We start from the raw sequence: 54877 nt of genomic DNA on the forward strand, positions 1-54877 counted from the left end.
GTCGCGCCCTACGAGAGTCGACACGGGGCGCTGACGTCGTATTTACAGCGGCTGTTCCGCAGTGAGAGCGACATCGTCGTCCATCGGTCACGGAGCGACCGGACCCGCTGGAAGCAGGTCATCGTCCCCGTGCGGTCTGTCAGCGACGTGGCCCACAATATGGTCGACTTCGCCACGCGACTAGCCGGCCGGAGCGGGCGGGTCGCCGTCGCGACCTGTATCGGCTCCCGCGGGGACCGCCGCCGGGCCGAAGAGATGCTCGCGGACCTCATCGAACCGTACGAGGGGGCGTTCGAGACGCGAGTCCCGCGGACGGACATCCAGACGTTCCTGACCGATACCGCCCCACAATACGACCTGGTCATGATCGGGGCGAGCCGCGACCGGAGCAAGGCGTCGCGGTTCATCTCGCCGCCGACGTTCGAACGGTTGGAGGACGTGGAGACGGACGTCGCTATCGTCGACCGCGGCCGGGCCTAGATATCTGCGTCGTCCTCGTCGTTCACGTCGAGCAGGTGGTCGGCGATGTTCTCCATCCCCTCGCGACCCAGTGCAGACTGGACGATGAGGTGCCCGCCCAGCACCGCCGGGCTGATGACTGTGTCCGCGCCCGCCCGGCGGAGCTTCTCGATGTTTTCGCGGTCGGTCGCCCCGGCGACGATGTTGACCTCCGGATTGAGCGTCTGTGCCGTCAGTATCGCCAGCGCGTCCTGTGCGTCGTCGTTCGTCGCCGCGACGACCGCCGCGGCCTCCTCGATACCGGCCCGTTGCATCGGCTCTTCGTCGCTCGGGTCCGCGGTCAGAACGGGGATGTCCTGTTGTTGGAGCCGCGTGGCCGTCTCCGTGTCCGGCGTGATGACCACGAAATCGATTGCGCCGGTCAGTTCCTCGATGATCGGTTCCGTCAGGTCGCCGTGGCCGAGCACCAGTACGTGGTTCTCGAGCAAGTCCAGTTGTGCGTCAGTCATGTTTCCGAGTGCCTCCGAAAGCCGCTTCTCGATTGCCGGGCCCAGCAGCGACCCCAGCGCGATGGCGAAACTGGCCGTCCCGAGGACGACCACCGACATACCGAACAGTATCGCCTGCTGGCTCTGTGGGGTCATGTCGCCGTACCCGACGGTACTGGCCGTGACCAGCGTGTAGTAGAACGCGTCGGTCGCCGTCGAAAGATTGGTGAACTCGTCCCGGAGCGCGTACGATCCCGCCGTCCCGTACATGAGCGAACCGAGGAGTGCCGCGCCCGCGGCCAGTTGCGCTGTCGAGAGGTCGACCGACCGGTCGAACCGCCGCCGGTTCAGCAATATTACTGGGAGCGAGAGCAGCGAGAGCGCGACGAGCGGTATCGACACCGCCGAACTCGGCACTGGGCCGATAAACGGGAGCGGCACCTCCGAGTTCTGCACCAGCCCTTGAACCGCCGCGACGGGAAGTAAGACGACGGTCGCGTACCACGCGACCCGCAGGCGGCGACGGAGTCCGACGACGCTAACGAGTAGCGTGAATCCCGTGAGCGCACCGGTGAACCCGGCGGTGCGCTGGATGCTTCGCGGAATGAGGTCTCCGAGCGGCCCGCTGATCGACACGGCACTGATGTTGACCACACCAGTGACGAACGACAGCACTGCCACCAGGACCGGCAAGAGTATCGTTGCGCGCGCTCCCAACCAGTTCCGCGGCCTGTCCATACCCATCCAGATTACAGCGGTGGGTGTAAATGTACTGTCCGCGGGCCGGAAGCGATTTACTACCGGCCACGCAGGATGTGGACATGGCTTCGCTCCCGGTCGAGGTGTTGATGGGGATCTATCTGGGGTTGTTGGTGGGAGTGATACCGGCGCTCGTGTCGTGGGCGCTGGGGTTCAGTTTCAAGTACTTTACCGGCATTACCGTGCCGGGGTTCGGTGTTGTCGTGCTGGCAATCGCACTTGCCGGCGTCAGCGGGGGTCTCATGGCACTGGCAGACAAGTCGATTACGCAGGCCCCCAACGCCGAGCGAATCATTACTGCAATCGTTCTCGTCGGGATGGTGTCGCTGTACGCTCACAGCAAGGGCGACCAGCTCGGGGCGGAGTTCCCGAAGCGGCTCTCTTTCCAGGGGCTCCGCGAGAAGAAACTCTCCGCCGATGTGGTCGAATTTGTCGGCGGCCGCGACGAAGTCCGTATTCGCATCGTCGGCGACGTGGCCGACATGGAAGGGTATCCTGCGCTTGCGGAGCCGCTCCGGGCCGAAATCCGCAGCGAGGAGTGGCGGTTCCCGGCCGACCTCCGCATCGGCGAACTCGAACGCCGGATGGAGGAGCGGCTGAAATCGGAGTTCGACCTCGGCGACGCCGCCGTCTCCATCGACGAGCAGGGGCGAGCGACGGTTGTCGCCGCGCCGCCGTTTTCGGGCCTGTCGAAGCGTGTGGGCGACAACCGTCACGCCGTTTCGGTGGACGCGCTGTTGCCGACCGGGCTGGCCCGAAACGATGAGGTGACAGTGCTGACTGAGGACGCACAAGTTCGGGGAACCGTCGTCAGTGCCCGGTCGACGCCGTCGGCCGACGAGACACCAGCCGAGACCCCGACGGAACCGGAAATCGCTGACTCCGAGACGCCCCCAACGCCGGTACAGGCACCGACGACTGACGGCGGCGAGGGCCGGCTCACGGTCGCCGTGACCCGGACGGACGTGCAACCACTCCTGCGGTCGGCTCAGCCAAAGGTCGTGGTCGAACCCCGCGGAACCCATCGGGAGTACGAACTTGTCTCCCTGCTCCGTCGGGCCGGAAGCCGGTTTCGCCGTCTCACAGTTCGCGCCGACGGCCCGCTGGATAGGACGACGCTCCGGGACGCCAAAGTTCGGGAGGTCTACGACGTTGCCATCGTCGCTATCCGGACGGCGGACGGTTGGCAGGTCGCGCCACGCGGCGACGCGGCTGTCGAGGCCGGCGACGAACTGTACGCGATTGGCCGCCGCGCCGACCTCGACGCCTTCGCGGAGGCGGTCGCATGACGCCGCTCGGCCTGACACTGCTCGCACAGGTCGGTGCGAACCTGCAACTGGGGACGGTGTCGCGGGCGCTGGTCGAGGGCGTTGTCTGGCTCCTCGTCATCACGCTGCTCGCCGCGACGCCGGCGGGCGCTATCGCCGTCTTCTATCGCTGGTACGTCCGCGAACGCATTCAGACCGGGCTGGCGGTCCTGTTCGGCCTGACCGCGGTCGTCCTCGTTATCGGCGCGACGACGGCGCTCAGCGAGGTCATCGCCCAGCGCGAGGACGTGCTGGCGGCCGGTGCAGTCCTGTTGAACCTCGCTGCGTTCCTCGCCGGCGGCGTCGGGGCCTACGGCGGGATGCGTATCGGGGACCGACTGGGCGTCGACCTCTTCGCCGCGACCGGCGGCCGGAACATCGACGCTGACGTGAGCGAAATCGTCCAGACCGTCGGCCGCGTCACGTCCGTTCGCCTGCCCGAGGATATCGACGACATCATCGGTTACGACCCGATGCCAGACGAGACCAAAGAGACGCTCGCGAACCGGCGCTTTCTCTTCCCGCGGCGGCTGACGAAAGACGAACTCCGGGACCGCCTGGTCGTCCGCCTCAAGACCGATTACGGCGTCGGCCACGTAGACGTCGAACTGGCCGACGACGGCAACGTCGACTACCTCGCCGTTGGCTCACGGGCGGCCGGCATCGGCCCGACGCTGCCGCCCTCGACGAACGCCGTCGCCATCCAGGCCGATCCGGCCCACGCCGCGAGCGCCGGCGATCTGGTTCAGGTCTGGGAGCAAGCGCCGGCGAAGCGCGTGCTCACCGGCGAACTCCGGGGCGTCGCTGACGACGTGGTGACAGTCGCTATCGACGCCGCCGACACGCCGAAACTCGACCCGCAAACGCAGTACAAGCTCGTCACGCTCCCGGTGCAGGACCGCTCCGACCGGGAGTTCGCCTCGCTGCTTCGTGCGGCCGACGAGACGATGGGAACCGCCACTGTTGAACCGGGGAGCACGCTCGACGGTGCGGCGGTCGGCAGTCTGGCAGTCACTGTGGTCGCGATTACCCGAGACGACCAGCAACCGGAGACGATTCCGTCTCGCGGGCGTGTGCTGGCGGCCGGCGACACTATCTACGCAATCGCCACGCCGGACGCGTTGCGGCGGCTGGAGCAAGCCACGGAAGGGACCACGACAGCGACTGTGACGGACGAGTCGGAAGACGATACTGCTGACGAGGACGGCCAGTCAGGCGCGTCTGACCCGGCTGCTGGAACTGAGCAGACTGACGGGGCGGCTGAACCAGCGGCCGACACGACTGATGCCGATGCCCACGACAGCGCGGGGGATGTCGACGCGGCCGAGACCGATGCCGAGGATACGACCGACACCGACGCTGAGATAAACAGAGCTGACACCGACACTGCCGGTGAACCGGCTGACACCGCCGCTGAGGATGGGGCGGCTGATACTGCTGCTGACGCTGGCCTGGCTGATATCGGCGCTGACGACGGGACAACCGAGACCGGAGACGAACCCACGGACGACGACCCGCTGGCGGCGCTTCGGAACGCCGATGTGGAGGACGCAGACGACGAGCTGACTGCGGACGAGGCGTTCGAGGACTTGCCGGCAGACGACGGCGACGATACCGTCGAAGTGTGGGACCCGGAAGAGCGAATCGACGGGGCGGACGACGAGCTGACTGCGGACGAGGTCGACGACAGCGACTCGGCGGACTCCGAAGCGCCCGCCGAGGACGGAGACGGCGTCGACGACGAATCGGGCGCTGGTGACGACTCGGAGAAGTCAAACTGAGAGGCGGGCCTCCCTATTGCTGGATGCACGCCGTCGCCGGCTGCCCTTCCCCGGTCCACCTGAACGGGCCGGACACACCTCGGTCCGGAACCCTCTTTTGCCGGACGCCCGGAGTACGGCTATGGAGTGGAAACTGTTCGCACACCTCCGGGACGCGGCCGACGGCCAGTCGGTCAGCGTCGATATCGAGGGCGAGGCCACGGTCGAGACGGCGCTCGATGCGCTGCTCGCGTCGCGACCGGCGCTCGCCGAGGAGGTGCTCGACGAGAACGAGGAGTTGGCCGACCACGTCCGGGTGCTCGTCGACGGCGAGGACCCGTTCGCCGCCGGTGAGGGGCTGGCGACGGCAGTCGACGAGGAGACGGAACTGGCGTTGTTCCCGCCGGTCAGCGGCGGTTGATACGGCTCGTCGGAGCGGTTTTCGGGTATGTGTCGACTTTGGAGCCGGCACTCTCCCGAAACAATCTTCGACAATCCGTATAGCACGACCTGTCGTCTGTGTCAGCTTTCCAGCGCGCCCGCCACCGTCACGTTCGCGATGACGATTCGCACGCCGTCCTGATACTCAGTATCGAGCGTCACGTCCCAGCCGTGGGTCCGGGCGAGCATCCGCAGGTTCGGGAGCGTCATCCCGGCTTCGGCGTCCGGCATCGCACCGCCGTACTCGAAAAAGGCCTCCGCCGCTGTTTCGCCCGCCGGGGTTCCGTCGTCGGTGATGACGATCTCGTCGGCCTCTCGCTCGACGGTGACCGTCGACGCGTCGTTGTGGGCCGCGAACGTGAACCCACTCTCGAAGAGGTCCCGCAATCGAGTCGGGTCGGCGATTATCTGTCCCTCCACGTCGGCCGCCATCATGAGGCCGTTCGTGTCGGCACGGTCCCAGGCTCCGTCGATGACCGGCTGGAGGTCGACAGCTGTCGTTTCGTCGATTGTCTGCCCGTGTCGGGCCAGCGTCGCGAGTCCGTCCACGATTTCGGACATCCGCTCGGCTGTCTCGGACGTCGACTGGAGGGATTCTTTCGCCAGACCGACCTTGCCGCGGTCTAGAGCGTCTCCGGCGACGGAGACGCGGCCGGTGATTATCTGGAGCGTGTTCAGAAGCTCGTGTCTGATCGCGGTTGCGAACCCCTCCAACTGCTCGTTCTGTCGGTCGAGTTCGCGGCGACGTCGCTCGCTTTCGGTCACGTCGGTGAACACGAGCATCCGACCGATGTCGACCTGCCCCAGCGAAAACGAGGTGTCGCTGACGAGGTAGTACTCCGTCCCGCCGTTCCGGTTCCGTTCGAGAATCTGCTCGTCCGTTTGCAGTATCTCAGTGACGGCCGGCAACACTGTGTCGAGCTGCTGCCCGCGGCTCCCGGCCAGCGCCGGGAAGAGCCGCTGTGCCTCGCCGTTAGACTCCTTGATGTAGCGGTCATCGTCGAGATATACGACAGCATCGTCGACGCCATCGGTCAGTTGCACGGCGAGAAACGCCTCGTCGTACACGTAGAGGACACCGAACGCGAACAGTGCGACGCCGAGCGGCTCGTGATTGATGTCGAGCAGGATGTCGGTGACGAACCCGACGATGTCGAACACTACCGGAATCGCCGTGACACCGACGAGAACGCCCAGCGGACGGGTGTCGTAGTCCGCTTCGAGGAACAGTTCGAACAGCATGAAGAAGCCGACGGTGACGAGCGCGTAGGAGAGTCCCGTCACCACCCAGTGAAACACGCCGTGTGTGATTGCCAGATGCGGGAACGGCTCAGAGACGAACTGCGTGGCGAAATAGAGCCCGTGAAGCGGATTGGTCAGCTTCACCGTGACGATACCGAGGTACACGCTCACGGCGACCACACGGTATAGTCGGTTCCGGTGGAACGCCCGCCCGGTGTACGCCGAACAGAAGTACAACCACGCACCGACCGTCGCGAGACCGACGATGAGGCTGCCGAGGTAGAACGCGTATCCAAGCGTCCCGGGCGTGATCAGGAACCCGAGTTGCAGCGCCGCCCAGCCGCCGCTACAGAGAAGGAGTCCGACCATCCCGCGGCGGGTATCGGGATCTTCCATGCGAGTCGCTCTGTAGAGCCCGACGCCGCAGCCGACCGCCGCGAGGCCGTACGCCGCGACGTATACGAGAAATGCCGGCGAACTCCCAACAAGATCCATCTATCGGTGACTGGGCGTGTATCTGAATGAGTGTTGCGTCCGCGTTATCGGTTATGATAACTCTCCGAGGCCGTCTATCTCGAACACGAAGTCCGGGCGGCCGTCGATGTTCCCGCTGGCGTACGCGGCCTGGGCCACATGGCGCGGTGTCTCGGGGATGAGGACCCGCGTCCCGTCAACGCCGAGCGTAGCTGCGTCGGCGGCTATCGCAGTGAACAACGCCCGCGCAGCGTCGACGTCGCTCCACACCCCGACAGCGTACTCCGCGAGCCGTTCGCCGTCAGCTTCGGTCGTCCGGACGCGACACGCCAGGCCTCGTGGCTTATCCCCGACGGTCAGGACCGCCTGATCAGTCGCCAGCCGGTCGAGCGTGTCCCGCGTCAGCGTCGAGAGCGCCCAGCTCTCCCCGCTGTCGAGCGCGAGCCCGGACAGGACGTCTCGTCCGTCGCTCTCCTGCCAGTAGCGCCACGCTGTCGCGGGGTCGTTTCCGACAGTCATCCCGGGCGTCTCGTCCCGTGGCTCGGGGTGTACCCAGCGGAACGACGTGACCGCCTCGAAGCCAGCAGCCAGCGACTGCCCGAGTCCGGCCTCGTTCCAGGAAAACACCATGCTTCGGCCGACTGACGCGCCGGCATCGGCCGCCCATTCTATGAGGTGGTCGGTCAGCAGCGACCCCAATCCCTGCCCTCTGTAGTCCGAGTCTATACGCATGCCCTGAAACCACGCCTCGGTCTCAGTGAGCATGACGGCCTGCGCGAGGCCGACGGCGTGACCGTCAACATCGACGACGAGGGTTTTCCGGTCCGCGCCGTCGTCGTCGACCCAGTCGCGGAACACGTCGGGGATGTAATCGGCCATCGCGCGGTCGGCCCAGACATCGCTTGTCAGTTCGACAATATCGTCGTAGTCGTCGTGACGAGCCGTCCGAACAGTCGGCGACATACGGGCAGACTCTCCCGCGACGGTGAAAAAAGGGTCGCGTCGATTCGCCAGCCGGGAACGGCCCGTCCCGCCGAGGCTACCACACCGTGTTCGGTGCTACAGCCACGGCGTCGAGCGCTGCTGAATCTCGCCGGCAAGGGGTTCCTGCATGGCGTCGGCAACGTCGTCGCTGTTTGCCAGCGCCCACATGAGCTTGACCTTCGCTGTGCCGGGGAGCATGTCCTCGCCCTCGATGACGCCGGCGTCGAGCAAGTCCCGGCCGGTGTCGTAGACGCGGTCACAGACCCGCCCTTCGAGGCACTGGCTGGTCATGACAAGCGGGATGTCGAGCTCCTCGATGGTCCCGATCCAGTCGGTGTTGACGTGGCCGAGCCCGGTTCCCTCGATGACGACGCCCTCGCTGTCCTCGGCGGCGGCTTCTAGCAGCGACGGGTCCATTCCGGGGGAGAACTTCAGGAGTTCCACGTCTGTCTCGATGTCGTCGTGCAGCGCCAGGTCGACGGCGTCCCGTTCGGCGTATTCGCGGTGGAACGTAACTGTGCTCTCACCGTCGATGTCGTAATCGACCTCGCCGAGCGGCTTCGCGCCGACCGTCTCGAAGGCGTCCCGGCGCGAGGTGTGGTTCTTCCGGACGCGAGTGCCGCGATGGAGCGCACAGCGGTCGTCGGACTCGTCGGCGTGCATGCAGACCAGCACTTCTGCGCAGTCGCTCGTGGCGGCCTCGACGGCGGAGACGGCGTTCATCACGTTGTCCGAGGACGGTCGGTCCGCCGAGCGCTGGCTGCCCGTAAAGACTATCGGGACCGGCGTGTCGAGCATGAACGACAGCGCCGACGCGGAGTACTGCATCGTGTCGGTGCCGTGCATGACGACGATACCGTCCGCGCCGGCCTCGATCTCCTCGTGGACCGCCTGCGCGAGGTCCTGCCAGACCGCCGGGGTCATGTTCTCCGAGAGGATGTTGGCGACGACGCGGCCGCGATAGTTCGCCATCCCTGCCAGGTCCGGGACCGCCCGCAGCACGTCCTCGGCGTCGAACTGGGCCGTCACCGCGCCGGTGCGGTAGTCGACCGTCGAGGCAATCGTGCCGCCGGTGGAAATCAGCGAGACCGTCGGGAGATCGTCGTCGAACTCGATTGCCGACTGGCTCTGTTCGTCCTGTGCGCTTTCGACGTCGTACACGTCCGATTCCAGCACGTCGACGGACGCGTCCTCGCGGTCGATGCCGACGTTGTACCCGCCGTCGAGTTTGACGACGAGGTGGTCGGGCGTACTCGACGGGAGCACCACGCCCTCGTAGGTCTGGGCCGCGCGCTCGACGCGGACCCGGTCGCCTGCGTTCATGCGCGGCACTTTCCGCCGGTGGGACTTGAACCCACTCGTTTCGGCGAGCGCTCTCGGCCACGCGCCGGACCTGGCGACCGGCCGGCGGTTGGGGCGCTCGCCGCGGCTCTGGTCCGGGATATCTACGTCCGTTACTGCGAGTTACAAACGCTATCAGACCACAATGTTATCCCACTAGACATTCTCCTAACAAGTATGGCAGACAACAAGAACGGCCGTGAAGCCCAGGCCCAAAACGAGGAGCGCCGCCAGCGGGAGCGCGCTATCACTGAGGAACTTGAGCGGGCGGACGAACCCGAGCCGCCGGTCGATCCGACGGAACTCGCGTACTTCGAGACAGAACTCGAATCGCTCGAATTCCCGGCGACAGCGGCTGACGTGGTCGCTACGGTCGGCGATCACGAAATCGAGTCGGCCGACGGGACGTACACTGTCGCGGACCTCTTGCCCGATGCGGAGGTCGAGTCCTTCGAATCGCCGGCCGAGGTCCGGACGCGGGTCCAGCGGCCGACGGTAGCCGGGGCGATGAAACGCGTCGTCGAGGCCGCCGACGAACACCAGAGCGCGTCCTTTGGCGCCTCACAGCGCGACGGCTACGAGCGGACGTTCCGGGAGCTGCGGGCTATCGACGCGGATGACGACGACGAGGGTATCCGGGCCATCGCCGACTGGATTATCGAGCGCATCCACGAGAAAGAGACGCTTCCCGGGTCCCGCGACGTCCGCCGACAGGCGGCGAAGTTCTGCCGGTCGAACGGCTACTCGGTTCGCAACGACGAGTGGCTCGGTATCTGAGCGACACACCACCGTATCCCTGACTGCCGGCGGCCCCCACAAGGACCATACTGCTCGCGGTCACACACTCTATATGGCCGAACGAACCGAGGAGCGGACCCGCGACGCGGACGCAAAATCGGGCAGTGACCTCGGCGTCGATGTCGGCGTGACGGAGTCAGCGGAGACGGACGTCGCTGTCGGGGAATCGCGCGATGCGGAGTCTTCTGTCAGCGACTCCACCACCAAAGACAGTGGGAGCTACTTTTCGCTCCGAGCGCTGTTGTTCGCCTTCGGTGCGGTCGGCGGTGGGATGGTGCTCGGCGGGCTGATACCGCTCGTCCCGTTCACCGAACTGGTCGGCATCCTGCTTGGCGGATTCGTCTACGGACTGCTCGCCAGCGAGCGCCGATACGCCGAACTGGGTCTGGCGGGCGCTGTCAGCGGCGGCGCAACGGCTGTTCTGTCCCTCCTCCCACAGCTCGCCGCGGGACTGAACGGCACCAGACTGTTCGCTATCGCTGGCGGGGTCGGCCTCGTGCTCGCGCTTGTCGGGCACTACTTCGGCCGCGACCTGCGGAGCGGGCTGACGAAAGACATAGAGTGAGCTAGCTGCCACCGCTCCAACAGCAGTCACTTGTCGTGTTAGACGATTTCCCAGCCGTCGTCGGTCCGTTCGACCACGTCGTCCTCTGCAAGCCGAGTGAGCGCTTCCTCGACGATTTCCGGCGGGGCCTCGATCTCTCGGGCCAGCGCCGGAACGGTATCGATACCGTTTGCGAGCCCGCTGACCAGTTCTGCGTACAGTCGTCCGTCGCCGTTCGCGAAGCCGGAGTCGATGCGGTCCCGTACGTCGGTCATGCGGGCCTGCACCCATCGCTGGGCCAGCGACAGTTCGTTCTCTAGCTGCTGGAGATGCTCCAGTTCCCGCGCCAAGTCGTGAAAATCCCCGTCGGACGTGGACCCCACGTCTATCGAGAGATGGCGACAGGAGGGCATCTCGAACTCGGGGTTTGCCGGGTAGGCGCTCTTGGTACCGAACTCGTAGGGAGAGACTCGGACTTCCAGGCGGAGATTCCGGGCGATAGAGAAGTACTTCCGGCGCTGGTCGTCCGTCCGGGAATCGACGAGCCCGGCGTCTTCGAGCTTCTGGAGGTGGTCGATGACCGCTTTCGGGCTGACGCCGATGTATTCGCTGATTTCGGTGACGTAGCAGGGCTTGTGTGCGAGGAGTTTGAGAATCCGCCGGCGGTTGGCGTTTCCAAGGAGATTGAGTAACTCGGCGGAGTCCATCGATACGTAGGTAGCGGGTCACGGTTCAAAAGCATGACTCTCGTCGGGCGGTTTACTGGTGTCTCCCGGCTACGTTAGCAGGTCAATCCACGACATGCTCTGTGAGCCGCTGTTCCCGTTCCCCTGGCCGCTTCCGCCATTACCGCCCTGTCCGCCACTGTTCCCTTGCCCGTTATCGTTTCCGCCGTTATTCGCGTCGCCGTTGTTACCGCCGGACGCGCCGCCAGAATCATCAGCACCGTTACTATCAGAGGTGTCCTCAGCACCGTCACTGCCAGAACTCCCGTCAGAGTCATCGGAACTGTCGTCAGCACCGTCACTGCCAGAACTCCCGTCAGAGTCATCGGAACTGTCGTCAGCACCGTCACTGCCAGAACTTCCGTCAGAGCCATCGGAACTGTCGTCAGCACTGTCGTCCGAGTCCGATGTACCGGCTGAATCATCCTCCCCACCACTGTCGGCTTCATCTGAACCGCTGTCGTCTCCTGCGGTATTGTCGCCGCTGTCATTGCCGTCCCCATTCCCGTTGCCTCTGTCGTTGCCCTGTTCAGCCCCGTTTCCCTGTGTGGACTCCCCGGTTTCGTTTCCGCTGTCGTCAGGCCCGTCGTCCGGTGGCCCCTGGTCGCTCTCGTTTCGTTGTTGTCCGGGGGCGTCAGCAGGCGGTCCCTGTTCACTCTGGTTTGCACCCCGTTCGGACGTGTTGGCTGGTGGTCCCTGTTCGCTCTGGTTGGTCCCAACATCGTCCGGCGGTCCCTGCTCACTTCGATTGACTCCGGCGTCGTCCGGTGGTCCCTGCTCACCTGGGCCGGCGGTCTCTGGTGGTCCGGCGATGCCGCGAGCAATCGACGAGACCTGCTGGCCGGAGAGCTTGCTTGCGTTCTGTTTCAGTCGCTCCAGTGCGGTGTCGTTCACACCGGTCTGTTCGGCGGCCGTGTCGGTGTCGTTAATCGCGGTCTGTAGGCCCGCGATCTCCGCCGTGAGGCGGCTCTGCTGAGCTATGTACGCCTGCTCACTGATGTTTCCGTTCTCGTATCGCTGTTCAAGCGTGGCGTTGCGCTCCTGAAGCCGTTCGAGCCGGCGTTCGAGCGAGCCAGCTCGCTCCGTGACCAGTTCGGCTCGTTCAGTTCCGTTCGATTGGTTGTATGCCGACCGCCACATCCCGTTCTCGACCGTGTCGTTCGCGGCGGCAGAGTTCGACTGGAGGAACGCCGTGAGTTGCGTCCCCATCCCGCTAGTAGAGTCGTTCTGCGTGGCCACTGTCTCCGTCGCGGTCTCCTGCGCTGTCACGGCCGGGAGGCCGACAGCGACAGTCCCGAGGATGACCAGCACGGTGAGGAGCGTGGCCTGACGTGGACTCATTCCTATCCATACCTCTACCCTCCCACATCAAAAAGAAACGCCTTCGTTCGTGTCGTTCACAGACACTTGAAACAATCGTAGATAGTCCAAGAGCGTTTAAGCTGTCTTCTGCACCGGTTCGACCATCGGCAGTAGCCGCCAGGCGATCGCTACCGACAGCACCGAGAGCCCGACGGTGGCGAGCGGTAACACGAGGCCTGGGTCGTACCGCAACGGCGGATGATAGCCGAAGCCGTAATCGAGTATGTCGTTACCGAGTGCCAGCACCAGCGCAGTCACGAGCGCACCTTTCGTCGTGCGGGCGTAGTGCGGGACCAGCAGTCCCTCGGCAACGAAGCCGAGGTGGGTAACGATGATGCCGAAATACGCCCACGGAGCCGGGAAGTAGGCGTCGAAGCCGATGTTTAACGCCACGACGGTCCACAGCCCCATCTTGATCAGCCAGACCAGCGCAACGGTGTGGAGGTACGCGAGCGGCACCGTCAGCGGAACCTCGTCGAGTGACTTACCGAGGAACGGCAGAAGGGTAGCTACCGATAACGTCATCAAGAATAGCGCAGCCGGTGAATCGGCATAAAGTGGCCAGAGAAACGTCGACACGTCGGGCATCGTTTCGACGTAGAACCGGACGCCGACGAGCATCGCGACGGCGTTGACGACCAGCAGCCACACGAGACTCGGCGTCTGTTCCAGATAGTACCGCGCATATCGACGTGGCAACGGCCCCCGCTGCTCGCTCATAGGTCGACTCGGGGCCGGCCGTGGCATAGCCCTGTCGGACAGGAGCCGACACCGCGTCGTCCACCCACTGAGTCCGCGCTGTTTGCACGACGGCAAAAGGTTGCCGGCGAACACTTATGTATGTCAATGACACACATCCAGATGCACCGATGTTCGAACAGTTTTCGCGCGGATACTACCTCGGCCGTCTCTACGTCGAACCGAGAGACGACGCGGCGGCCGCGATGTGTCGCGAGCAGCACGAACGAGTGAACGAACAGTTGTACGCCTCCGGCGAGGGGGTCGAGCGCACAGACTATCCGCTGGTAATGAAACTCGGCTCCCAGCACTTCGCCGTCCACGGGGACGAACAGGTCCCGGCGGACACACTCGTCGTTCCCGAAATGATGTTAGAAGACGCCAACGTTCGGAACCCACCCAGCCTCGAAGAAGTGTTCCTGGCGAAAGCGGACCACGCCGCACAACTGCTCTCTATCTCGGAGGGGACGCCGACACTTCCCGATACCGCAGTCTGATGGCGTAGCATCTCCGCTCTGGTGGCAGTCTCCGCTTTCACTGAGCGGGCAGAAATTGGGGGACTTCTCGCGGGCCGGTATAAGTAGGTTATACGCTTAAGCTACAGAGCAATGCGGTCAGGTGGCTACTATCTACCTGTATGTCACAGCGGAACTATGCAGACGATCAGGACAGAGCTACGGAATCCAAATTCTACCTCCCCGCAGGGACCACCCCGTCGTCCGAAGCCGGCTGGTTCGAGCGTCTCTGGGCCGTGCTGTTCAATCATCGCGTCTGAACCATCGATGTGCGGGACTGTGCTGAACAGTGGGGTGATTTCTGATCGGGTCTCCCAGGCTGACCGGCTCGTATCGACGTGCAAACCCTGACCGCAGTCCCGTGCGCAGAAACCACGACCAACCGACCCAGTTAAGCTACCGCACGGCTACCGTTATAACGCCTACTTGTCCGCGTTAGCGCACCAAACCACGATACAGAACAATGACCGATATCACGGCGGTCGTCCGAGCCGAGCACCCGGACATCGTGCTCACGGAGACCGTTACCCACGACCGCAGTTCGAAAGTCAGGTCGGTGTCAGAGGCGGGAACAGACCCGACCTCGGGGAAATTCTTCTATCACATCGAATCGTCCGATTTCCAGCAGTTCGAAGACGGATTACGGAACGACAGTACCATCGGCGAATTCGAGCGAGTCATCGAAACCCGAGACGACGAGGCCATCTACAGCTTCGAGTACACGGACGAAGCGAAAATCCTCTCACCTGTAATTTCCTCCGCGAACGGTGTCATACTCGACATGGAGAACGACGGGAGTGCCTGGATTCTCACAGTGTGAATGCCCGACCGAACGGATCTAGTTCACCTCTGGGACTACGCACAACAGAACGGGATTGATATCGATTTACTGCGCGTGAACGAATACGCCAGTTTGGGGAACACCGACGCCGGGTTGACCGATAGCCAGCGAGAGGCGCTCCTCGTCGCATTCGAAACAGGGTATTTCGAAGAACCGCGGAACGCGACCCTCAGCGATGTCGCCGCGGATCTCGATATCTCTCAGCCGGCTGCCAGTGGGCTCCTCCGACGCGGCATCAAGCGACTCATCATATCGTCACTGCGTGATGACAGCGAAACGCCAGATTGACTGACGGCTCCTCGGTGCAGTGGCGGTCCGGGAAGTCACTTTTAAGCCCGTCCCCGTCCGCCATCCAGTCGATGCTTGACCGGTTGCTGGGCAGAGCGTCGCTGAAAGAGCGGGTGGCCGAACTCGAAGAGGAGAACCATCACCTCGAACGACAGCTCGACGCCGAGAAGGAACGCCGCGCCGACGCAGCGACCGAGCGCCAGCGGGCCGAGGCCGAGGTCAACCGGCTGGAGGACCGCGTCGCCGAACTCCAAGACCGCGTCGAGCGGTTGCAGGACGAAGAAGGCGAATCGACGTTCCGGGCCGAGGAGACGCTCAGCAGGTCGCGGCTGAGTGAGGTCCTCGACCGGCTGGAGTCCTTCGAGACGGAGCCGGAAGGCGTCTTTACTGCCTACGTCGACGGGGAGCACTCCCTGCCAGGCCCGGTCCGGGATGCCTTCGGCGACCGCGCGTCGCTGGTCGCCAGCGCCGCGCCGTGCCTGGCTGTTACGGATGACGCAGGCCTTCTGTCGGCGTGTCTGTCCGTCCCCGCGCCGCCGTCGCCGTTCACCGAGTGGGCCGACGCCGTTCGACTGGAGCGGTCGTGGTTCGAGCCCACCGGCAAGCACGTCGTCGCGCTAGTCCGTTCCGACCTGTTCGCCCTGGGCGAGTACGACGGCCGGGAGCAGACTGCCTTCCACGGCTTCGACTCGGAGCTGAAAAGCCAGCACTCGAAGGGCGGCTTCTCACAGAGCCGGTTCGAGCGGCTCCGGGACCAGCAGATCGACTCCCACCTCGACCGCTGCCGAGCAGCTATCGAGGAGGTGTCTCCCGACCGGCTGTACGTCGTCGGCGAGGGGTCAGTCATCCACGAGTTCGAGGACCTCGCGACGGCGACGAAGCCGGTCGACGCGACCGGGGAGCCGGACGACGCACTCGACGACGCCGTCCGGTCGCTGTGGACTGTTCGGTTGCGCGTGCCGTAGTTCGGGACCCGGTCATCCCAGCTCCGTCGGTGCCGGTTCCGTAGCTTTTTCGCGGGGCGGCGACTCTGTCCGGCTATGGCCGTAGCCATTTTAACACACGACGCCTTTCCCGACCGAGCCAAGACGGCTGTCGGGCTGTTGCGGTACGGCGACCGGGAAGTACGAGCACTCGTCGACCGCGAGCGGGCCGGCCAACGCGTCCACGACTCGCTGCCGGACGTACAGGACGCCCCAATCGTCGCGTCGATGGCCGACGCACCCGACGTCGACGCGCTCGTCATCGGCATCTCGCCCATCGGCGGCGAGTTCGACGAGTCCTGGCGCGCTGACGTGCGAACGGCGCTCGAACGCGGCTGTGACGTGTACTCGGGACTGCACTACTTCCTGGCCGACGACGAGGAGTTCGCCCGCCTCGCCGCGGAACACGACGCCGAACTGCACGACCTCCGAAAGCCACCTGAGGACCTGACTGTGGCGGCGGGGACCGCCGGCGACGTGGACGCGACGGTCGTGACGACCGTCGGCACCGACTGCTCGACGGGGAAGATGACTGCCTCGTTCGAGATTCGCGACGCGGCACGGGAGCGCGGCCTCGACGCCGCCGTCGTCCCGACCGGTCAGACCGGCATCGCCATCTCCGGCCGGGGCATCGTCGTCGACCGCGTCATCGCCGACTACGCCGCCGGCGCTGTCGAGCGACTGGTCGAAGCGGCACAGGCGGCGGACCTCCTCGTGGTCGAGGGTCAGGGCGCGCTTGCCCACCCGGCCTATTCGGGCGTGACGACGAGCATCCTCCACGGGTCGGCTCCCGACGCGCTCGTCATGTGCCACGAGGCCGGCCGCGAGGCGATTCACGGCTACGAGTCCTTCGACATTCCACCGCTCCCCGAGTACGTCGACATCTACGAGCGGCTGGCCGCGCCTATCTCGGACGCGTCAGTCGTCGCGGGGATGCTGAACACGCGCCATCTCGACGACAGCGAGGCCGCGGATGCTGTCGCGGGGTACAGCGAATCCCTCGGCGCACCGGCGACGGACCCCGTCCGCCACGGCGTCCCCGACGAGGTGCTGGACGCCATCCTATGAACTGGACTGTCGACCGCCACGACCTGCCGCTGTCGAACCCGTTCGGCATCTCGCGGGAGACCAGCGAGACCAGCGAGACCGTCGTGGTCGAACTCACCCACGAGGGAACCACCGGCATCGGGGCTGTCACGCCGTCGGCGTACTACGACGAGAGCGCGCAGTCAGTGGCCGAAACGCTGCCCTCGCTCTGTGAGACCGTCGCCCGCATCGGCGACCCGCACGCCCAGCAGCATATTGAACGAGAACTCGGCGAGCAAGCGCCGAATCAGCCTGCTGCCCGGATGGCACTCTCCATCGCCGTCCACGACCTCGCCGCTCGAAGCCTGGACCTGCCGCTGTACCGCCAGTGGGGACTCGACCCTGACGCTGTCCCGCCGACGACCTATACGGTCGGCATCGACTCGCCCGAGCGGATGGCCGAGAAGGCCAGGAAAGCGGCGGGCAACGGCTTCGGCCACCTGAAGGTCAAACTCGGAACCGACGACGACCGGGCGCGACTGGACGCGGTCCGGGACGCGGCCCCCGACGCCGAGGTACGCGTCGACGCCAACGCCGCCTGGACCGCCGGGGAGGCTATCGATAAGACTGCGTGGCTCGCCGACGCCGGCGTCACGATGCTGGAACAGCCGGTCGAAGCCGACGACATCGACGGCCTCCGCCGTGTGACTGACGCGACCGATATCCCCGTCGCTGCCGATGAGTCCTGCGTCACCGCGTCGGACGTGCCACGGGTCGCCGACGCCTGCGACATCGTCAACGCCAAACTGGTCAAATGCGGCGGGCTCCGGCCCGCAACCCGACTGCTCAACGCCGCCGACGCGCACGGTCTCGACTCGATGCTCGGCTGCATGGTCGAGTCAAACGCCAGCATTGCCGCGGCGGTCCACCTCGCGCCGCTTGTCGACTACGTCGACCTCGACGGAGCGCTCCTGTTGGCATCGGACCCCTACGCCGGCGTGCCGCTTGACGGTGCCGTGTTCGACCTCGCTGCGGTGTCGGCCGGCACCGGCGTTCGGCGGACGCGAGACGCGTAGCTGTGAGACAGTACCGATAAAAATTCCGTTCGGAGTATTATGTGGCCCGTTTACGCCGACTCGACGGCGTCCAGCAGTTCGTCGTAGTCCGGCTCGTTGGTCGGGTCGTCGGCGACCCAGCTATAGGAGACTTCGCCGTCGTCGTCAACGACGAACACGGCGCGGTTCGCGACGCCGAGCAGCCCGAGGTCTTCGATGTCGATTTCGAGGTCGTAGTCCTGAATCGCCGACCGGCCCATGTCGCTGACCAGGTTGAACTCCAGACCGTGCTCATCGCGGAAGGAGTTCAGCGAGAACGCCGAGTCGGCGCTGAGGCCGAGCACCGTCGCGCCGGCGTCGTGGAAGTCCCCGAGGTGCTCCTGCAGGGCCACCATCTCGTTGGAGCACGGCGGCGTGAACGCGCCCGGGAAGAAGGCGAGCACGACCGGCCCGTCGCCCAGGTGGTCGCTCAGTTCGAAGTCCGCTACCTCACCGTTCGCGATTGTCGCCGAGATGTCCGGCGCTGTGTCGCCTGTGGATACCATCACCCGAATATAACGGCGTCATCCGAATAAATACCCGCCATCCGGCAGGGCGACCCCGACTTCTTGCCGCCATGAGACTGGTCGCTTACAGCCACTCCGCAAAGGAGTGGTGCTCGCGGCTCGCCCCGATGTAGTCCCGCTGCATCGACTGGATGGCCGTCGAGAGGTCGTCGCCGGAATCGAGGGACTGTCGAACCCGGTCGATCTTCCAGTCGCTCGGGGTCATGCCGGCCTCGTAGCGGGCTTCAATCGGGTCGAGATACTCGTCGATGCGAGCCTCGGGCACGCCCTGCTCGGCCAGCCCCAGACGGGCGTACTCGAAGATTTCGTCGTAGATCTCGTCGTGGTCGGCTGTTCGCTCGCCCTCGGCTGTCACCCACGAGAGGTCGGCCTCAGAGCCGTCCTGCGCGGCGCTGTAGAAGCTCCGCCTGGCCTCCTGCCAGGGCAGTTCCGCGGCGGGATGGTCGGCGACGACCAGCCCGCGGATGAGACCGACCGTCAGCGCCTGCAGTCCGATCATGTCTTTGGCGTGGGGCTGGGTCGGCAGCGGGCGGTACTCGATGCGGAGCGACTTTTCGGTGCTTGCCCCGTCGACGGCCGCGCCGCCGACGACACAGCGGAGCCAGCGCCAGTAGGTCCCGCGCTTGTGGTCGAACTCCCAGAACTCGTCTTCGAACGCCGTTCGCTCGTCGTCGTGCAGGAACTCCCGCAGGAACGGCGCGAACAGGTCGTCGTCAACGACGCGACCGACGACATCCGTCGTGTCGTCGAGGTCCTGCGGGACCCGGACTTTCGGGTTCTCGCTGGTGTTGACCGACTGCTCGAAGGCCGCGATGCGGAGTTCGTGATGGGTGTTGTCACAGAGCCACTCGCCGTCGGTGTCGTCGTACATGTCCGCGGGGAGGAACGGCGAGTTCACCGAGAGCGCGAGCAGCGGCCCGAGCGTCCGTATCGTGGCGTTGTAGTACTCGGGGAACGCCTCGGCATCCGGAACCTGAAGGTGTGGCTGGATCGAGGTGGCCAGCGACTCGAACAGAATCGTCGGGAACGACCCGCTGTGCCCCGGAACGTCGAAGTCGATGCTGCCGCCGGCGTGGTCCAGCGCCTCGTTGTCCAGCGCCACGTATCTGGGGGCCTGCCGCATGTTGTCCGCGAGGACGACGCCGTCGTTCGTCTCGTGCGCCGAGAGGTACTGCTCGCTGCCCTCCTCGGGCGGGATGGTCCACATCGCGTCGAGGACGAGTTCGCAGTTGTGCTTGCTCGCCTGCTGGCGGGCCTGTTTCGTCTGCATCTCCACCGCCGTCGTCTGGACCTCCATCCCGGTCTGGTCGAAGCTGTTCGGTTCGGTGTTGACCTCGGCGTTGTGCAGGCCCAGTTCCTTGTTGGCCTCGCCCTCGAACACCACGTCGGGCAGGCGGGTCAGCCGCCCCTTCCAGTCTTCGGGGTCCATGTACGGCTCGTCACTTTCTTCCTCGACTGACGACTCGACGGCCGGTTCGGCCTCCTCCTCTGGCGTCTCCGGTTCGTCCTCGGCCAGCGGGCTGTCCGGGTCGATGTCGAGTGACGGTCCTTCCCCGGGACCGAACGAATCCTCGGACTCGGCAGCGGTTTCGCCGGCGTTCTGGTCCAATGACTCACCGCCGGCGGATTCTAGCGGGTCGCTCTCGTCTGGCTCCAGCGACGGGCCGTCACCGTTTGGTTCCAGCGATGCGCCACCGCCGCCTTCTGGCTCCGCCGGCGCGTCGAGTGAGCCGCTCCAGGCCGCCCCGCCCGATCCGCTCAGGTCGTCGTCGAGGTCTTCTTCGGCGACTCCCTCGTCGTCTGCTTCCTCGTCTGGCTCGGGTGGGTCCGGCTCCGCGTTGATGGCGTACAGTTCGATCTCCAGGCCGACGGAGAACGCTTCGTTGTCGAACTCCCCGGCCTCGATGGCTCTCCGGAGCTGCATCGCCTGTTCGTCGACCCGCTCGGTGAACTCGGCGGCAGTGTCGTCGGCGAGCGACCGGGTCACCAGGTCGACGATATCGTCCATGCTCGGTACTGTGTGGGCTCTTCCACTATAAGTGACCCGTCGTGTGTCTCCAGCGTTGATACCCGGTGTTACTCGAAGAGATCCTCGTGGCGGGCCGCGAGGTTGGCGTAATCGCCGGAGCTGAACGCCTCGAACACCTCGTTCGGGTCGATTGTTGTCTCTGACAGCGGTGTCACCGTGGCCGGGCTCCCACGGACGAACGACTCCGCAGGAACCTCGTAGCCCGGCGGGACGACCGTCCCCATCGCGACGATGGAGCCCTCGCCGATGGTGGCGTCGCTGACTGTCGAGTTGAAGCCAACGAGCGCCCCGTCCTTGACCGCTGCGTCGTTGAGGACGGCTCCGTGGCCGACCATCACCTTCTCGCCGACGGTCGATGCGTGGACGATAGCCCCGTCACCGATCGCCGATTCACGGCCCACCTCGACGGGCGCCACGTCGCCGCGCAACACGACGCCGGGCCAGACGTTCGCGTTCGGGCCGACAGTGACGTCGCCCACCAGCGTCGCCTCGCGGCTGACGTGGGCGTATCCGTGGATGTCCGGCGTGGCTCCCTCGAAGGTGTACTCTCGGCTGTCCATACTGCTCCCATCGTGTCGGCGGCTCGAAAAGATACCGGTCAGAACGGGGTGTTCCTGGTGGTCTGTCCGCCGCCGACCACGTCCGCGATACGAACGGTACCCCACCTGAGCTATTCGATGTGGACCACGAGGACGGGGACGGGCGCGCTCTGCACAACGCGCTCGGTGACGCTCCCGAGATTGGCGACCCGGTCCCGTCCGGTTCGACCGTGGGTCCCCATCACGATGAGATCTATATCCTCCTGCTCGGCGTAGTCGGTGATCGTCTTGTGGGGAATGCCCTCTTCCATGGTTGTGACGACCTCGACGCCGGACTCCTCGCCGCTGACCACGATGTCGTCGAGCGCGACGTCCCCCTCTTCCTCCAGCGACTGCCGCACTTCGTCCTGATTGGACTTGTCGGCCGCAAGGTACAGCCGCTTGTCCACGACGTACAGGCCGTGGAGGGTCGCGTCGTTGTCGCGCGCGATAGAGGTGGCGTGTGCGAGCGTCTCCGTCGTACCCGAACTGCCGTCTGTGGCTACGAGCACCGAATCGTACATATCCGGCTTCTCATGCGAACTGTGCCCACATAGTACTCCCTATCACGTTGACGCGGTCCGTGGCTGTCCAACCGACGGTGAAACCGTTGATTCACCTTCCGTCGTTCAGTGTATAATCGTTCTAACCATTATTTGTCAACAGGAATACTTTTGCCGGTCGCTGTCCATTAATTTCTATACGATGCAGGGGAGCACGCAGCCAGACGAGACACGGGCAGAACTGTACGTTCGTTCACTCCTGCCCGACGGGCACACGCAGCAACAGGCTGCGGTCATCGACCGGCTTCAGGGACTGTCGGACGCTGACGTTCTGTCAGATATTGCCGTTCAGGTAATTGGCCGGCAGATCCCGTCCACACCAGCGGAGGCACGGACTGAGCTCGGGCTATTCGCACTCAACCGAGTTAGCGTCTTTCAGGAGTGGGCAAAACGAAACGACTGTTCACTCGACCCAGCGTTCCGGGTGCGGTCGGTAGATTCGGAAATAACGGGAGAGCAGTACCGCGCGCTCGTGTTCCCGATCCAACTATTAGCCGAGTACGACGGAGCGAAGCTCAGGTGCGTGACGCCGCACACAGCCGACGGGGAGACGGTCACTGTCAGGGACCGGCTCACCATGCTCGAAGGGGAAGACGAATCGACGTTTTCATCGCTGGAACGGGCGAGTGCGGCGCGGCCGCCAGCCCAGTCTGACCTGCCGGCGGCCGACGCTATCGACGAGGACTCGGACCCGCTGTTGCCAGAGTAACGCCAGCGTCGCCCGCGTCTCAATACACTTATCCCCGGCCGCCGTCGTATCCTCGGATATGAGTACGGTCACGGTCACGCTGCCCGACGGGACCCCACTAGAGGTCGAGCGCGGCAGCACGGTCGAGGATGTCGCCTACGAAATCGGGCCAGGGCTGGGTGACGACACGGTCGCCGGCGTCGTCGACGGCGAACTTGTCGACAAGCACGCGCCGTTGACAGCCGACGTCGAGCTCGAAATCGTCACCGAGAGCAGTGACGAGTATCTCGACGTGCTTCGGCACTCCGCCGCCCACGTCTTCGCACAGGCCCTACAGCGCCTCTATCCCGATGCCAAGCTCACAATCGGGCCGTGGACCGACAACGGGTTCTACTACGACATCACCGACGTCGACATCGACGAGGACGACCTCGAAGCCATCGAGGCCGAAGCCGAGGCGATAATCGAGGAGGACCTCGACATCGAGCGCGAACTCGTCGACCGAGACGAAGCCTTCGAGCGTTACGAGGACAATCAGTTCAAACAAGACATCCTCGAAACCGAGGCCGCGGACGACGAGGACGTCTCCTTCTACACCCAAGGCGAGTTCGAGGACCTCTGTCAGGGCCCCCACGTCGAATCGACCGGCGAAATCGGCGGCTTCGCCCTGCTCGAAATCTCGGCGGCCTTCTGGCGCGGCGAGGAAGAGAACGAGACGCTGACTCGTGTGTACGGAACCGCCTTCCCGACGGAGGACGCGCTCGATGAGTTCCTCGAACAGCGCCGCAAGGCCGAGGAGCGCGACCACCGCAAGATCGGCCAGGAGATGGACCTGTTCTCCATCGACGAGACGACCGGGCCGGGCCTGCCGCTGTACGAACCCAACGGCAAGAAGATCCTCAACGAGCTGTCGGACTACGTCGCCGGCCTCAACCGCGACGCCGGCTACGACGAGGTCGAGACGCCCCACGTCTTCCGCACTGAACTGTGGAAGAAGTCGGGCCACTACGAGAACTACGTCGACGACATGTTCCTGCTCGACGTCAACGACGAGGAGTACGGCCTGAAGCCGATGAACTGCCCAGGCCACGCCACCATCTTCGAGCAGAACTCCTGGAGCTACCGGGACCTGCCAGTGCGGTACTTCGAAGACGGGAAGGTGTACCGCAAAGAGCAGCGCGGCGAACTCTCCGGGCTCTCCCGGACGTGGGCCTTTACCATCGACGACGGCCACCTGTTCGTTCGGCCGGACCAGATTGAGGAGGAGGTGCTGGCGACGGTCGACATCATCCTCGACACGCTCGACACGTTCAACCTCGACTACACTGTCCAGTTCGCCACCCGGCCCGAGAAGTCCGTCGGCGGCGACGAAATCTGGGAGAAAGCCGAATCCCAACTGGAGGCCGTCCTCGACGAGCAGGACATCGACTACGTCGTCGAAGAAGGCGACGGCGCGTTCTACGGCCCGAAGATCGACTTCGCGTTCGAGGACGCGCTCGGTCGCCACTGGGACGGCCCGACCGTCCAACTGGACTTCAATATGCCCGAGCGGTTCGACCTCTCCTACACCGGTGAGGACAACGAGGAGCACCGCCCGGTGATGATCCACCGCGCGCTGTATGGCTCCTACGAGCGGTTCTTCATGGTGCTGACCGAGCACTACAACGGGAAGTTCCCGCCGTGGCTCGCCCCCGAACAGATCCGTCTGCTGCCGGTCAGCGACGACAATATCGCCTACTGCGAGGAGATTCAGGACGAACTCGATGACTTCCGGGTCACCATCGAGGACCGCTCCTGGACGGTCGGCAAGAAGATCCAGCAGGCCCACGACGACCGCGTGCCCTACATGTGTGTCATCGGCGACAACGAGGAGGAGGCCGGGACCATCTCGGTCCGGGACCGCAAGGAACGCGAGGAGAAGGACATCGACATCGCCGAGTTCCGCGACCACCTCGAAACCGAGGTCGAGCAGCAGCGGACCGCTGTGACGTTCCTCGCCGGCCGATAGCTGCAGTTCGTTCGGCCGATTCTCACCGACGGTGTACTGGCTTTCTGGCATCTGCCAGGCACGCCCTTTTATCCCCGGCGGGCGAGCCGACCTGTATGACCACTGACAGTGGAGCGTCGAGCGATACCATGCGGGAGCGCGCCACCGGTGACACCCGACTTCTCTGGCTCCTGCTCGACGCGGACCGCTGGCTCGTCACTGCCCTCCTCTCCGGTGTCCTGTTCTGTGGGATTCTCGCCGTCGGACTTTTGCATCCCACACCGGCATTGACGCTGTTGACTCGTGGTGACCCGGTCGAAACGCTGTTTCAGGCGCTGATTACGGGGACTGTAACCGCCGTTACGCTGGTTCTGACACTGAACCAGCTCGTCCTGTCACAGGAACTCGGTGCAGTGGGCGATCAGCGCGAGCGGATGGACGGGTCGATGCAGTTCCGCGCCGACGTGGCCGACGCCGTCGATACGCCAGTCAGTCCGGCAGAGCCCTCGGCGTTCCTCCGGTCGCTGGTCCGCGGGACCGCCGAACGGGCCGAGAATGCTCGGAACGCCGCCGAGGAGGCGACGCTCGATGACGACCTGGCGGCGTTGCTGTCGAACTATCTGGCGGACGTGCTGACCAACGCCGACAGCGTCACCGCTCAGCTCGAAGACGGGACCTTCGGCGAGTTCGACGTCGTCAAGGCCGCGCTGGACTACAACTATTCCTGGAAGCTGTACGCCGGTCGACGCATCCGCGAGGCCTACGCCGACGAACTCACCGACGAAATCGACGACTCGCTTGCGGAACTCGTCGAGACGCTCGAACTGTTCGGCCTGGCCCGGGAACACTTCAAGACGCTGTACTTTCAGTGGGAACTGTCCGACCTCTCCCGGACATTGCTGTACGTCGCTATCCCGGCGCTTACCGTCGCAATCACCTCGTTATTGTTCCTCGATGTGCAAGATTTCGTCGGCGTCACGGCCGGCGTCCCCGACGTGTTGTGGCTCCTCGCGGTGACGACGACAGCATCGCTGCTTCCGTTCACGGTCCTGATATCGTACATCCTCCGTATCGTCACGATAACCAAACGAACGCTCGCTATCGGTCCCTTCATTCTCCGCGAGACGGACCGGCGCGTCGACGTCGACTGGGACTGACGCCGCCGCACATCACCACGGTATAAGTGCCGGACCGGACTCGCTAGTACCATGCAGATTGGCTCGCGTCGGTGTATCCTCAACCCCGTCAGTGGCGACGGCGAGCACGCCGACTACGTCCCGCGGCTGATGGCGGCGCGCGGGTTCGAGGTGTACGAAACCGAGGCGGCGGGCGACGCGGTCGAACTCGGCCGCGAGGCGGGTCGAGCCGAAGCTTCGGAGGTCGCCGTCTGTGGCGGCGACGGGACGGTGAACGAGGTCATCCGTGGGCTCGACGACGCCGGCCACCTCGACTCGGTGACGCTGAGCGTCATCCCGGCCGGAACGGCGAACCTCCTGGCCGGGAACATCGGCGTCACGGACATCGAACACGGTGTCGAAATCGCCGACACCGGCGAGACACGAACGGTCGACGTGGGAGTCGCCGGTGACGAGCCGTTTCTGGTCTCCTGTATCGCCGGGCTCCCCGCCGACGCCAGCGTCTCGACCCCCGGGGAGCTCAAAGAACGGTTCGGCACGCTGGCGTTTCTCATCACCGGGGCACAGGAAGCGCTTCGTTTCGACGGGCTCGACCTTACTATCGAGGCCGTCGGCGAAGACGGCCCGTTCACGTGGTCGGGCGAGGCTACGTGCCTGCTGGTGGGCAACGCCCGCAAGTTCGTCGCAGAGGGCGGGCAGGCGAACATGGAAGACGGCCTGCTCGACGTGGCTATCGTCGAACAAATGCCCACGGGCAACCTCGTCGCGGAGGCCATCGGCCAGCGACTGCTGGCGCTCGACACCGACGGGGTGACCCACGTCCGGGCCGACGAGATCTCGGTTAGCGGCGACGGCGACGAACTGACGTTCAGCCGCGACGGCGAACTCAGCACGCACGAAACGCTGTCGCTGTCGGTGCGCGAGCGCGCCCTCACGCTTCGCGTCGGAGCGGGCTACGCGCCGAACCCGGAGTGAGACCGGCCGCCTGTCACAGCCGTCCGCCGGCGGGGTGATCGGCCGGAATCGCCCCCGACGCTTTTGCCCCCATCCACCGAGGGAAGTGGTATGGCCCCGCTCTCGACGGGTGCGCTCGTGGTCTTCGCGCTCGTCGCCGCCGCCCTGACGCTGTTCGTCACCGAGTGGCTACCCCCGGACATGACAGCCGTCGCCGTCCTCGTCGCGCTGGTCGTGCTGGAACCGTACACCGGCGTCCCGGCACGGACGTCCATCGAGGGATTCGCCAGCCCGGCGGTGGTCACTATCGTCGCGATGTACATCCTCAGCGCCGGCGTCGAGTCGGCCGGCGTCGTCGACTGGTTAGCTGGCAAACTGGCGGCGCTGACCGGCGGCGACGAGCAGCGCCTGCTCGCCGCCATCGTGGGCACGACGGGCGTCAGCGCGGGATTCGTCAACAACACGCCGGTGGTCGCGGTCTTCATCCCGCTGGTCACCGGGCTCTCGGAGCGATACGGTATCTCGCCGTCGAACCTCCTGTTGCCACTGTCCTTCGCCGCGATGCTCGGTGGGACGCTCACCCTGGTCGGCACCTCGACGAACCTCCTCGCCAGCGACCTCTCGGCGCAGTTGCTCGGCCGGCCGTTCTCGATGTTCACGCTGACGCCCGTCGGCGTCGTCGTCCTCGCCGTCGGCGTGGCCTATCTGCTGACAGTCGGTCGGGCGCTCGTTCCCGAACGGGTCCACCCCGCGGCCGACTTCACGGAGGAGTTCGACATGGACCGCCACCTGTCGCAGTTACAGGTGCGGGACTCGTCGCCGCTGGTCGGACTGACGGTGCAGGAGGCGCTGGAAGGCGGTGTCCCCGACGACGTGGTCGAAGCAGTCGCGGACGTAGTCGATGCGGGAGAGTCGCTGCCGACCGAGGCCACCGTCGAACAGGTCCTCGCCGCGAGCGACCCGCTTGACATCGATGTGCTCCAGATCGACCGCAACGGCGAGTCGTTCTTCGCGACGGCCACCGACCGACCGCTCGAACCCGGCGACGTGCTGACCGTCCGCGGGAACCGACAGGCCGTCAATCAGTTCGCCCAGACGCTCGACCTGCGGGACCTCGCCCGCGAGTCCGTCACGGCGGACCTCCTGGCAGAGAGCGGCCATCCGGCCGTTCTCGCGGAGGCCGTCATTCACAGGGAGTCCCGGCTCCGCGGGCGGCGGCTCGCCGACGTGCAACTGCGCAGTCGGTTCGACGTGACGGTCCTCGCCGTCCGCCGCGGCGACGAGATCATCCACGAGAACCTCGCGGCGGTCGAGCTGTCCGCTGGCGACCTGCTCTTGCTCCAGACGCCTCTCGACGAGGTGGGCCACCTGCAGGACGAGGGGTACCTGGTCTTGACCGAGGGTCCCCCGGAGTTGTTCGACGCGCTCGACGGCGGCCCGCCGTCGCTCGACGCCGCGGCGGCGGTCCCGCTCGCGACCCTGCTCGCAGTCATCGCGCTCGCGGCGCTGGATCTGCTTCCAATCTACATCGCCGCACTCGGCGGCGTCGTCGCCACGGTCGCGACCGGCACGCTGAGCGCATCGAAGGCCTACGACGCGGTGAGCTGGAACATCGTGTTCCTGCTTGCCGGACTGCTCCCGCTGGGGCAGGCGATGCAAGCGACCGGTGGGGCCGCGTTCGTCGGTGGCCTCCTCGTCGACGCGGCCGGCGTCCTCCCGCCGCTGGCGCTGCTGGCGCTGGTGTACCTCCTGACGGCCGTCCTCGCCAGCGTCATCACTCCGGCTGCGACCGTCGTGCTGATGATCCCGATCGCCGTCGCCACCGCCGCCGAGATCGGCGTCGCCGGGTTCCCGTTCCTCGTCGTCGTGACGTTCGCAGTCGCAACGGCGTTCCTGACACCCATCGGCTATCAGACGAACCTGATGGTGTACGGCCCCGGCGGGTACCGCTTTACCGACTTCCTGCGCGTCGGCGGCCCGCTACAGCTCCTTCTGTGCGTCGTCACGACGCTCTCGGTGTCTGTCGTCTGGCCGCTGTAAAAATCCCGCGGCGGCGGCGCTACTTTTCGTCTTCTTTCAGTTCGTCGAGTTCTGACTCGACCTCGCTCTCGTCGACGTCGACCTGCGTACTCTCGTCCGTGAGTTCCTTCTCCAGTTCGGCCTCGGAGACGTCCGCGTCGCTTGACCCGCTGTCGCCGTCCTCGGCTTTGCCCATCTCGGCTTTCAGCGTGTCGAGTTCGGCGTCGACTGAGCCTTTCTGTCGGACTTCCTCAAGCTCCCGCTCCAGCGAACTCTCATCCGATATCTGACTTTCGAGGACGCCATCCTCGCGGAGTTCGTCCATCGCCTGCGAACGGGCTTCCATGTCCTCGGTGCGTTCCTCCGCGCGCTCGATAGCCTGGTTGATGTCCTGCATCTCGTCGCCAGCGCCGGTCATTGCCTCGTTGACGCGCGCCGACGCCTTGGCGGCCTCGTGGCGGGCCTTCATCGTCTCCTTCTTGGTCCGGAACTGCTCGATCTGTTTCTGGAGTTCGTCTTTCTGCTCGACTAGCTGGTCCTGCTGGCTCTGCAGGTCCTGTATCTGGCCCTCCAGATCCTCGATCTGGCTCATCTTCTGCTTTTTCTTCTCCAGCGCCTGGCGGGCGAGGTCCTCTCGGTCCTGCTCGACGGCCTGGCGCGCCTGCTCGTTGTGCTTCTCGACGTTCTCTTCGAGGCGGCGCTTCTGTATCTCCAGTCGTTTCTTCTGGGTCGTCAGGTCCGCGATGCCCTGCTTGACGTCCTGCAGTTCGTCACGCAACTGCTCGTAGCTGTAGTCGAGGGTCTCTGTCGGGTCCTCCGCTCGGTTCAGGACGGCGTTGAGTTTCGAGCGGATGACGTACGACGCGCGCGAGAGGATTCCCATATATGCGCATTGGTCTCTCCAACCTTAAATTTCTTACAGAGGGCTGGCGAGTGAACACGTATGACTACCGTCGGGATTCCGGGCGGGCGAGACGTCACCGCGACGCTCGACCGACCCGGGTCGGACGCTATCGTCGTTGCGTGCCCGCCCCATCCACAGTACGGCGGTAAGCGGTCGGACACGCGCCTGCAGGCGGTCAGCGACGCGCTGGCCCCCGATATCGGCTGTCTCCGCTTCGACTACGGCGCGTGGGACGAGGGCCGCGGCGAACGGGTCGACGCCGAGAACGCGCTGGCGTGGGCGAGCGAGCGGGCCGACGCCGTCGGCCTGTTTGGCTACAGTTTCGGCGCGGCCGTGGCACTGCGGGCGGCCGCCGACCGCGACGCTGTGGCCGAGCCGTCGGTCCTCTCCGTCCTCGCGCCGCCGGCCGGACTGACCGCCCATCTCGATGCTGTCGCCGCGCTCGACGCTATCGACTGCCCGGTACAGGTCGTGGTCGGCGAGCGCGACGACACTGTGGACTGGGAGCCGGTCGTCGACCGGGCCACCGAACTGGGACAGGCCGTCGAGCGACTGCCGGCCGACCACCACTTCGTCGGCCAGAGCGGCCGTGTCGGTGAGACTGTTGGGCCGTTTCTCCGTGACCACCTGTAGCCGGTGTTGCATCCGACTGCCGGGACCCGAGACTACCGGACAGTATCGAAAGACAGAGGCGCTGTCGGCCCAATCTCCGATCATGAACCGCCCGCTCGCGTTCGCTGCCGTTTCGTTTATCGCCACACTGGTGGCGCTGCTAGTCCTGATGCAGACGGCGCTCGTCGCGGGCGGACCAGCCCGGGCGCTCGTCCTCGCCTCGCTGGGGGGCCTTGGGACCTACGTCGCTATCAAATCCGGCGTGCTCAAGTCCTGACGACCAGCCGAAGGTACATTTATACTATATACTGATAAATAATGAACTATGTCAACACGAACCAGGGCGGCGGTGTCGCACTCGACACGGCACGGCGTCGTCTCGCTTCTGGGTGGATTCGTCGCCGGCTACCTGTTGTTCATCGCCATCGGCTCCAGTCCCGGTGATGCGCTGTTCTCGGCGCTGACGCTGGCTGTTCTCGTGGCGGCATGGCGCGTCCTCACACAGCCGTCACTGTAGCCCCGTTGACACTGCGACGGGGTGGCGAACAGTGCGTGCTCCGAAACCGTTTAGACTACGCGGGGTTCACCGTCGGTATGCCGACCGAACCCGAAACGGACTACGACCCGGAACTGGGTCGGAAGTTCATCTTCGTCACCGGTGGCGTGATGTCTGGCCTGGGGAAAGGCATCACCGCCGCCAGCACAGGTAGATTACTCAAAAACGCCGGGTTCGACGTTACAGCGGTCAAAATCGACCCGTATCTGAACGTCGACGCCGGTACGATGAATCCCTTCCAGCACGGCGAGGTGTACGTGCTCAAAGACGGCGGGGAGGTCGACCTCGACCTGGGGAACTACGAGCGCTTCCTCGACATCGACATGACCTTCGACCACAACGTCACCACGGGGAAGACCTACCAGCACGTCATCGAGAAGGAGCGGTCCGGCGACTACCTCGGTCGCACGGTCCAGATTATCCCGCATATTACCGACGACATCAAACGCCGCATCCGCGAGGCCGCCGAGGGCAACGACGTCTGTATCATCGAAGTCGGCGGCACCGTCGGGGACATCGAGGGGATGCCGTATCTCGAAGCGCTCCGTCAGTTCGCCCACGAGGAAGACGAGGACGATATTCTCTTTACCCACGTCACGCTCGTTCCCTACTCGAAAAACGGCGAGCAGAAGACCAAGCCGACCCAGCACTCCGTGAAGGAACTGCGCTCTATCGGGCTCCAGCCCGACATTCTCGTCGGCCGCTGTTCGGACAAACTCGATATCGACACGAAAGAGAAGATCGCGCTGTTCTGTGACGTGCCGACGGAAGCCGTCTTCTCGAATCCCGACGTCGACGACATCTACCACGTCCCGCTGATGGTCGAGGAGGAAGGCCTCGACCAGTACGTGATGGAGGAACTCGACATCGCGACCGAAGCCCTGCCCGAGGACGAGCGGGAGAACCGCTGGCGCGACCTTGTCACCCAGAACACCGAGGGCGAAGTCGATATTGCCCTCGTTGGCAAGTACGACCTCGAAGACGCCTACATGTCCGTCCACGAGGCGCTGAAACACGCCGGCCTGGAGAAGAACGTCGACGTGAACGTCCAATGGGTCAACTCCGAGAAGATGAACGACCACCACGCTGACCGGATGCGCGAGGCCGACGCCATCGTCGTGCCGGGTGGCTTCGGTGCCCGTGGTACGGAGGGTAAAATCGAGGCGATTCGGTACGCCCGCGAGAACGATATCCCATTCCTCGGGCTGTGTCTCGGATTCCAGATGGCCGTCGTCGAGTACGCCCGCAACGTACTGGACCTCGACGACGCCCATTCCGCCGAACTGGACGAAGACACCCCACACCCCGTCATCGACATCCTGCCCGAGCAGTACGAGATCGAGGACATGGGTGGGACGATGCGGCTGGGTGCTCACGAAACCGAAATCGACGCGAACACGCTTGCCGCGACGCTGTACGGCGGCGAGTCCTGTACGGAGCGGCACCGCCACCGCTACGAGGTCAATCCCGAGTACATCGACGACCTCGAAGCCGCCGGGCTGAAGTTCTCTGGCTACGCCGAAAACCGTATGGAGATACTCGAACTCGCGCCCGAGGACCACCCGTACTTCATCGGGACGCAGTTCCATCCGGAGTTCCGCTCCCGACCGACACGCGCCAGCCCGCCCTTCGTCGGCCTGCTCGAAGCGGTGCTCGGCGACGACCCACACACTGTGACGACTGAGGAGGTGAGCCACTGATGGTGAACGTCGACGAGTTCATCGCCGACGCGAAAGCCGAGATCGCCGACGAGATCGGCGACAAGAACGCCGTCATCGCACTGTCGGGCGGCGTCGACTCCTCGACGGCCGCCGCGCTGGCCTACGAGGCCATCGGCGACCAGCTCACCCCGGTCTACGTCGACACCGGGCTGATGCGGAAAGGCGAGACCGACCAGATACGCGAGACGTTCAGCTACATGGACTCGCTGCGGATCGTCGACGCCCAGGACCGCTTCCTCGATGCGCTCGGCGACGAGACCGACCCCGAGGAGAAGCGTCACATCATCGGCGAGCAGTTCATCCGGGAGTTCGAGACTGTCGCGAAGGACGTCGACGCCGACTACCTCGTTCAGGGGACCATCTACCCCGACCGCATCGAGAGTGAGGGGACGATCAAGTCCCACCACAACGTCGGCGGCCTCCCCGAAGTAGTGGACTTCGAGGGCATCGTCGAGCCGATGCGGGACCTCTACAAGGACGAGGTCCGCGAGGTCGCCCGGGCGCTTGACCTCGAAGAGATCATCTCTGAACGGATGCCGTTCCCCGGCCCCGGCCTCGCCGTCCGCATCATCGGCGAAGTCACCGAGGAGAAACTGGAAGTGGCCCGCGAGGCCAACCACGTCGTCGAGGAGGAACTGGAGGAGTACGAGCCGTGGCAGGCGCTGGCCGCCGTCATCGGCAAGGCCACGGGCGTCAAGGGCGACAACCGCGTCCACGGCTGGGTCGTCGCCGTCCGCTCCGTCGAGAGCCGGGACGGGATGACCGCCCGCGCACAGGAACTCGACTGGGACACGCTCCAGCGCATCCAGTCGCGCATCACCGGGGCGCACGAGAACGTCGCCCGCGTCGTCTACGACGTGACCCACAAACCGCCAGCGACTATCGAGTACGAATGAAGGTGGTTCTCGTCGGCTCGGACCCGAACGCGCTCACCGACGCGCTCGAAGCCGAAGGCCACACGGTCACAGTCGCCGACGTCGGTAACCGACCCGGGCTCGAAGAAGCCGGCATCCACGAGGCCGAGGTCTACCTGCTGACCGAGATGTCGCAGGCGACCTCCATCGCCGTCGCCAAGGACCTTGCCCCCGACCTCCGGGTCGTCGTCTACGCGGCGGGCTCCCTGCCGGACTTCGCCAGCCGACAGACCGACCTCGTCGTCGACCCGGACCTGCTTGACGCCGAGGCGGTCGCCGAGGAACTGTAGGCTCGCCCGGTCTTTTCGTGTCTATGGTGTCCGCCCAGCAGTACCAACAGCCGGTCCGGCCGCACCCTCTTGCTGTTGAAGGGCATAATTTAACATATTCTCCGACGGATTTAATAGATAGATTAAGAGAGTAACTACCGGATACACCTATGCTAGCGATTCAGGCCGTGACGGAACGACCGCTGTTGCTGCAAGCGAACGTCGCTAATAGAATTGCCAAATATCTGTCAACACTCATCGCCGACGGCGTATCGGCCGTCGGGACGATACTGATTGCGGCAGTCATCCTCGCCATCGGCTACGGGGTCGGCGAGTACCTCGACAGCGCGGTGTACGACTGGACGCTCGAACGCGGGCTCGACGACCGCGCCGAGGAAACGCCGGTGTCTGCCGTCACAGCGGAGTCGGACCCGGTCGCGTCCGCAGCAGGTCTGCTCGCCCGATATCTCGTCTATCTGGTCGCTGTTCTTGCGGCGGTCAGAACGCTGAACATCAGCGAGCTCCGGACGCTCGCCGCGACGCTGTTCGGGTACGTTCCGAACATCGTCGCCGCCGCAGTGTTCCTGGTCGTCGGGTTCGGTCTCGGCCGACTGCTGGGCACGCTCGTCCCCGGCCTCGTCTCCAGTCCCGGTATCACGGAGAACTTCCCGGAAACGCACCTCGGACAGCTGCTCGACGCTGACAGCGGCACCGTTGGCAGAGTGGCTGGTCTAGTCGTCGAGTACTACGTCTACGCGGCGGCCGTCTACGTCGCTGCGGCGACGCTCACTATCGCTCCCGTCGCGGCCCTGCTCCGTGATGGATTGACCTACGCGCCGACCCTGGTCGGTGCCCTCGTCGTCCTCGTTCTGGGGGCACTAGTTGCTGATCACGTCGCCGACGTGATCACGTCGGTCGATGCCGCCGAAGAGTGGGTCTCGAAGCCGCTCCTCTCGGGAACGCTGCAGGCGCTCGTCTACCTGTTTACCGCCGTTATCGCGCTCAACCTCGCGGGCGTCGACTCGCTGCTGCTCGCCGTGTTGTTGCTCGCGGTCGTGTTCCCCGTCGGTATCGGGTTCGCGCTAGCGGTCGGGCTGGGCGGTCAGGACTTCGTTGCTGGCCGGCTCAGTAGCGACTAGGCCAGCCGTTTCACAGCGTCGCTGCCAGCTTACTGAGTTTCGCGGAACCCCCTTCCTCGAAGGGGACGCCGTGGCCCGGCACAGCGAGTTCAAACCGCAGTGCGCGCTCGGCGAAGTCTCTGATACTCCGAGCAACGGCGTCGGTATCGTAGCTCACCAGCCACGGCGAGGGCTCGAAGCGGCCGCTGTCCTCCCGGACGAGGTCACCCAGCAGTCCAAGCGAATGGTCTTCGCTGACGTAGCAGACGTGCCCCGGCGTGTGGCCAGGGGTATCGTAGACAGTGAAACTGCCGACGGTGTCGCCGTCGGCGAGGGGGACGACGTCGTTGTCCGGCGCGTCGAGGAACGGCGAGACGAGTCGCTGGAACGCTCCCTTGTGGTTGCCCAGCGGCGGAGCCTGCTCGCCGGTGACCAGCGGGGCGTCCCGCTCCCTGACGTAGATAGTCACGTCGATGCCGTCGAAGGCCGACAGCCCGCCGACGTGGTCGAGATCGAAGTGCGTGAGGAGGATGCGGTCCAGGTCCCGGAGTTCGTAGCCGGCGTCGCTCAGGCCGGCGATGAGCGCGTTGCCGTGCCAGGGAAGCCCGGTGTCCACGAGCGTTAGCGCTCCGTCGTCGTCGACGAGCGTTGCGTTGACGCCCGTGAGGTCGTACCACCAGATATCATCGGCGAGCGCCGTTACCATAGCGCGGGGTTGGAACGGCGGCGTCAAAACGCTTGACGAATCGGTGTGGCCGCAGAACCAGTCAACTGTGGCGCTCAGAACGGCAACTGCGACCGGACGAACTGCACGCCAGTCTTGACCTTCGACGGGTCCCGGATCCGCTCCATCTCCGCGTCGGTGAGTTCGAAATCGAAGACAGCCATGTTCGCTTCGAGGTGGTCGCGGCTGGACGCTTTCGGAATCGCGGCCACGCCGTCCTGCTGGACCAGCCACCGAAGCGCGACCTGCGCCGGGGATTTCCCGTACCTGTTACCCACTTGGACGAGCGCGGGGTCGTCGAGGACGCCGCCGCGGGCGAGCGGGCTGTAGGCAGTCAGGAGCACGTCGTGGATGCGACAGTAGTCGAGTAGCTTCCGCTGGTCCCAGTAGGGGTGGTACTGCACCTGGTCGGTGAAGATAGGGGCCGCGGAGATGTCCCGCGCCTTGTCCAGCAGCGACGGCGAGAAGTTGCTGACGCCGATGTGCCGGACCAGCCCCTCCTCGACGAGGTCGTTCATCGCCCCGAGCGTCTCCGACAGGGATGCCATCCACGGCGTGTTCGGCCAGTGGATGAGCAGGAGGTCGATGTAGTCCGTTCCCAGTTTGTTCAGGCTCTCCCGCGTCGACCGGCGGACGCTCCGCTCGTCGCGATTGGAGCCGTCGAGCTTCGTCGTCAAAAACACGTCCTCGCGGTCGACCGCGGCGGCGTCCATCCCCAGTCCGACCTGCCGCTCGTTGCCGTACGCCTGTGCAGTGTCGATGTGGCGATAGCCCATATCCAGCGCCGTTTCGACGGTTTCACGGCAGGACTGGCCGGTGAGCTGCCACGTCCCGAGGCCGAGTGCGGGGACCGACGTACCCTGGACCTGAATGTCGTCCATGCAGGGTGTTGGAGGGGGGCGGTGAAAAGTCAGTGGCTCCGGCGCACCGCGGTCTCGAACCGGCCTGCCCTACTGTACCGTCGCTACTGCTCCAGGATAGTCCCGCCCGAACCGACCGCGATGTCGGTGCCGCCGCGGACGATGGCTTTCAGGTTCTCGCCAGCGGGCGTCTGTTCCTGGGTCCAGCCGCCATCGCCGAGGGCGTACACCTTACCGCCGCCGCCGACCGTGTAGCCGGTGCTGTCGTCGCCGGTGACCTCGATGTCACGCAGGCCGGCGTCGCCCGTGTCGGTCGGCGTCCACTCGGACCCGTTCCAGTGGAAAATCATCCCGCCACCGCCGGAGACCCACACGTCATCTGGGCCGTCGGAGTCGACGCCGTAGAAGTTGACGTTGGCGTCGGCGAGGCCGATCTTGTTCCACGTCGAGCCGTCGTCGGTGGCGAAGACGCTCTTGTTGCCGTCGACGATGTGGCCCGAGCGCACGCCGTGGAAGTCGACGGCGTTGATGGCCGACCCGGAGCCGGGCGTGGTGTAGTCCCACGTCTCGCTCGCGCCGTTCTCGAAGCTGTAGTACATCTTGCCGGAGTCGCCGGCGACGTAGACGTTCGCCTCGCCGGCGCTCCCGGTCACGGACACGTCGTTGAAGTTGTTGGTCACGTCCATCGGGGCGCTGTGGTCGGTGAGAACGCCCGATTCTACGTCGTACTCGCCGATAGCGCCCGAGGCACCGACGAACCAGAGGGCCTTGCCGTCGTCGGTTACATCGGCCCCGTAGAGGCTGTTCCCGTTGCCGGTCGGGCCACCGCCGATGACCTTCTGCCAGCCCCTGCTAGTCCGTTCGAGGACGATACCGCCACCCGCCACCGCGTACGCGCCGGTGGCCGTGTATTCGACGTCGTGGAGGGTGTTCCCGGTCGGGGACTCGACGGACTCCCAGGGACCGGCCGCCGCAACCGTCCCGGAGATGGCTGCCCCACCCAGTGCAGCTGCAGCTGTCGCGCCGATACCCGTGAGCACGCCGCGTCGTGTCGCGTTGTGATCGGACATGACACACGAGCCTGTGGGCTGTCTCTACTTCAATGGGTGACGGAGTTAACGACTTTTCACGCCGCTTTAAACGTTTAAACGGCCGATATTCGGGAGAAAAGCCGTCGGAAGTGGGAAAATTAGCGACCTGGGACGAACCGGCAAATATCACGTTAAGCCGGCTAAACGGTCACAAGACTGATACCGCGAGTTCGTCGTGTCGGCTCAGGACAGGTCAGCGACGAGAGACGGAGCTTCGGCCGCGATGATCTCGTCGATAGCGATACGAACCGCCGCCGGGTCCGCGGGCAGGCAGAACACCGGCGTTCCGTCGGCGATGCCTGCCGTCGCGCGGACGGCGATGACACCGGTTCCCTGCTGTTCGAAGAGGAGGCTCCGGTACACTTCCTCGAACCCCGGCAGGGCCTTCTCGAACAGCGGATGGATCGCTTCGAGCGTCTGCTCTGACGGGGCGACACCGAGGCCCCCCGCGGTAACGACGACCTCCACGTCGTCACGCCCGACCAGTCTGTCGACGGCACCCTGAATGCCGTCGTAGTCCCTTCGCAGGCGCTCGCGGGCGGTGACCGTCTGTCCGGTCGCTTCGAGTGCTGTCTCTACCGCCTCGCCCGTCGGGTCGCCCGTTTCCGTCGCTGTCCCGACCGTGACGACGGCGGCGGCAACCGACTGTTCTTGCGACGCGTCGTCCCGTGGGACTGTCTGCGCTGGTGGTTCATCCGCTGTCGGCGGCGTCTCAGCCTGCGATGTGTTTTCCGGTGGATCGCCTGCCTGTGTCTCAGAAAGGGGGTCTTCGTGGGGGCCCTCGTCGGGTCGCTCCGCCCCGCCGGCCCCTTCAGCGTCCTGTGTTTCGGCCGTTGGATGGCTACTTTGCTCTACCGCCTCGTCGATTCGTTCTGCGACGGCGCTGTCGGCTTCAGGCTCCGACGTGGAGCCGTCACCGTCCCCCGTCACGTCGTCCGCCGCAGAAGTCTCCGTTCCGTCACCCCCACTTGCTTCTCTGTCGTTGTTTTCCGCTGCTGTATCCGTTGCTTCGGTTGGCTCTGAACTGGCGGCCTCGGAGTCGGTATCGACTGCCGCGGATTCCTCGTCGTCTCCCGTTTCGCCCTCGTCCTCGTCTGTCTCGTCGTCTTCCCCGTCGGTCGGACCCCGGCGTGTGTCACGGGACTGGAAATCCACCATACTACTCCATCGGTCGCGGTCGATAAATACCCTGACGACCGTTTGCGGGACTGCAATGTATATAATATCTGAAAACGGTAGGCTTAAAATATAGCGATATGAAACAAAATGTATGGCTGGGAGCTACCACGTCGTCTGCCATGAGTGTGCGTTCGAGGGACTGTACGAAGACTCGTCGGTCGCGGAGGGCCAGCGGGACGCACACGCTTCATCCAGCGGGCATCGGATGAGCCTGCGTGACATCTCGAGCCAGGAAGCACCTGGTCTGTCGCAGTAGCGGGACCGTTAGCGTTTTGCGCTCGCTTGCCTGATGCCGAGACATGCAGCCACGTTGTTTCGTCGGTACTCCCGGGGGAGGTCCCATCGTGACGCACCGTTCGAGCGGGCGCGACGGGGTGCGTGCCGATGGCTGACGACGAGTCCGGCTACGTCCACCGTCCCGACACGGAGCCACAGTCCGCAAACGCCCCATCTGCGGACAGTGAGACGGGTACGGAAGCCGCCGACGGTCCCGAGTTCGGGACGAGCGGCTGGATTCTGGTCGGGATGATCGGCGTGGCGTTCCTGTTCGTCCCCGGCGCAATTTTGCTTTTGCCGTCCGCACAGGGCGTCATCAGCAGTTTCGGGCTCACGCTCCGGGACGCATATCTCACACTCCCGCTCGTTCCGGCGTTCGTACTTGGTGCCCTCGCCGTGTGGTCCGCGGTTCGCTCGCAGTCGAACTGACCGAGAATAGTTATATCAGGGACGCCATTACTACGCTACTGAATGGTCCTGTCGCCGCTTACTGTCGTTTTATTGTCGGGTGTCGTCGGTATGGGCGTCGCCTTTCTGGTGTGGCTCCACCGGGACCGGCCGGGCGCAGGACCGCTGGCAGTGTTCGTCGTTGCGGCGAGCCTCTGGGCCGTGACGTACGGTATCGAGCTCGCTGTGCCGGGATTGGCCACCATGGAGCGACTCGTCCAGGTGCAGCTGACGCTCTCGGTAATCATCCCTGTCGCGTGGCTCGTGACGGTTATCGAGTACACGGGGCATCCACACTGGCTCACCCAACGCCGAACAGCGCTGTTGCTCGTCGAACCGGCGGTGTTTGTCACGCTCGTGTGGTCGAATCACGCCCACGAACTCATCTGGTCCGGTCATGGGACACAATCCGTCTCCGCATCGTCGGTGGCGCTCGCTCCCGCGTACGAAGTCATGTACTGGGGGCACATGTCCTACATACTGCTGTTGATTCTCGCCGGCGGTGTCCTCCTGTTGCGGATGCTGTTCCGGTCGAACCAGGTGTTTCAGGGCCAGGGGATCGCACTGTTGCTCGCCATCGCCGTTCCGACGGTCGTCCAGTCGCTGTTCGTGCTCGGTGCGCTACCGACTCCGTTCAACCCAACAAGTCTCGGGTACGTCGCCTCGGGGGCGGTCCTCTCAGTCGCCATCCTCCGCGGGCAACTGCTCGACGTGGCACCGGTGACCCGGGAACTGGGCCGGGAAGCGATCTTCACCGAAATGGACGACCTGGTCATCATCGTCGACGACGAGCGCCGCATTGTCGATGTCAACGCGGCTGCTACGGCGCTGTTCGACGGCGACCAGGACGCGCTGTTGGGCCGTTCGCTACCACAGGTGTTACCAGCACTCGCCGAGGCGGTTCCCGGTCCCGGCGAGCGAACGCAGACCGAGACGACCCTCGAACACGAGGGCAGCGTCCGGTACTACGACGTACGCGTGATACCGCTGTACCGCGCGTACGGCGTCGTCTCGGGCCACCTCATCAGCCTCCGAGATATCACGGAGCGGCGACAACGGGAACAGCGACTGGACGTACTCAACCGCTTGCTCCGGCACGATATCCGAAACGAGATGAACGTCGTCAAGGGGAACGCGGACCTGCTCCGGGACACGGCCGACGCCGACGAACGCGAGCGACTCGACCGTATTATCAGCACAGTCGACGACATCGTCGACCGCAGTAACAAGATCGGCCGAGTTACCGAGGCCCTGGAGACCGAACAGCACAGCCCGACAGCGCTCCAGAGGCTGCTGGAATCGGTCGTGAGCGATGCTCGGGACCGCCGCCCCGACGTGGCGATCACGCTCACCTGCGAGGATGATCTCTGGATACAGGGCGGTCCGTCGATCCTCATCGCACTAGAGGAACTGGTCGAGAACGCCGTCGAACATCAGGCGACCGATGGGGGTCCTGTCGAAGTCGAGATTACGGCGACGCGGACCGACGGAACGCCGGGCGTCCGCGTGGCCGTTCACGACAACGGTCCCGGTATCACCGACCACGAGCGCGAGGTCATCCGCTCGGGAACCGAAACGCCGCTCAAACATGGCTCCGGCGTCGGGCTCTGGCTCGTCAACTGGATCGTCCGAAACCTCGGCGGCCGGATGTCGTTCCCCGATACGGCCGAGCCGGGAACGACTGTGGAACTGCAACTGCCGGCGGCTGAGCCCGCCCACGCGACAGACGAGCCAGCGACGGCCGGAAGCGAGAACGCTGACTGATCGCGGCTGCCTACCACTCGATTTCGGCCCTATCGCGCCAGAACCGCCCGCTCGGTGCATCGGGTCGGAAGCGAGCGAGCCAGACTGGCGTCTCAGCCCCCTTTTCGGGCGTCCGTGGAGCGCTCCCCTCGGTCATGTCCGTCTGGACGTAGCCCGGGCACACCGAGTTGGCGATGAGGCCGTCGGCCGCGTACTCGCCGTCGAGGTACTTCGTCAGTCCGTTGACGCCCGTCTTCGAGATGCGGTAGGCCGGCGTGCCGCCCGACTGGCTCTCGGTGATGGCTCCCAGCCCGGAGGCCATGGTGACGACACGGCCGCCCTCCTCGGCCAGCAACAGCGGGAGGGCGTACTTCGTCATGAGGACCGCCCCCCGGAGGTTCGTGTCGAGGGTGTGGTCGATAACATCTGTCGGCATCTCGTCGAGCGGCTCCCGTGAGTCCATCACGCCGGCGTTGTTGACCAGCACGTCGAGCCGTCCCTGCTCACGCTCGATGCGGTCGACCGCGGCGACCATCCCGTCGTCGTCGGTCACGTCGAGTTCGATGGCCTGGCGGTCCGTGGCCGCGATGTCGCCGGTATCGCGAGCGCCGGCATACACCGTTGCGTCGAGGTCGACCAGCCCGTCGGCGATTGCCTTCCCGATGCCCCGCGTGGCTCCGGTGACGAGTACGACCTGACCGTCGAGAGAGTCGTACAGCGGAACGTCCATACCCGGGGTTGGGTGGCCGGGCCGAAAAGGAAACGGGTCGGGGCGGCGTCACTGCGATGCCTGCCGCCCGCGCTGATGCTGACCGTCGGCGTTACCGTTCCTCGTCCCGGCGCATCGCGATCTCGAACCAGGGACAGAGGCGGAGCTGGCGGTAGTACTCGGGATGTTCACGCAGTCGCTCGTAGGGGACCCACATGAGGCCGTCGACCTCTTCGGGGTTCGGTTCCAGCGAGGTGTCGTGGAGCGTGGCCTGCAGCACCGCACACACTTCCCATTCGAGGCCGGCGTTCTCGTAGTAGCGCTTGTACTCGAACCGGTCGGTCACGCGGAGGTTCTGGTACTGCGAGGGGTCGATACCCAGTTCCTCCTCGAGTCGTTCCTCGGTGGCTTCGACCTGTGTCTGGCCCTCAACTGGGTGGGAGGCGACGGTGCCGTCCCAGTGGGTGTCCCAGAGGCGTTTGTTCGCCGCGCGCTGGGCGAGCAGAATCCGATCGTTCTCGTCGAACAGCAGGGCAGTGAACGCGCGGTGGCGAACCCCCTCGCCGGTGTGGGCGTCGAGCCGATTGACCAGCCCCTCCTCGTTGTCGTCGGCGTCCACCGCGATGACCTCCTGTCGGGCGTTTTCGTGCGTCTCGTCGACCGCGTCGGAACTCATATGTCGTACCTCTCACAGAGGCGCGTATTACGCGCTTCGACTTCCCCTCACCGCGCGGGGAGGTCCGAGACGAACTGTTTCAGGATCTGCTCCTCCGCGCGGTGGAGGGTTTCACTGCAGGTCGACTTCGCGATACCGACGCGGTCCGCCAGTTCCGTTAGCGAGCACTCCCGCGGCGTGTCGTAATAGCCCGCGTCGATGGCCTCCTGTACCAGTTCCAGTTGGCTCTCGGTGAGCACCTGCTCGGTTTCGAGGTGTTGCTGGATGCGGTCGACGCTGAAGGAGATGCCGAACTCCTCCAGTTGCTCGCCGAGTTCGGAGAGTCGCTCCTGTGGCGCTGATATCTCCCAGACGGCCTCGCCGTTGGACAGGGTGAACGGCATCTCAAGCGGGACGCCCGAGCCCTGGACTGGGAAGAGCAGGAGCGGCATCGACGTCTCGAACTGAATCAGCGCGCTGTCGTCCCGGTGTGAAAGTATCTCAAGGGTCGTGACCGATTCCCGGTTCTCGATATCACGGAGAACCGCTGGGAGGTCGTCCGATGTGATCTCCGCGAGCCCGACACCGGAGTCCTCGCCGGGGAGGGCAGACAGGATGCGAAACGTCGCGTCGTCGTACGCTCGCGAGATGTCGCCGATCCAGATCTCGTCCGGAATCGTGAGCGTGAGTTCAGCGTGTGGCATTGGTGTATCCGAATATATTCGCCCGACCCCCGCGTCCGTAATCCCGAACATGTTCGCATAGTCGTGATGGGGATAAGAAACTTGGGGAGTGGTGTCATACACTATCACCACGAGATCAGGTCGCGCAAAACCATTGAGCCGAACATCTCCGGGTATGGCGAACGCTTATTCCGCCGGCCGCTGGCCGTCCGGTATGGAACGCGTCTCGCTGACTCGGACGGTCCCAGCCGACCCAGAGACAGTCACCGACCTGATAACTGACGTGGAGCCGTTTATGCTTGCGGCAGGGTTCGACGAGGTGACACTCGACGGGGACGACCTCGGCATCACGAACCGCGTCGGACTCTTCGAAATCGAACTGGACCTCGAAATCGTCGAAACTGACGCAGTGCTGCGGTACGAGCAACGGCAGGGCATCTTCGAGTCAATGATGACGGAGTACACGGTCGAGGCCGTCGACGGCGGGACTGAAGTCACGGCGACGACGGAGTACAGCGCGCTCGACCTCCCGGTGCTCGGCGAGATGATCGATTCGACCGTTATCTCACGACAGCGCAAGAAGGAACTGAACAAGCAGTTCGACTGGCTGGTCGAACGGGTGTCGTAGCAATACGTGTGATAAAGTCGCTCAGACGAATTCCTCTCTGCAATCCGTTGTGTATAATAACCCGAACATCTTCGGGATAGGACCGAGGGACGCCCGCCGTCAACCGGTACATATGAGCCATTCCCACGAGGACGTGCCTCCGGTTACAACCGAGGTTCACGACAACTCCTGGTCGGCGAACCTGGAGACGCCTGCACACGCCGAAGACCCCGACGTGGTCGTCGAACAGGCCATCGACGCCGTCGAGATGACGACGGCGGGGAACCACGTCAATCTGGTGAGCCACGCCGACCACGGCCACCCGGAAACCTACCTGTTCGATGCGCTGGCGGAGGCGTTCGGCGAGACCATTTCAGTGGAGTACGTCCAGCAGTGTGGCTGTGGGGGCCACGTCACCCGCGTCCACCGGGAGGCATAGATGCGGGGGAAACTCGACCTCGACGAGCAGCCGCTCGTGCTGATCTGGGAGGTGACGCAGGCCTGTGAACTTGCGTGTAAACACTGCCGGGCCGACGCCCAGCCGCGCCGCCACCCCGACGAGCTATCGACGGCGGAGGGGAAGGCACTGCTGGACCAGGCCCGCGACTTCGGCGACGGCCAGCTGGTCGTCCTCTCGGGCGGGGACCCGCTCGCCCGCGAGGACCTCCCGGAACTCATCGACTACGGGACCGAGCAGGGCCTCCGGATGACGCTGACCCCAAGCGGGACGAACTCGATCACGCGGGACCGACTGGCCGAACTCGACGACGCCGGACTCCGGCGGCTGGCCCTGTCCATCGACGGCGGCGACAGCGAATCTCACGACACCTTCCGGGGCGAATCCGGGAGCTTCGAGGCGACGATGGCAGCGGCCGAGGCGGCCCGCAACCTCGATATCCCGTTGCAGATCAACACCACCGTCTGCGCCGAGACGGTCGAGCAACTGCCGGCGATCCGGGACCTCGTCGCGGACCTCGATGCGGTGCTGTGGTCGGTGTTCTTCCTCGTCCCGGTCGGCCGCGGGCGGGTGCTGACGCCGATTGCCCCCGAGCGGGCGGAGCGCGTGCTGTCGTGGCTCCACGAGGTCAGCGAGGAGGCATCGTTCGGCCTCAAGACGACCGAAGCACCCCATTACCGGCGCGTCGCGATTCAGAACCAGGAGGACGGTGCCGGCGGGCTCAACCGCCGGATGGGTATACGCGCCGGCAAGGGCTTTGCCTTCGTGAGCCACACCGGCGAGGTGTTCCCCTCCGGGTTCCTTCCGAAATCGGCGGGCAGCGTTCGAGAGGAAAGCGTCGTGGACATTTACCGGGACTCACCGCTGTTCCAGCAGCTCAGGGACGACGACGCGCTGACAGGCAAGTGCGGGGCCTGCCGGTACCGAACAGTCTGTGGCGGCAGTCGGTCGCGAGCGTACGCGACGACGGGGGACCCGCTGGCGGCGGACCCCCTCTGTGATTATCAGCCGGATGGGTTCGAGGGGTCGGTTCCCGATCAGCACCCAGCAGATTGAGGGGGTTTTTCACTCCGTGGGAACGCGCCTCGCCCGTTTTGTAATGTGGTGTCACAGTAACTCATATGAGCGACTCCGGCATTAGAGTGGAGCTGTCGGTCGACACCCCTGGGGCCTGTCCGGTGGCGAGTGTCTCGGACGAGGCGGGCGCGGCCGTGACCGACGTCGCCCGAAGCAGCCCAGATGAAGACGGGCAAGTCATCGAAGAGTTCACCGCGACGGGCACTGACGAAGGGGCAATCGAGGCCCGGGAGGACATGGACAAGGTGTTCGCGACGGGCAACGGCTCCCGCTACCAGTTCTCACGGTCGCGAACTGAGTGCGTCTGCGAGGCGGTCGAAACATACGACTGTCCGGTCGCTGATATCCGCGCCGAGGGCGGACAGCTTCACCTGACCTTCCACGCTCCCGATGTCGACCGGGTGCGCGCTATCGTGACACGGCTGAAAGAACTGTACGACGGCGTCTCGCTCCGGTCGATGCGGCGGAACGGCGACGTTGACCCGGTGGACTCGATCCTCGTCGACCGAAGTAAACTCACCGACCGGCAACAGGAGGTACTCGAAACCGCCGTCGAGATGGGGTACTTCGAGTATCCGAAAGGGGCCAACGCCGGTGACGTGGCGTCGGAACTGGATATCTCCGTCTCGACGTTCGCTGAACACCTCGCAGCCGCCCAGACGAAACTGCTCGACAGTATCATCGCGGAGTAGGCCCACAGCGCGTCGCTACTACTGCCATCGACGGGCGAACGCCGCTAACAGGAGATACGTATAGAGAAGTGCACCGAGAGCTCCAGCCGCTGTGCCGACCGATATTATCCAGCCGAACCGACCGATAAGACCGAGTAGCTGAACGCCGAGCCCACCACCGAGCAGTCCAATCGTCACCAGCGCTGTCCGGTCGTTCGCGTAGGGCCAGACGCCGACCGCCGGTGGGTAGAACTGGAACGCCGCCCCGACCACGGTGAGTCCGAGAAAGCCCGCCAGCATCGCCCGATAGTGTGCGCTGACCAGCGCCGGGCTCCGACCGGTTGCGGCGATAGTCAGTCCGAGTCCGATACCGACGACTCCGGCCACGACCGCCACCAGCACCACGTAGAACCCGACGCGACGGCGCTCCGACCGCAGGAAGAGCCCGATATACGACAGCGCAAAGCCCACGACTGCGATTGCTTCCATGATGCCACCGATGAGGAGGAGTCGACGGTCGAACAGTCCGAAGCCCAGCAGCGCGGGACCGACAGCGCCGGCAACGATGACAACCGTAACGACCGGTCGCGGCGCTTCAGCGACCAGAAACCGGGGAAACAGGCGGAAGCCGACACCGAAGACGAACAGCGCGGCCGTCCCCGCAGCGAGCAAGTGCGACAGTTGCTGGGGGAGCATCGACTCGAAGCCGGCAGTGGTAGCGAGCGCGCCACCGGCTGCGAGTGCGAGGTAGCCGAGCGCTATCGGGACCGCGACGTTGGCGGTTCGGTCGACCGGCTCCCGATGGGCGTTTGGACCGCCGGTCCCAGTCGCTGCACCGGTGACGTTGTCGCGAATCGTCCACCCCAGCGTGCCGAGGAACACCGCGACGCCGCCTGCCCAGAGCGTGGTTCCGACGGGCTGGAGCCACGGTGGACCGAGCGGCGCGAGCGCTAGCCCTGCTGTACCGAGGACGGACAGCGGGAACTGCACGGCCGGCCCCCGATCCCACGCGAGGTCCCGGTTGAAGTACGACGGTACGAGCGCGTAGGCCTTTCCGAACAGGACGTGCAGGACGAACCCGTGCAGGCCGAGCGTGACGACGACGCGGCGGGGCGCGGCGACCGCCATCGCGGCGTGGAGGCCGACGAAAAACAGCGCGCTGGCGGTGACGAACCACCGCGAGACGCGCTCGGGACGCATCTCACTCCGGCCGGATCGTGACGTGCCACTCCTCGTCGGCGACCTGTTCCGTGTCGTACTGGTAACCCTTTCTCGTGAGAACGTCGTACAGCGGCACCGGTTCGAAACTGTTCACCAGCCGGAGCGCCTCGCTCTCGCCGACGGAATCGAGGGCGTTCATGATCTGTTCGAACGGTTCTCCGTCGACGTCCCGAACGTCGAGTTCCTGTACCGACTCCTGGTGATCTGTGCTCATACGTTCGACGACGGTCCCTGCCAGTCAGGCGCTTGTCCCGAACGTGTTCGTCTTCGTGGCGGTACAGTACTCGTGGTCCGAGCCCGAACGAATCGCCAACACCACTGCGGGACTCCCGGTATCGCGCTACCGCAGCGTGGTGTAGCTCAGTCCGGCAATCGCGACGAACTGCAGCGAGCGCAGGACCAGCACGGCCTGCTGGACGTGTGGATCGCCGGCGTAGAAGCTCTGCATCGAGAAGAAGAAGTAGACCGCGATGGCGTTCTCGGCGAGCATCGCGACGGCGAAAGCGATGAGACCGGCGACGAGTCCCGTCCGGAACGTCGCGTAGTTGCGGAGCCAGACGCCAAGCAGCGGGAGCAGCAATAGGACGTTGAGTCCCGCGAGCGCTGCCGCGGCAGTGATGAGCGGTCCCATCGCCATCAGCGACACCTCTCTATATCTGTCCCCGTCATTCGTCCATCTTCTCCACGATTTCCTCGAAGGTGTCGCGGTAGTTGTCGAACCGGTCGGTCAGGAAGTAGAGTTTGGCGTACTCCTCGTCGCCGGACTCGACTACGTCGTGGTCCTCAAGCTGTTCCATGTGATGCCTGATCGTCTTGTAGCCCACGTCGAGTTCGTCGGCGAGTTCGTTGGCGTTCATCGGTCGGTCCGAGAGGGCGTCGATGATACGCGCCCGGTTGGCGCCGCCGCGCGTCGCCGTCAGCAGATACCAGAGCGCTTTCTCCATCCCACTGTCCTCTCGGGACCTGCGTCTGCCCGTCGTATAGTCCTGTCTCTCCCCGTCGAACAGCGCGCTGGACTCGGATGCATATGCCACGATGGGATACCGGAGTCAAGACCGGCGGCGGGTAAAGCGTTTCTTCGCACTCTCTACCGAGACTGTTCCAATTTCGGGGCGACTGTCCGCGTCGGCTGCTGACTGCTGGCCACTCAGCGAACCGCCGCCGTCGCGTCGGCCATGATGTCGATGGCCTCCTTCAGCGTCTCCATGTCCGTCGCGTAGGAGATTCGGGCGTAGCCCGCGCCGTGCTCGCCGAAGGCGTCGCCGGGAACGACTACGACGCCGCGGTCGATGACCTCGTCCACCCAGCCGTCGGGGACCTTCGGCATCGCGTAGAACGCGCCCTTGGGCGTCGGACAGTCGAGTCCCATCTCGTCGAGGCCGTCCAGCAGCACGTCCCGGCGCTCCTGGAAGGCGTCGCGCATCTCCGAAACCTGGTCCTGCGGCCCGCTCAGTGCTGCCTCGGCGGCGTACTGGGCCGGAGCCGACGCACAGGCCTGCGCGTACTGGTGGACGCGCAGCATTCGCTCGATGCGGTCGGTCGCGCCGGTGACCCAGCCGAGCCGCCAGCCCGTCATCGAGTAGGCCTTCGAGCAGGCGTTGACGACGACGACGTTGCCCGTGTCGCTGAACTCCGCCGGCGAGCGGTGCTCGCCCTCGAACACCTGGTGTTCGTACACTTCGTCGGAAATACACAGCACGTCGTGCTCGTCGGCAATGCGGGCGAACGCCCGCATGTCTTCGGGTGACTGCACCGCTCCAGTCGGGTTCGCCGGGGAATTGACGACGAACGCTGCCGTGTCGTCGGTGATGGCCTCCTCGACGGTTTCGGGGGCCATCGTGAGGTCCTCACGCAGCGGGACCGGTCGCGGCGTCCCCCCGGCCAGATGGGTCAGCGCGTCGTAGGAGACGAACCCCGGGTCCGGGAAGATGACCTCCTGCCCCTCGTCGACGTGGGCCTCCAGCGCAATGTGCAGCGCCTCGCTCCCGCCCGAGGTGGCGATGATGTCCCCGGGGTCGACGTCGAGGTCGTTGTCCCGCTTGTGCTTGGCGGCGATGGCCTCCCGGAGTTCCTCGGTTCCCTTGTTCGACGTGTAGGCGTCGACTTCCCCCGCCTGAATTGCCTCGACGGCCGCCTGTCGGGCGTGCTCCGGCGTCGGGAAGTCCGGCTGGCCGAGGCCGAGGTTGATGGCGTCCTCGCCCGCCGCCTCGAACACTTCGCGGATGCCAGAGATCGATACCTGCTCTACCCGCCGGGAGAATCCAGTCATATTCTGTTTGGGGGCGGCCGGCCCGATAATTCTTCCTTGTGCTGCGGTAGCATTAGCGGCGTCCGTCTGTTCTGTCGCTATTGCCGACCGGTATAAACTATTATAACGTTCATAACTGTACCTTTATATATCAGAAAACAAGATAAACACGTATTTATAAAGTAGCATATATAATTTTGTTTATTAGACACCGGGCTGCATGAGGAATTATATATTAATTTTATAACCCACCCATATTTAGTGGGAGTCGGATGTCCCGACATACCCTACCGAAACCGTCCAGAAGATCAGTTATCAAGGCACTCGGCTCCGCTGTAACCGTCGCAGCTTTTGGTGGAGAAGCCACTGCATCACAAGAATCTGATACAGAAGAGTATCTGATTGGTGTGTCAAATGATAGGAACGCTTCAGACGTTCATGACAAAATAAAAGAACGGTCTGACCTCGAACAGCTCGATATTATCGACGTGAACGAGTCACTTTCGTATCTTCGCTCAGCAGTCCCGCAGAAATTCAAGGGCGAAATCCTTCCGACAGTCGAAGGAATTGACGGGGTCAAATATACGGAATTCAACCACGTTCGCGAGCCGATCGCCACGGTTCCGAACGATCCGAGGTTCGACAGCCAGTACGCGCCACAACTGGTCAATGCCCCGAAAGCATGGGACATTACGTTCGGAAGCGAAGACGTCACCATCGCCGTCATAGACACCGGTACAGATTACACCCATCCCGACCTCGACGGGCAGTTCGGGAGCCAGAAAGGACGGGACTTCGTCGACAACGACGACGATCCCGCCCCGCAATCCGCTCAGCACGGGACACACGTCTCCGGTATCGCTGCCGGCGAAACGAACGACGAAACCGGTATCGCAGGTGTCAGTAACTCTCGGCTCCTGAGTTGCCGTGCACTCGGACCGAACGGGGGCCGAACCGCCGATATCGCTAACGCCGTCCAGTGGGCGACTGAGCAGGGGGCGGACATTATCAATATGTCTCTCGGTGGCGGCGGCTACAACCAGACAATGAAAAACGCGGTCTCAAACGCGTGGGATCAGGGTGTTCTCCTCATCTGTGCAGCCGGGAATCATAAGGACAGTGATCCACCAAGCCAGCAGGACGTGTCGTACCCAGCGGCCTACGAAGAATGTGTCGCCGTTGGTGCCGTCGATAGCAACAAGAGTCCGACCGAGTTCTCGAACTACGGCGAGAAGGTCGACATTGCGGCACCGGGCAATGACATACTCTCATCCGTTCCGGGGGGAGACTACGCGCAGTTCCCCGGGACGTCGATGGCGAGTCCTGCTGTCGCCGGCGTCGCTGCGCTCGGTCTCGACAAACATGATTGGTCCGTCAGCCAGACCCGACAGAACCTTCTCGACACCGCCCAGCCTCTGGACGCAGACGGCCAGTTCGTCGGTTTCGGCCTCGCGGATGCATACAACTTCGTAACCGCCGGTGGCGGAACCGAAAACGAACCGCCGATCGTGACGCTCAACGACGATTCACGAACTGTCACTGTGAATAAAGAGATCATATTCGATGCCAGCGGCTCCCGTGATCCCGACGGCTCGATAACGAACTACCGCTGGGAGTTCGGCGACGGCTCTGAACCCATCGAGGGTGCGGACGCGACGGAGGTCAGCCACACGTACACCAGTACCGGCGACTACACCGTCACCGTCACTGTGACTGACAACGACGGTGCCGAGGCGACCACGTCAGTCAGCGTCTCCGTCACCGATGAATCGAAGGACCGTCTCACCGAAGAGTTGTCCGGGTCACTCGATGGGATGCTCGATTATGACAAGCAGACGTACTCCCTCAAGACGGAGTCGCCCATGCAGCTGATCCTCAGCCTCGATGGCCCATCTGACGCCGACTTCGACCTCTATGTCTCCTTCGACGGTCGCACGCCCACTCCGAACGACTACGACCGCGCGTCCTATACGCAGGACAGTAGCGAACAGATAATCATCGACGACTTCTCACAGGTCAGCGAGATCGGCATACTCGTGTATGTCTACAGCGGAAGCGGAGACTACACACTCACACTGGAGGAAATCGGAAAAACGGGCTCGTAATCTAATTGCTGTTCTCTCGTTTCGACTGGTCCCGTACGTAGCGCTCCTCTCGCTCTTCCACTTTCAGTTCAGCGGGATTTCACGCTGGCTTTGACATCGCAATTGCGCCGCCACCGCCGACGCTCACTCGCCTCGCCGCTGGCGGGGCCTACCGGACCACGGACATCGCAATTGCGCCACCGCCACCGACGCTCACTCGCTTCGATGGCGGCGGTTCATTAGCGAACCACAGACATCGCAATTGCGCCACCGCCACCGACGCTCATCCCCACGATACCGCGGTGATGATCCGCTCGCTCCATCGCGTACAGCATCGTGGTCGTGAGGATGCCGCCGCTGGCCCCGATAGGGTGGCCGAGCGCCACCGCGCCGCCGAGCGGGTTGTGTTTCTCGGCGGGGATGTCGAGTTCGTCAGCGACGTACACCATCTGCGCGGCGAACGCCTCGTTGAGTTCGAAGTGGTCCACGTCGGCGACGGCGAGGTCGTTGCGCTCAAGCAGTTTTTCGACGACGTCGCGGACGGCGATAGAGAATTCCGACGGGTCCCGGTAGGCAACCGCGTAATCTTCGACGTGGGCCATCGGTCCAAGCCCTTCGCGCTTGACCGTCTCGGCGTCGGCCAGCACCACTGCACCCGCTCCGTCAGAGAGCTTCGAGGCGTTGCCGGCGGTGATCGTGCCCCCGTCCGCAAACGCTGGTGAGAGCGCCGCCAGCCGATCCAGCGTCGTGTCGGGCCGCGGCCCTTCGTCCTCTGTTACGAGCCTGTTAGCCGTTTCGACGGGGACGAGTTCTTCGGCGAACGTACCTGACTGGATGGCCTCGCCGGCCCGGTGGTTGCTCCGCCGTGCGTACTCGTCTTGCGCCTCACGACTGATATCGTGCTCTGTGGCGAGTTCCTCTGTCAGCGTGCCCATGTGCGCGTCGTAGTGTTTGTCCCACAGCGAGTCCCAGATCATCGCGTCGACGAGTTCGCTGTTCCCGTGTCGGTGACCGCCGCGCATATCCGGAACGAGATACGGCGCGTTCGACATCGACTCCATACCGCCGGCGAAACACACCGACGCCCGACCGGCCTCGATACGGTCGGCGGCGGTCGTGATCGCCCGCAACCCGGACCCCGATGCCTCGTTGACCGTCGTGGCGGCGACATCGTCAGGGAGCGGCGACTCGACGACGACTTGTCTGGCCGGAACCTGGCCGACGCCCGCCTGTACCGCGTTTCCGAGACCGACCCAGTCGACACTGTGTTTATCAATTGCGGTTCGGTCAAGCAGTCCCTCGACGGCTGCCGTACCCAGCTCTATCGCGCTTCGTTCTGCGAGGCCACCCAGCAGTTCACCGTGTGCAGTGCGTGCGCCGTCTACCAGAACCACATCCGTCATACGGACTACATGAACCTGAGCCTACAATACTGTTCGCCCGACGATGGACGGCGTCTTACAGCGGGAGCAAGGCGAAAGCCCACCCCTTCAGGGGTGTGGATGAAGCCGACAACCCGGCAGCTTCGCCTGTAGCCTCACTCAGCCGGAGTTTTATAACCGGTGACACCGTATGCATGACCACACCGAGGCGGATCAGCCGCCCAGATAAACGGATAATATCGGGATTCGGGCCACGCTACGTCCAAAAGAATCCCTTTCGGGCCGCTGGCTGTGGATTCCGACACACGGTAACTCTGAATCCCCATACCGGGGATAGGAGTAACGGCGGCTTGGCCCCGCCAGGAGTCCGGTCATGCCGACCTGGCTACAAACCTGAAACTCCCAACCTAGCGGTGCGGTGCCGCGGGAATCCCGCGCCTTCAGGCGTGGGAGGAGGTCAATCCTCGGTTGCCGTCCGCAGTTCCTCGATAGCCGTCTCCAGTCGCCGGAGCGTCGCATCAGCGTCGGTGTAGCCTTGCTCGTACTCGCCGTAGGCGTCGTCGGCCTCGTTCAGGAACGCTTCGACGGCGTCGTGCATCTCGTGGTCGCTCATGGTTGTCCCGACGGTAGCCGACCGGAAAAGTCCCGCTACTTGCTGGTTACTGCGTCACATCGTAGTCGACGCTCGCGTCGCGGAGGGCGTCGGTCACACGACCGACGGTGTCCTGTGTCGCGACGACGACGGCATCGAGTCCCCGAGATGCGGCGTCGGCGGCCACCTCGCCCGCCGCGAAGTGCGTCGTCGGTTCGATGTCGGCATCGCGGAGCGCGACGACGGCCTCGACACCCGCGGCGGTGACGATGGGGGCGTCCGCACAGGCCGCGGCGATGTCGTCGACGTTCTCGACCGGCCCCGACCGGACCGGCGGGACCTGTATCACGCTGACGTGGCCGGGGTTGAGGTCGATGACGCCCTCGAAGCCCGTGACGCCGACGACCTCGCCTTCCGCGGCGCTGGTCGTGGTCACGCCCGTCGCGTCGCCACCGCCGGGATGGGCGTGTAACAGGCCGTCCGACAGCGAGAGCGTCACCGTCTCGCCTTCCGCCAGGTCCGCCGTGGCGATGGCGGCGTCCTCCTGTACGCTACCGAGCACGTCGTCGGTGACGTGGTCGGCGAACCGGCGCACGTCGGTCGCGGACTGGAACACCCAGTCGACGCCCTCCTTCGTGACGCGGTAGCGCGACCGCCCTTCCTTCTCGACTAAGCCGTCGTCGACGAGTTCACGGATGTACTCGCTGACGGCCTGGCTCGTCACGCCGACGGCCTCGGCGATTTCGCCCTGACTCACTGCGGGCTGGCGCTCGGCGATCTCCACGAGGACCCGAAACCGCGTCGCGGCCCGCTTGTTCTCCAGGACGTCGACCATACAGGAGTCACGGGAGTCGCAGGTAAAAATACCACCGACACTGTCAGGCCGAGACATTCGGCCACGGTCTGGCCGCCTGCGATGGGGCCCGTCGCCGTGACCGACAATATAACCGTCACCAGGGCCGACTGGACGGCGATGACAGCCAGCTACGACGACCGGGCGCTCCTGCTTGGGGAGACGCTCGTCGTCGCGGATCTCCACGTCGGCCGGGGTACTGGCGGGAATCTCGAACTGCCGGTCGGGTCCGGTTCGGACATGGTCCAGCGGTTCCAGTCGCTCGTCGAGCGCCACGGCCCCGAGGAGGTCGTCGTCGCCGGCGACCTCCTCCACTCGTTCCGGACCGTTCCTCGGTCGGTCGAGAGCACCGTGGCAGGGCTCAAAAGTGCCTGTCAGGGGGCCGGTGCGCGCCTGTTGGTGACACCGGGAAACCACGACACGATGCTCGACAGCGTCTGGGACGGCCCGACCGAGACGGTGTATCGGGTTGGCGATACCGTGGTCTGTCACGGCCACGAGGCTCCCGAAGTCGACGCTGACCGCTACGTCGTCGGGCACGACCACCCGACCATCTCCATCGAGGGCCAGCGCC

59 protein-coding genes and 1 pseudogene (2 of these 60 cut by a window edge) are annotated in these 54877 nt (G+C 64.7%); 33 read left to right on the plus strand and 27 right to left on the minus strand.

The window, feature by feature from the left end:
* Positions 1 to 480, plus strand: partial view of an HPP family protein gene (locus AV929_RS10875; protein WP_064288257.1) — the 3' portion only. 1035 nt of this gene lie to the left of the window's left edge; only the last 480 of its 1515 coding nucleotides appear in the window; its start codon lies off the left edge, out of view; it ends in the stop codon at positions 478 to 480.
* Here the strand turns inward: AV929_RS10875 and AV929_RS10880 are convergent.
* The gene (locus AV929_RS10880) at positions 477 to 1685 is read right to left on the minus strand and encodes an NAD-binding protein (protein ID WP_050037598.1); all 1209 of its coding nucleotides are present in this window, start codon (positions 1683 to 1685) and stop codon (positions 477 to 479) included. The genes AV929_RS10875 and AV929_RS10880 overlap by 4 nt on opposite strands.
* A 29-nt stretch (positions 1686 to 1714) precedes the next feature.
* Here AV929_RS10880 and AV929_RS10885 point away from each other — a divergent pair, with 29 nt between their 5' ends.
* The 3 genes from AV929_RS10885 to AV929_RS10895 all read left to right on the plus strand — a co-directional run bounded on the left by AV929_RS10885 (position 1715) and on the right by AV929_RS10895 (position 5194).
* A complete protein-coding gene (locus AV929_RS10885; protein WP_064288258.1) occupies positions 1715 to 2995 on the plus strand; it encodes a potassium channel family protein in 1281 nt (426 codons plus the stop codon).
* Positions 2992 to 4794, plus strand: coding sequence for a TrkA C-terminal domain-containing protein (locus AV929_RS10890; RefSeq protein ID WP_014039621.1), 1803 nt, complete (start codon positions 2992 to 2994; stop codon positions 4792 to 4794). Before AV929_RS10885 ends, AV929_RS10890 begins: the two co-directional genes overlap by 4 nt.
* Positions 4795 to 4915: 121 nt before the next feature.
* Entirely contained in the window at positions 4916 to 5194 is a 279-nt protein-coding gene (locus AV929_RS10895; RefSeq protein ID WP_014039622.1) for a ubiquitin-like small modifier protein 1, read from the plus strand.
* A gap of 101 nt (positions 5195 to 5295) precedes the next feature.
* Here the strand turns inward: AV929_RS10895 and AV929_RS10900 are convergent, their stop codons facing one another.
* The 3 genes from AV929_RS10900 to gatD form a co-directional block, all read right to left on the minus strand.
* Positions 5296 to 6951: a histidine kinase N-terminal 7TM domain-containing protein gene (locus AV929_RS10900; RefSeq protein ID WP_080510077.1), complete on the minus strand. Its 1656-nt coding sequence runs from the start codon at positions 6949 to 6951 to the stop codon at positions 5296 to 5298.
* A 51-nt stretch (positions 6952 to 7002) separates the two neighbouring features.
* Positions 7003 to 7893, minus strand: coding sequence for a GNAT family N-acetyltransferase (locus AV929_RS10905; RefSeq protein ID WP_014039624.1), 891 nt, complete (start codon positions 7891 to 7893; stop codon positions 7003 to 7005).
* Positions 7894 to 7989: 96 nt separating this feature from the next.
* Positions 7990 to 9237, minus strand: a complete 1248-nt coding sequence (gatD, locus tag AV929_RS10910; RefSeq protein WP_064288259.1) for a Glu-tRNA(Gln) amidotransferase subunit GatD — start codon at positions 9235 to 9237, stop codon at positions 7990 to 7992.
* A 195-nt stretch (positions 9238 to 9432) separates the two neighbouring features.
* Here gatD and AV929_RS10915 point away from each other — a divergent pair, with 195 nt between their 5' ends.
* Both AV929_RS10915 and AV929_RS10920 read left to right on the plus strand, forming a co-directional pair.
* The gene (locus tag AV929_RS10915; RefSeq protein ID WP_050037601.1) at positions 9433 to 10032 is read left to right on the plus strand and encodes a hypothetical protein; all 600 of its coding nucleotides are present in this window, start codon (positions 9433 to 9435) and stop codon (positions 10030 to 10032) included.
* A gap of 73 nt (positions 10033 to 10105) precedes the next feature.
* A complete protein-coding gene (locus tag AV929_RS10920; protein WP_064288260.1) occupies positions 10106 to 10618 on the plus strand; it encodes a hypothetical protein in 513 nt (170 codons plus the stop codon).
* 38 nt (positions 10619 to 10656) lie between these two features.
* On the opposite strand, the gene AV929_RS10925 is transcribed toward AV929_RS10920, so the two are convergent.
* The 3 genes from AV929_RS10925 to AV929_RS10935 form a co-directional block, all read right to left on the minus strand.
* Positions 10657 to 11304, minus strand: coding sequence for a metalloregulator ArsR/SmtB family transcription factor (locus tag AV929_RS10925; RefSeq protein WP_014039629.1), 648 nt, complete (start codon positions 11302 to 11304; stop codon positions 10657 to 10659).
* Between the two features lie 69 nt (positions 11305 to 11373).
* Positions 11374 to 12663, minus strand: coding sequence for a hypothetical protein (locus AV929_RS10930; RefSeq protein ID WP_064288261.1), 1290 nt, complete (start codon positions 12661 to 12663; stop codon positions 11374 to 11376).
* 96 nt (positions 12664 to 12759) lie between these two features.
* The gene (locus AV929_RS10935; RefSeq protein ID WP_064288262.1) at positions 12760 to 13404 is read right to left on the minus strand and encodes a DUF1405 domain-containing protein; all 645 of its coding nucleotides are present in this window, start codon (positions 13402 to 13404) and stop codon (positions 12760 to 12762) included.
* A gap of 149 nt (positions 13405 to 13553) precedes the next feature.
* On the opposite strand from AV929_RS10935, the gene AV929_RS10940 reads away from it, so the two are divergent.
* From AV929_RS10940 to AV929_RS10960, 6 genes and pseudogenes are all read left to right on the plus strand, one after another.
* Positions 13554 to 13919: a DUF5802 family protein gene (locus AV929_RS10940; protein WP_050037605.1), complete on the plus strand. Its 366-nt coding sequence runs from the start codon at positions 13554 to 13556 to the stop codon at positions 13917 to 13919.
* Positions 13920 to 14059: 140 nt separating this feature from the next.
* On the plus strand, positions 14060 to 14197 hold the full coding sequence (locus tag AV929_RS21900; RefSeq protein ID WP_154020794.1) for a hypothetical protein: 138 nt from the start codon (positions 14060 to 14062) through the stop codon (positions 14195 to 14197).
* A 203-nt stretch (positions 14198 to 14400) separates the two neighbouring features.
* A pseudogene (locus tag AV929_RS22960) lies at positions 14401 to 15066 on the plus strand (helix-turn-helix domain-containing protein).
* 71 nt (positions 15067 to 15137) lie between these two features.
* Positions 15138 to 16031, plus strand: coding sequence for a Vms1/Ankzf1 family peptidyl-tRNA hydrolase (locus AV929_RS10950; protein WP_064288263.1), 894 nt, complete (start codon positions 15138 to 15140; stop codon positions 16029 to 16031).
* A 75-nt stretch (positions 16032 to 16106) separates the two neighbouring features.
* Positions 16107 to 17117: a DUF1611 domain-containing protein gene (locus tag AV929_RS10955; protein WP_014039633.1), complete on the plus strand. Its 1011-nt coding sequence runs from the start codon at positions 16107 to 16109 to the stop codon at positions 17115 to 17117.
* Entirely contained in the window at positions 17114 to 18151 is a 1038-nt protein-coding gene (locus AV929_RS10960) for a dipeptide epimerase (protein ID WP_064288264.1), read from the plus strand. Before AV929_RS10955 ends, AV929_RS10960 begins: the two co-directional genes overlap by 4 nt.
* A gap of 50 nt (positions 18152 to 18201) precedes the next feature.
* On the opposite strand, the gene AV929_RS10965 is transcribed toward AV929_RS10960, so the two are convergent.
* The 4 genes from AV929_RS10965 to AV929_RS10980 all read right to left on the minus strand — a co-directional run bounded on the left by AV929_RS10965 (position 18202) and on the right by AV929_RS10980 (position 21827).
* A complete protein-coding gene (locus AV929_RS10965) occupies positions 18202 to 18675 on the minus strand; it encodes a peroxiredoxin (RefSeq protein WP_064288265.1) in 474 nt (157 codons plus the stop codon).
* Positions 18676 to 18760: 85 nt separating this feature from the next.
* A complete protein-coding gene (locus AV929_RS10970; protein WP_064288266.1) occupies positions 18761 to 20704 on the minus strand; it encodes a hypothetical protein in 1944 nt (647 codons plus the stop codon).
* Between the two features lie 68 nt (positions 20705 to 20772).
* Complete coding sequence (locus tag AV929_RS10975; protein ID WP_014039637.1) at positions 20773 to 21285, minus strand: gamma carbonic anhydrase family protein; 513 nt, start codon at positions 21283 to 21285, stop codon at positions 20773 to 20775.
* A gap of 110 nt (positions 21286 to 21395) precedes the next feature.
* On the minus strand, positions 21396 to 21827 hold the full coding sequence (locus tag AV929_RS10980; protein ID WP_014039638.1) for a universal stress protein: 432 nt from the start codon (positions 21825 to 21827) through the stop codon (positions 21396 to 21398).
* A 181-nt stretch (positions 21828 to 22008) separates the two neighbouring features.
* On the opposite strand from AV929_RS10980, the gene AV929_RS10985 reads away from it, so the two are divergent.
* The 5 genes from AV929_RS10985 to AV929_RS11005 all read left to right on the plus strand — a co-directional run bounded on the left by AV929_RS10985 (position 22009) and on the right by AV929_RS11005 (position 28671).
* Positions 22009 to 22575 carry an HTH domain-containing protein gene (locus AV929_RS10985; protein WP_014039639.1) on the plus strand — a complete coding sequence of 189 codons (567 nt, stop codon included), beginning with the start codon at positions 22009 to 22011 and terminating at the stop codon, positions 22573 to 22575.
* A gap of 58 nt (positions 22576 to 22633) precedes the next feature.
* Positions 22634 to 24562 (plus strand): threonine--tRNA ligase, encoded by a 1929-nt coding sequence (gene thrS / locus AV929_RS10990; RefSeq protein WP_064288267.1) that lies wholly within the window; start codon positions 22634 to 22636, stop codon positions 24560 to 24562.
* A 95-nt stretch (positions 24563 to 24657) separates the two neighbouring features.
* Positions 24658 to 25698 (plus strand): hypothetical protein, encoded by a 1041-nt coding sequence (locus AV929_RS10995; RefSeq protein WP_050037612.1) that lies wholly within the window; start codon positions 24658 to 24660, stop codon positions 25696 to 25698.
* A 51-nt stretch (positions 25699 to 25749) separates the two neighbouring features.
* The gene (locus AV929_RS11000) at positions 25750 to 26652 is read left to right on the plus strand and encodes a diacylglycerol kinase family protein (RefSeq protein WP_064288268.1); all 903 of its coding nucleotides are present in this window, start codon (positions 25750 to 25752) and stop codon (positions 26650 to 26652) included.
* A 90-nt stretch (positions 26653 to 26742) separates the two neighbouring features.
* Entirely contained in the window at positions 26743 to 28671 is a 1929-nt protein-coding gene (locus tag AV929_RS11005; RefSeq protein WP_064288269.1) for an SLC13 family permease, read from the plus strand.
* Between the two features lie 19 nt (positions 28672 to 28690).
* Here AV929_RS11005 and AV929_RS11010 read toward each other — a convergent pair whose 3' ends face one another.
* Positions 28691 to 29533 (minus strand): PspA/IM30 family protein, encoded by an 843-nt coding sequence (locus AV929_RS11010; RefSeq protein WP_014039644.1) that lies wholly within the window; start codon positions 29531 to 29533, stop codon positions 28691 to 28693.
* 60 nt (positions 29534 to 29593) lie between these two features.
* Here AV929_RS11010 and AV929_RS11015 point away from each other — a divergent pair, with 60 nt between their 5' ends.
* From AV929_RS11015 to AV929_RS11040, 7 genes are all read left to right on the plus strand, one after another.
* Complete coding sequence (locus tag AV929_RS11015; RefSeq protein ID WP_064288270.1) at positions 29594 to 30187, plus strand: hypothetical protein; 594 nt, start codon at positions 29594 to 29596, stop codon at positions 30185 to 30187.
* Positions 30188 to 30269: 82 nt separating this feature from the next.
* Positions 30270 to 30443 carry a hypothetical protein gene (locus tag AV929_RS22330; RefSeq protein ID WP_014039646.1) on the plus strand — a complete coding sequence of 58 codons (174 nt, stop codon included), beginning with the start codon at positions 30270 to 30272 and terminating at the stop codon, positions 30441 to 30443.
* A 48-nt stretch (positions 30444 to 30491) separates the two neighbouring features.
* A complete protein-coding gene (locus AV929_RS11020; RefSeq protein WP_008310615.1) occupies positions 30492 to 30683 on the plus strand; it encodes a hypothetical protein in 192 nt (63 codons plus the stop codon).
* Positions 30684 to 30760: 77 nt separating this feature from the next.
* Positions 30761 to 32422, plus strand: a complete 1662-nt coding sequence (locus AV929_RS11025) for a CTP synthase (RefSeq protein WP_044951697.1) — start codon at positions 30761 to 30763, stop codon at positions 32420 to 32422.
* The gene (gene guaA / locus AV929_RS11030) at positions 32422 to 33339 is read left to right on the plus strand and encodes a glutamine-hydrolyzing GMP synthase (protein ID WP_008310611.1); all 918 of its coding nucleotides are present in this window, start codon (positions 32422 to 32424) and stop codon (positions 33337 to 33339) included. Before AV929_RS11025 ends, guaA begins: the two co-directional genes overlap by 1 nt.
* Entirely contained in the window at positions 33336 to 33647 is a 312-nt protein-coding gene (locus AV929_RS11035) for a CTP/GMP synthase operon protein (protein WP_023843141.1), read from the plus strand. Before guaA ends, AV929_RS11035 begins: the two co-directional genes overlap by 4 nt.
* A gap of 149 nt (positions 33648 to 33796) precedes the next feature.
* Entirely contained in the window at positions 33797 to 34765 is a 969-nt protein-coding gene (locus AV929_RS11040) for a hypothetical protein (protein WP_014039650.1), read from the plus strand.
* A gap of 10 nt (positions 34766 to 34775) precedes the next feature.
* Here AV929_RS11040 and AV929_RS11045 read toward each other — a convergent pair whose 3' ends face one another.
* The 4 genes from AV929_RS11045 to AV929_RS11060 form a co-directional block, all read right to left on the minus strand.
* Positions 34776 to 35450 carry an MBL fold metallo-hydrolase gene (locus tag AV929_RS11045; protein WP_064288271.1) on the minus strand — a complete coding sequence of 225 codons (675 nt, stop codon included), beginning with the start codon at positions 35448 to 35450 and terminating at the stop codon, positions 34776 to 34778.
* A gap of 74 nt (positions 35451 to 35524) precedes the next feature.
* On the minus strand, positions 35525 to 36349 hold the full coding sequence (locus tag AV929_RS11050) for an aldo/keto reductase (protein WP_050037616.1): 825 nt from the start codon (positions 36347 to 36349) through the stop codon (positions 35525 to 35527).
* An 83-nt stretch (positions 36350 to 36432) separates the two neighbouring features.
* Complete coding sequence (locus AV929_RS11055) at positions 36433 to 37398, minus strand: hypothetical protein (protein ID WP_064288272.1); 966 nt, start codon at positions 37396 to 37398, stop codon at positions 36433 to 36435.
* Positions 37399 to 37602: 204 nt separating this feature from the next.
* A complete protein-coding gene (locus AV929_RS11060; RefSeq protein ID WP_064288273.1) occupies positions 37603 to 38577 on the minus strand; it encodes a molybdopterin-binding protein in 975 nt (324 codons plus the stop codon).
* Between the two features lie 112 nt (positions 38578 to 38689).
* Here AV929_RS11060 and AV929_RS22335 point away from each other — a divergent pair, with 112 nt between their 5' ends.
* The 3 genes from AV929_RS22335 (at position 38690) to AV929_RS11070 (ending at position 41085) form a co-directional block, all read left to right on the plus strand.
* Positions 38690 to 38854 (plus strand): hypothetical protein, encoded by a 165-nt coding sequence (locus AV929_RS22335; protein WP_023843142.1) that lies wholly within the window; start codon positions 38690 to 38692, stop codon positions 38852 to 38854.
* 128 nt (positions 38855 to 38982) lie between these two features.
* Positions 38983 to 39303 (plus strand): hypothetical protein, encoded by a 321-nt coding sequence (locus AV929_RS11065; RefSeq protein ID WP_050007429.1) that lies wholly within the window; start codon positions 38983 to 38985, stop codon positions 39301 to 39303.
* 42 nt (positions 39304 to 39345) lie between these two features.
* Entirely contained in the window at positions 39346 to 41085 is a 1740-nt protein-coding gene (locus AV929_RS11070; protein WP_014039656.1) for a histidine kinase N-terminal 7TM domain-containing protein, read from the plus strand.
* A 10-nt stretch (positions 41086 to 41095) separates the two neighbouring features.
* Here AV929_RS11070 and AV929_RS11075 read toward each other — a convergent pair whose 3' ends face one another.
* The 3 genes from AV929_RS11075 to AV929_RS11085 form a co-directional block, all read right to left on the minus strand.
* Positions 41096 to 41794, minus strand: a complete 699-nt coding sequence (locus tag AV929_RS11075) for an SDR family NAD(P)-dependent oxidoreductase (RefSeq protein WP_050037618.1) — start codon at positions 41792 to 41794, stop codon at positions 41096 to 41098.
* Positions 41795 to 41885: 91 nt separating this feature from the next.
* The gene (locus AV929_RS11080) at positions 41886 to 42449 is read right to left on the minus strand and encodes an NUDIX domain-containing protein (protein ID WP_008310591.1); all 564 of its coding nucleotides are present in this window, start codon (positions 42447 to 42449) and stop codon (positions 41886 to 41888) included.
* A 47-nt stretch (positions 42450 to 42496) separates the two neighbouring features.
* Positions 42497 to 43132 (minus strand): helix-turn-helix domain-containing protein, encoded by a 636-nt coding sequence (locus tag AV929_RS11085; protein ID WP_008310589.1) that lies wholly within the window; start codon positions 43130 to 43132, stop codon positions 42497 to 42499.
* 193 nt (positions 43133 to 43325) lie between these two features.
* Between AV929_RS11085 and AV929_RS11090 the strand changes: the two genes are divergently transcribed.
* The 4 genes from AV929_RS11090 to AV929_RS11105 all read left to right on the plus strand — a co-directional run bounded on the left by AV929_RS11090 (position 43326) and on the right by AV929_RS11105 (position 45944).
* Positions 43326 to 43739 carry an SRPBCC family protein gene (locus AV929_RS11090; protein WP_174878656.1) on the plus strand — a complete coding sequence of 138 codons (414 nt, stop codon included), beginning with the start codon at positions 43326 to 43328 and terminating at the stop codon, positions 43737 to 43739.
* A gap of 112 nt (positions 43740 to 43851) precedes the next feature.
* A complete protein-coding gene (locus AV929_RS11095) occupies positions 43852 to 44157 on the plus strand; it encodes a CGCGG family rSAM-modified RiPP protein (protein ID WP_008310586.1) in 306 nt (101 codons plus the stop codon).
* Positions 44158 to 45231 carry a radical SAM protein gene (locus AV929_RS11100; protein ID WP_014039660.1) on the plus strand — a complete coding sequence of 358 codons (1074 nt, stop codon included), beginning with the start codon at positions 44158 to 44160 and terminating at the stop codon, positions 45229 to 45231.
* A 65-nt stretch (positions 45232 to 45296) separates the two neighbouring features.
* Entirely contained in the window at positions 45297 to 45944 is a 648-nt protein-coding gene (locus tag AV929_RS11105) for a helix-turn-helix domain-containing protein (RefSeq protein ID WP_023843143.1), read from the plus strand.
* An 18-nt stretch (positions 45945 to 45962) separates the two neighbouring features.
* Here the strand turns inward: AV929_RS11105 and AV929_RS11110 are convergent, their stop codons facing one another.
* The 5 genes from AV929_RS11110 to AV929_RS11130 all read right to left on the minus strand — a co-directional run bounded on the left by AV929_RS11110 (position 45963) and on the right by AV929_RS11130 (position 49413).
* The gene (locus AV929_RS11110; RefSeq protein WP_014039662.1) at positions 45963 to 47123 is read right to left on the minus strand and encodes a hypothetical protein; all 1161 of its coding nucleotides are present in this window, start codon (positions 47121 to 47123) and stop codon (positions 45963 to 45965) included.
* A gap of 1 nt (position 47124) precedes the next feature.
* Entirely contained in the window at positions 47125 to 47358 is a 234-nt protein-coding gene (locus AV929_RS11115) for a DUF2249 domain-containing protein (protein ID WP_008310578.1), read from the minus strand.
* Positions 47359 to 47484: 126 nt separating this feature from the next.
* Positions 47485 to 47781, minus strand: a complete 297-nt coding sequence (locus AV929_RS11120; RefSeq protein WP_044951700.1) for a hypothetical protein — start codon at positions 47779 to 47781, stop codon at positions 47485 to 47487.
* A 28-nt stretch (positions 47782 to 47809) separates the two neighbouring features.
* Positions 47810 to 48088, minus strand: a complete 279-nt coding sequence (locus tag AV929_RS11125; protein ID WP_004593670.1) for a winged helix-turn-helix domain-containing protein — start codon at positions 48086 to 48088, stop codon at positions 47810 to 47812.
* A 203-nt stretch (positions 48089 to 48291) separates the two neighbouring features.
* Positions 48292 to 49413 carry a pyridoxal phosphate-dependent aminotransferase gene (locus AV929_RS11130; RefSeq protein ID WP_014039664.1) on the minus strand — a complete coding sequence of 374 codons (1122 nt, stop codon included), beginning with the start codon at positions 49411 to 49413 and terminating at the stop codon, positions 48292 to 48294.
* A gap of 467 nt (positions 49414 to 49880) precedes the next feature.
* On the opposite strand from AV929_RS11130, the gene AV929_RS11135 reads away from it, so the two are divergent.
* Positions 49881 to 51497: a S8 family serine peptidase gene (locus AV929_RS11135; protein ID WP_230458888.1), complete on the plus strand. Its 1617-nt coding sequence runs from the start codon at positions 49881 to 49883 to the stop codon at positions 51495 to 51497.
* Positions 51498 to 51715: 218 nt separating this feature from the next.
* Here the strand turns inward: AV929_RS11135 and AV929_RS11140 are convergent, their stop codons facing one another.
* The 3 genes from AV929_RS11140 to AV929_RS11145 form a co-directional block, all read right to left on the minus strand.
* The gene (locus AV929_RS11140) at positions 51716 to 52879 is read right to left on the minus strand and encodes a thiolase family protein (RefSeq protein ID WP_064288275.1); all 1164 of its coding nucleotides are present in this window, start codon (positions 52877 to 52879) and stop codon (positions 51716 to 51718) included.
* Between the two features lie 436 nt (positions 52880 to 53315).
* Entirely contained in the window at positions 53316 to 53471 is a 156-nt protein-coding gene (locus AV929_RS22340) for a hypothetical protein (RefSeq protein WP_014039667.1), read from the minus strand.
* A gap of 46 nt (positions 53472 to 53517) precedes the next feature.
* Positions 53518 to 54285 carry a MarR family transcriptional regulator gene (locus AV929_RS11145; protein ID WP_050037622.1) on the minus strand — a complete coding sequence of 256 codons (768 nt, stop codon included), beginning with the start codon at positions 54283 to 54285 and terminating at the stop codon, positions 53518 to 53520.
* A 138-nt stretch (positions 54286 to 54423) separates the two neighbouring features.
* On the opposite strand from AV929_RS11145, the gene AV929_RS11150 reads away from it, so the two are divergent.
* Positions 54424 to 54877 carry the 5' portion of a metallophosphoesterase gene (locus tag AV929_RS11150; RefSeq protein WP_064288398.1) on the plus strand. It continues 227 nt past the right edge of the window, so 454 of the gene's 681 nt are visible here — the first part of the coding sequence; the start codon lies at positions 54424 to 54426; the stop codon falls past the right edge of the window.

The sequence above is a fragment of the Haloarcula sp. K1 genome (assembly GCF_001647155.1).
Classification (GTDB): domain Archaea; phylum Halobacteriota; class Halobacteria; order Halobacteriales; family Haloarculaceae; genus Haloarcula; species Haloarcula hispanica.

Excerpts from the sequence above, each read along its gene's own strand:
- AV929_RS10880 (WP_050037598.1), bottom strand. The coding sequence starts at position 1,685 with ATGGACAGGCCGCGGAACTGGTTGGGAGCGCGCGCAACGATACTCTTG.
- AV929_RS10885 (WP_064288258.1), top strand. The coding sequence starts at position 1,715 with ATGTACTGTCCGCGGGCCGGAAGCGATTTACTACCGGCCACGCAGGAT.
- AV929_RS10890 (WP_014039621.1), top strand. The coding sequence starts at position 2,992 with ATGACGCCGCTCGGCCTGACACTGCTCGCACAGGTCGGTGCGAACCTG.
- AV929_RS10895 (WP_014039622.1), top strand. The coding sequence starts at position 4,916 with ATGGAGTGGAAACTGTTCGCACACCTCCGGGACGCGGCCGACGGCCAG.
- AV929_RS10900 (WP_080510077.1), bottom strand. The coding sequence starts at position 6,951 with ATGGATCTTGTTGGGAGTTCGCCGGCATTTCTCGTATACGTCGCGGCG.
- AV929_RS10905 (WP_014039624.1), bottom strand. The coding sequence starts at position 7,893 with ATGTCGCCGACTGTTCGGACGGCTCGTCACGACGACTACGACGATATT.
- gatD (WP_064288259.1), bottom strand. The coding sequence starts at position 9,237 with ATGAACGCAGGCGACCGGGTCCGCGTCGAGCGCGCGGCCCAGACCTAC.
- AV929_RS10915 (WP_050037601.1), top strand. The coding sequence starts at position 9,433 with ATGGCAGACAACAAGAACGGCCGTGAAGCCCAGGCCCAAAACGAGGAG.
- AV929_RS10920 (WP_064288260.1), top strand. The coding sequence starts at position 10,106 with ATGGCCGAACGAACCGAGGAGCGGACCCGCGACGCGGACGCAAAATCG.
- AV929_RS10925 (WP_014039629.1), bottom strand. The coding sequence starts at position 11,304 with ATGGACTCCGCCGAGTTACTCAATCTCCTTGGAAACGCCAACCGCCGG.
- AV929_RS10930 (WP_064288261.1), bottom strand. The coding sequence starts at position 12,663 with ATGAGTCCACGTCAGGCCACGCTCCTCACCGTGCTGGTCATCCTCGGG.
- AV929_RS10935 (WP_064288262.1), bottom strand. The coding sequence starts at position 13,404 with ATGAGCGAGCAGCGGGGGCCGTTGCCACGTCGATATGCGCGGTACTAT.
- AV929_RS10940 (WP_050037605.1), top strand. The coding sequence starts at position 13,554 with ATGTTCGAACAGTTTTCGCGCGGATACTACCTCGGCCGTCTCTACGTC.
- AV929_RS21900 (WP_154020794.1), top strand. The coding sequence starts at position 14,060 with ATGTCACAGCGGAACTATGCAGACGATCAGGACAGAGCTACGGAATCC.
- AV929_RS10950 (WP_064288263.1), top strand. The coding sequence starts at position 15,138 with ATGCTTGACCGGTTGCTGGGCAGAGCGTCGCTGAAAGAGCGGGTGGCC.
- AV929_RS10955 (WP_014039633.1), top strand. The coding sequence starts at position 16,107 with ATGGCCGTAGCCATTTTAACACACGACGCCTTTCCCGACCGAGCCAAG.
- AV929_RS10960 (WP_064288264.1), top strand. The coding sequence starts at position 17,114 with ATGAACTGGACTGTCGACCGCCACGACCTGCCGCTGTCGAACCCGTTC.
- AV929_RS10965 (WP_064288265.1), bottom strand. The coding sequence starts at position 18,675 with ATGGTATCCACAGGCGACACAGCGCCGGACATCTCGGCGACAATCGCG.
- AV929_RS10970 (WP_064288266.1), bottom strand. The coding sequence starts at position 20,704 with ATGGACGATATCGTCGACCTGGTGACCCGGTCGCTCGCCGACGACACT.
- AV929_RS10975 (WP_014039637.1), bottom strand. The coding sequence starts at position 21,285 with ATGGACAGCCGAGAGTACACCTTCGAGGGAGCCACGCCGGACATCCAC.
- AV929_RS10980 (WP_014039638.1), bottom strand. The coding sequence starts at position 21,827 with ATGTACGATTCGGTGCTCGTAGCCACAGACGGCAGTTCGGGTACGACG.
- AV929_RS10985 (WP_014039639.1), top strand. The coding sequence starts at position 22,009 with ATGCAGGGGAGCACGCAGCCAGACGAGACACGGGCAGAACTGTACGTT.
- thrS (WP_064288267.1), top strand. The coding sequence starts at position 22,634 with ATGAGTACGGTCACGGTCACGCTGCCCGACGGGACCCCACTAGAGGTC.
- AV929_RS10995 (WP_050037612.1), top strand. The coding sequence starts at position 24,658 with ATGACCACTGACAGTGGAGCGTCGAGCGATACCATGCGGGAGCGCGCC.
- AV929_RS11000 (WP_064288268.1), top strand. The coding sequence starts at position 25,750 with ATGCAGATTGGCTCGCGTCGGTGTATCCTCAACCCCGTCAGTGGCGAC.
- AV929_RS11005 (WP_064288269.1), top strand. The coding sequence starts at position 26,743 with ATGGCCCCGCTCTCGACGGGTGCGCTCGTGGTCTTCGCGCTCGTCGCC.
- AV929_RS11010 (WP_014039644.1), bottom strand. The coding sequence starts at position 29,533 with ATGGGAATCCTCTCGCGCGCGTCGTACGTCATCCGCTCGAAACTCAAC.
- AV929_RS11015 (WP_064288270.1), top strand. The coding sequence starts at position 29,594 with ATGACTACCGTCGGGATTCCGGGCGGGCGAGACGTCACCGCGACGCTC.
- AV929_RS22330 (WP_014039646.1), top strand. The coding sequence starts at position 30,270 with ATGAACCGCCCGCTCGCGTTCGCTGCCGTTTCGTTTATCGCCACACTG.
- AV929_RS11020 (WP_008310615.1), top strand. The coding sequence starts at position 30,492 with ATGTCAACACGAACCAGGGCGGCGGTGTCGCACTCGACACGGCACGGC.
- AV929_RS11025 (WP_044951697.1), top strand. The coding sequence starts at position 30,761 with ATGCCGACCGAACCCGAAACGGACTACGACCCGGAACTGGGTCGGAAG.
- guaA (WP_008310611.1), top strand. The coding sequence starts at position 32,422 with ATGGTGAACGTCGACGAGTTCATCGCCGACGCGAAAGCCGAGATCGCC.
- AV929_RS11035 (WP_023843141.1), top strand. The coding sequence starts at position 33,336 with ATGAAGGTGGTTCTCGTCGGCTCGGACCCGAACGCGCTCACCGACGCG.
- AV929_RS11040 (WP_014039650.1), top strand. The coding sequence starts at position 33,797 with ATGCTAGCGATTCAGGCCGTGACGGAACGACCGCTGTTGCTGCAAGCG.
- AV929_RS11045 (WP_064288271.1), bottom strand. The coding sequence starts at position 35,450 with ATGGTAACGGCGCTCGCCGATGATATCTGGTGGTACGACCTCACGGGC.
- AV929_RS11050 (WP_050037616.1), bottom strand. The coding sequence starts at position 36,349 with ATGGACGACATTCAGGTCCAGGGTACGTCGGTCCCCGCACTCGGCCTC.
- AV929_RS11055 (WP_064288272.1), bottom strand. The coding sequence starts at position 37,398 with ATGTCCGATCACAACGCGACACGACGCGGCGTGCTCACGGGTATCGGC.
- AV929_RS11060 (WP_064288273.1), bottom strand. The coding sequence starts at position 38,577 with ATGGTGGATTTCCAGTCCCGTGACACACGCCGGGGTCCGACCGACGGG.
- AV929_RS22335 (WP_023843142.1), top strand. The coding sequence starts at position 38,690 with ATGGCTGGGAGCTACCACGTCGTCTGCCATGAGTGTGCGTTCGAGGGA.
- AV929_RS11065 (WP_050007429.1), top strand. The coding sequence starts at position 38,983 with ATGGCTGACGACGAGTCCGGCTACGTCCACCGTCCCGACACGGAGCCA.
- AV929_RS11070 (WP_014039656.1), top strand. The coding sequence starts at position 39,346 with ATGGTCCTGTCGCCGCTTACTGTCGTTTTATTGTCGGGTGTCGTCGGT.
- AV929_RS11075 (WP_050037618.1), bottom strand. The coding sequence starts at position 41,794 with ATGGACGTTCCGCTGTACGACTCTCTCGACGGTCAGGTCGTACTCGTC.
- AV929_RS11080 (WP_008310591.1), bottom strand. The coding sequence starts at position 42,449 with ATGAGTTCCGACGCGGTCGACGAGACGCACGAAAACGCCCGACAGGAG.
- AV929_RS11085 (WP_008310589.1), bottom strand. The coding sequence starts at position 43,132 with ATGCCACACGCTGAACTCACGCTCACGATTCCGGACGAGATCTGGATC.
- AV929_RS11090 (WP_174878656.1), top strand. The coding sequence starts at position 43,326 with ATGGAACGCGTCTCGCTGACTCGGACGGTCCCAGCCGACCCAGAGACA.
- AV929_RS11095 (WP_008310586.1), top strand. The coding sequence starts at position 43,852 with ATGAGCCATTCCCACGAGGACGTGCCTCCGGTTACAACCGAGGTTCAC.
- AV929_RS11100 (WP_014039660.1), top strand. The coding sequence starts at position 44,158 with ATGCGGGGGAAACTCGACCTCGACGAGCAGCCGCTCGTGCTGATCTGG.
- AV929_RS11105 (WP_023843143.1), top strand. The coding sequence starts at position 45,297 with ATGAGCGACTCCGGCATTAGAGTGGAGCTGTCGGTCGACACCCCTGGG.
- AV929_RS11110 (WP_014039662.1), bottom strand. The coding sequence starts at position 47,123 with ATGCGTCCCGAGCGCGTCTCGCGGTGGTTCGTCACCGCCAGCGCGCTG.
- AV929_RS11115 (WP_008310578.1), bottom strand. The coding sequence starts at position 47,358 with ATGAGCACAGATCACCAGGAGTCGGTACAGGAACTCGACGTTCGGGAC.
- AV929_RS11120 (WP_044951700.1), bottom strand. The coding sequence starts at position 47,781 with ATGGCGATGGGACCGCTCATCACTGCCGCGGCAGCGCTCGCGGGACTC.
- AV929_RS11125 (WP_004593670.1), bottom strand. The coding sequence starts at position 48,088 with ATGGAGAAAGCGCTCTGGTATCTGCTGACGGCGACGCGCGGCGGCGCC.
- AV929_RS11130 (WP_014039664.1), bottom strand. The coding sequence starts at position 49,413 with ATGACTGGATTCTCCCGGCGGGTAGAGCAGGTATCGATCTCTGGCATC.
- AV929_RS11140 (WP_064288275.1), bottom strand. The coding sequence starts at position 52,879 with ATGACGGATGTGGTTCTGGTAGACGGCGCACGCACTGCACACGGTGAA.
- AV929_RS22340 (WP_014039667.1), bottom strand. The coding sequence starts at position 53,471 with ATGAGCGACCACGAGATGCACGACGCCGTCGAAGCGTTCCTGAACGAG.
- AV929_RS11145 (WP_050037622.1), bottom strand. The coding sequence starts at position 54,285 with ATGGTCGACGTCCTGGAGAACAAGCGGGCCGCGACGCGGTTTCGGGTC.